The 47,265-nt window shown below is 70.9% G+C and carries 54 protein-coding genes and 3 pseudogenes (1 of these 57 running past the window's edge); 32 read left to right on the forward strand and 25 right to left on the reverse strand.

Going from position 1 to position 47,265, the window contains the following annotated elements; all coding sequences use genetic code 11:
- The 6 genes from ACFT4A_RS27140 to ACFT4A_RS27165 all read right to left on the reverse strand — a co-directional run.
- Positions 1 to 1,264, reverse strand: partial view of a sensor histidine kinase gene (locus tag ACFT4A_RS27140; RefSeq protein ID WP_382834655.1) — the 5' portion only. It extends 203 nt beyond the left edge of the window; 1,264 of the gene's 1,467 nt are visible here — the first part of the coding sequence; the start codon lies at positions 1,262 to 1,264; the stop codon falls past the left edge of the window.
- Positions 1,261 to 1,998, reverse strand: a complete 738-nt coding sequence (locus ACFT4A_RS27145) for a response regulator transcription factor (protein WP_382834658.1) — start codon at positions 1,996 to 1,998, stop codon at positions 1,261 to 1,263. Before ACFT4A_RS27145 ends, ACFT4A_RS27140 begins: the two co-directional genes overlap by 4 nt.
- A gap of 74 nt (positions 1,999 to 2,072) precedes the next feature.
- A complete protein-coding gene (locus tag ACFT4A_RS27150) occupies positions 2,073 to 2,252 on the reverse strand; it encodes a hypothetical protein (RefSeq protein ID WP_382834661.1) in 180 nt (59 codons plus the stop codon).
- A 25-nt stretch (positions 2,253 to 2,277) separates the two neighbouring features.
- Positions 2,278 to 3,258: a S1C family serine protease gene (locus ACFT4A_RS27155; RefSeq protein WP_382834664.1), complete on the reverse strand. Its 981-nt coding sequence runs from the start codon at positions 3,256 to 3,258 to the stop codon at positions 2,278 to 2,280.
- Between the two features lie 110 nt (positions 3,259 to 3,368).
- On the reverse strand, positions 3,369 to 4,391 hold the full coding sequence (locus ACFT4A_RS27160; protein WP_382834667.1) for a LacI family DNA-binding transcriptional regulator: 1,023 nt from the start codon (positions 4,389 to 4,391) through the stop codon (positions 3,369 to 3,371).
- 136 nt (positions 4,392 to 4,527) lie between these two features.
- Positions 4,528 to 5,307 (reverse strand): response regulator transcription factor, encoded by a 780-nt coding sequence (locus tag ACFT4A_RS27165; RefSeq protein WP_215120564.1) that lies wholly within the window; start codon positions 5,305 to 5,307, stop codon positions 4,528 to 4,530.
- A gap of 172 nt (positions 5,308 to 5,479) precedes the next feature.
- On the opposite strand from ACFT4A_RS27165, the gene ACFT4A_RS27170 reads away from it, so the two are divergent.
- From ACFT4A_RS27170 to ACFT4A_RS27205, 8 genes are all read left to right on the forward strand, one after another.
- Positions 5,480 to 6,331 (forward strand): alpha/beta hydrolase, encoded by an 852-nt coding sequence (locus tag ACFT4A_RS27170; RefSeq protein ID WP_382834670.1) that lies wholly within the window; start codon positions 5,480 to 5,482, stop codon positions 6,329 to 6,331.
- A 37-nt stretch (positions 6,332 to 6,368) separates the two neighbouring features.
- The gene (locus ACFT4A_RS27175) at positions 6,369 to 6,623 is read left to right on the forward strand and encodes a MoaD/ThiS family protein (protein WP_189729493.1); all 255 of its coding nucleotides are present in this window, start codon (positions 6,369 to 6,371) and stop codon (positions 6,621 to 6,623) included.
- Positions 6,624 to 6,625: 2 nt separating this feature from the next.
- On the forward strand, positions 6,626 to 7,765 hold the full coding sequence (locus ACFT4A_RS27180) for a hypothetical protein (protein ID WP_382834673.1): 1,140 nt from the start codon (positions 6,626 to 6,628) through the stop codon (positions 7,763 to 7,765).
- Positions 7,766 to 7,908: 143 nt separating this feature from the next.
- Positions 7,909 to 8,646 carry a DUF2993 domain-containing protein gene (locus ACFT4A_RS27185; RefSeq protein ID WP_382834676.1) on the forward strand — a complete coding sequence of 246 codons (738 nt, stop codon included), beginning with the start codon at positions 7,909 to 7,911 and terminating at the stop codon, positions 8,644 to 8,646.
- Between the two features lie 204 nt (positions 8,647 to 8,850).
- Positions 8,851 to 8,931, forward strand: a complete 81-nt coding sequence (locus tag ACFT4A_RS27190; RefSeq protein ID WP_350310325.1) for a putative leader peptide — start codon at positions 8,851 to 8,853, stop codon at positions 8,929 to 8,931.
- A gap of 134 nt (positions 8,932 to 9,065) precedes the next feature.
- Positions 9,066 to 9,911: a sulfurtransferase gene (locus ACFT4A_RS27195; RefSeq protein WP_382834679.1), complete on the forward strand. Its 846-nt coding sequence runs from the start codon at positions 9,066 to 9,068 to the stop codon at positions 9,909 to 9,911.
- A 41-nt stretch (positions 9,912 to 9,952) separates the two neighbouring features.
- Positions 9,953 to 10,240, forward strand: a complete 288-nt coding sequence (locus ACFT4A_RS27200) for a DUF1416 domain-containing protein (protein WP_003991226.1) — start codon at positions 9,953 to 9,955, stop codon at positions 10,238 to 10,240.
- Positions 10,241 to 10,325: 85 nt separating this feature from the next.
- Positions 10,326 to 10,583 carry a DUF3099 domain-containing protein gene (locus tag ACFT4A_RS27205; protein ID WP_382578288.1) on the forward strand — a complete coding sequence of 86 codons (258 nt, stop codon included), beginning with the start codon at positions 10,326 to 10,328 and terminating at the stop codon, positions 10,581 to 10,583.
- A gap of 21 nt (positions 10,584 to 10,604) precedes the next feature.
- On the opposite strand, the gene ACFT4A_RS27210 is transcribed toward ACFT4A_RS27205, so the two are convergent.
- Positions 10,605 to 10,967 carry a DsrE family protein gene (locus ACFT4A_RS27210; protein WP_382494852.1) on the reverse strand — a complete coding sequence of 121 codons (363 nt, stop codon included), beginning with the start codon at positions 10,965 to 10,967 and terminating at the stop codon, positions 10,605 to 10,607.
- 216 nt (positions 10,968 to 11,183) lie between these two features.
- Between ACFT4A_RS27210 and ACFT4A_RS27215 the strand changes: the two genes are divergently transcribed.
- Genes ACFT4A_RS27215 through ACFT4A_RS27225 form a run of 3 tightly spaced genes read left to right on the forward strand, consistent with a single transcriptional unit; the run spans position 11,184 to position 13,188 of the window.
- Positions 11,184 to 11,759: an FABP family protein gene (locus ACFT4A_RS27215; protein ID WP_215120572.1), complete on the forward strand. Its 576-nt coding sequence runs from the start codon at positions 11,184 to 11,186 to the stop codon at positions 11,757 to 11,759.
- Between the two features lie 15 nt (positions 11,760 to 11,774).
- The gene (locus ACFT4A_RS27220; protein WP_382834682.1) at positions 11,775 to 12,212 is read left to right on the forward strand and encodes a Fur family transcriptional regulator; all 438 of its coding nucleotides are present in this window, start codon (positions 11,775 to 11,777) and stop codon (positions 12,210 to 12,212) included.
- Positions 12,213 to 12,222: 10 nt separating this feature from the next.
- Positions 12,223 to 13,188: a YgfZ/GcvT domain-containing protein gene (locus ACFT4A_RS27225; protein ID WP_382834685.1), complete on the forward strand. Its 966-nt coding sequence runs from the start codon at positions 12,223 to 12,225 to the stop codon at positions 13,186 to 13,188.
- Between the two features lie 61 nt (positions 13,189 to 13,249).
- Here ACFT4A_RS27225 and dtd read toward each other — a convergent pair whose 3' ends face one another.
- Positions 13,250 to 13,675 carry a D-aminoacyl-tRNA deacylase gene (gene dtd / locus ACFT4A_RS27230; protein ID WP_030242984.1) on the reverse strand — a complete coding sequence of 142 codons (426 nt, stop codon included), beginning with the start codon at positions 13,673 to 13,675 and terminating at the stop codon, positions 13,250 to 13,252.
- A 212-nt stretch (positions 13,676 to 13,887) separates the two neighbouring features.
- Here dtd and ACFT4A_RS27235 point away from each other — a divergent pair, with 212 nt between their 5' ends.
- The 3 genes from ACFT4A_RS27235 (at position 13,888) to ACFT4A_RS27245 (ending at position 16,935) form a co-directional block, all read left to right on the forward strand.
- Positions 13,888 to 14,520 carry an aerial mycelium formation protein gene (locus ACFT4A_RS27235; protein ID WP_382834688.1) on the forward strand — a complete coding sequence of 211 codons (633 nt, stop codon included), beginning with the start codon at positions 13,888 to 13,890 and terminating at the stop codon, positions 14,518 to 14,520.
- A 76-nt stretch (positions 14,521 to 14,596) separates the two neighbouring features.
- Positions 14,597 to 15,850 carry a GNAT family N-acetyltransferase gene (locus tag ACFT4A_RS27240; protein ID WP_382834691.1) on the forward strand — a complete coding sequence of 418 codons (1,254 nt, stop codon included), beginning with the start codon at positions 14,597 to 14,599 and terminating at the stop codon, positions 15,848 to 15,850.
- Positions 15,851 to 16,026: 176 nt separating this feature from the next.
- On the forward strand, positions 16,027 to 16,935 hold the full coding sequence (locus ACFT4A_RS27245; protein ID WP_382834694.1) for a FadR/GntR family transcriptional regulator: 909 nt from the start codon (positions 16,027 to 16,029) through the stop codon (positions 16,933 to 16,935).
- 36 nt (positions 16,936 to 16,971) lie between these two features.
- On the opposite strand, the gene ACFT4A_RS27250 is transcribed toward ACFT4A_RS27245, so the two are convergent.
- On the reverse strand, positions 16,972 to 17,160 hold the full coding sequence (locus tag ACFT4A_RS27250; RefSeq protein WP_382834696.1) for a hypothetical protein: 189 nt from the start codon (positions 17,158 to 17,160) through the stop codon (positions 16,972 to 16,974).
- Between the two features lie 146 nt (positions 17,161 to 17,306).
- Between ACFT4A_RS27250 and ACFT4A_RS27255 the strand changes: the two genes are divergently transcribed.
- From ACFT4A_RS27255 to ACFT4A_RS27280, 6 genes and pseudogenes are all read left to right on the forward strand, one after another.
- Positions 17,307 to 18,185 carry a winged helix-turn-helix domain-containing protein gene (locus ACFT4A_RS27255; protein WP_382834699.1) on the forward strand — a complete coding sequence of 293 codons (879 nt, stop codon included), beginning with the start codon at positions 17,307 to 17,309 and terminating at the stop codon, positions 18,183 to 18,185.
- A gap of 29 nt (positions 18,186 to 18,214) precedes the next feature.
- On the forward strand, positions 18,215 to 18,928 hold the full coding sequence (locus ACFT4A_RS27260; protein WP_382834702.1) for an HAD family hydrolase: 714 nt from the start codon (positions 18,215 to 18,217) through the stop codon (positions 18,926 to 18,928).
- Between the two features lie 254 nt (positions 18,929 to 19,182).
- Entirely contained in the window at positions 19,183 to 21,372 is a 2,190-nt protein-coding gene (locus ACFT4A_RS27265; protein WP_382834705.1) for a phosphotransferase family protein, read from the forward strand.
- Between the two features lie 26 nt (positions 21,373 to 21,398).
- Positions 21,399 to 22,034 (forward strand): TetR family transcriptional regulator, encoded by a 636-nt coding sequence (locus ACFT4A_RS27270; protein ID WP_382834708.1) that lies wholly within the window; start codon positions 21,399 to 21,401, stop codon positions 22,032 to 22,034.
- A gap of 42 nt (positions 22,035 to 22,076) precedes the next feature.
- Positions 22,077 to 24,098 (forward strand): HelD family protein, encoded by a 2,022-nt coding sequence (locus ACFT4A_RS27275; RefSeq protein ID WP_382834711.1) that lies wholly within the window; start codon positions 22,077 to 22,079, stop codon positions 24,096 to 24,098.
- A gap of 35 nt (positions 24,099 to 24,133) precedes the next feature.
- Positions 24,134 to 24,589 (forward strand): annotated as a pseudogene (locus ACFT4A_RS27280) (RraA family protein).
- Between the two features lie 6 nt (positions 24,590 to 24,595).
- On the opposite strand, the gene ACFT4A_RS27285 reads toward ACFT4A_RS27280, so the two are convergent.
- The 3 genes from ACFT4A_RS27285 to ACFT4A_RS27295 form a co-directional block, all read right to left on the reverse strand.
- Positions 24,596 to 25,774, reverse strand: coding sequence for a GDSL-type esterase/lipase family protein (locus ACFT4A_RS27285; RefSeq protein WP_382834714.1), 1,179 nt, complete (start codon positions 25,772 to 25,774; stop codon positions 24,596 to 24,598).
- Positions 25,775 to 25,778: 4 nt separating this feature from the next.
- The gene (locus ACFT4A_RS27290; protein WP_376393466.1) at positions 25,779 to 26,366 is read right to left on the reverse strand and encodes a TetR/AcrR family transcriptional regulator; all 588 of its coding nucleotides are present in this window, start codon (positions 26,364 to 26,366) and stop codon (positions 25,779 to 25,781) included.
- A 69-nt stretch (positions 26,367 to 26,435) separates the two neighbouring features.
- Positions 26,436 to 26,966: a DUF2269 domain-containing protein gene (locus tag ACFT4A_RS27295; protein WP_382834717.1), complete on the reverse strand. Its 531-nt coding sequence runs from the start codon at positions 26,964 to 26,966 to the stop codon at positions 26,436 to 26,438.
- A gap of 110 nt (positions 26,967 to 27,076) precedes the next feature.
- On the opposite strand from ACFT4A_RS27295, the gene ACFT4A_RS27300 reads away from it, so the two are divergent.
- A complete protein-coding gene (locus ACFT4A_RS27300) occupies positions 27,077 to 27,724 on the forward strand; it encodes a class I SAM-dependent methyltransferase (protein ID WP_382834720.1) in 648 nt (215 codons plus the stop codon).
- An 11-nt stretch (positions 27,725 to 27,735) separates the two neighbouring features.
- Here the strand turns inward: ACFT4A_RS27300 and ACFT4A_RS27305 are convergent, their stop codons facing one another.
- On the reverse strand, positions 27,736 to 28,383 hold the full coding sequence (locus ACFT4A_RS27305) for a hypothetical protein (RefSeq protein WP_382834784.1): 648 nt from the start codon (positions 28,381 to 28,383) through the stop codon (positions 27,736 to 27,738).
- 176 nt (positions 28,384 to 28,559) lie between these two features.
- Between ACFT4A_RS27305 and ACFT4A_RS27310 the strand changes: the two are divergent.
- A pseudogene (locus ACFT4A_RS27310) lies at positions 28,560 to 28,781 on the forward strand (VOC family protein); the annotation flags it as partial.
- Here ACFT4A_RS27310 and ACFT4A_RS27315 read toward each other — a convergent pair.
- Positions 28,765 to 29,277, reverse strand: a pseudogene (locus ACFT4A_RS27315) (LysR family transcriptional regulator substrate-binding protein); the annotation flags it as partial. The pseudogenes ACFT4A_RS27310 and ACFT4A_RS27315 overlap by 17 nt on opposite strands.
- A gap of 244 nt (positions 29,278 to 29,521) precedes the next feature.
- A complete protein-coding gene (locus ACFT4A_RS27320) occupies positions 29,522 to 30,409 on the reverse strand; it encodes an NAD(P)-dependent oxidoreductase (RefSeq protein WP_382834723.1) in 888 nt (295 codons plus the stop codon).
- A gap of 50 nt (positions 30,410 to 30,459) precedes the next feature.
- Between ACFT4A_RS27320 and ACFT4A_RS27325 the strand changes: the two genes are divergently transcribed.
- Positions 30,460 to 30,810: a winged helix-turn-helix transcriptional regulator gene (locus tag ACFT4A_RS27325; RefSeq protein WP_382834726.1), complete on the forward strand. Its 351-nt coding sequence runs from the start codon at positions 30,460 to 30,462 to the stop codon at positions 30,808 to 30,810.
- A 198-nt stretch (positions 30,811 to 31,008) separates the two neighbouring features.
- On the opposite strand, the gene ACFT4A_RS27330 is transcribed toward ACFT4A_RS27325, so the two are convergent.
- Positions 31,009 to 31,980: a GNAT family N-acetyltransferase gene (locus ACFT4A_RS27330; RefSeq protein ID WP_382834729.1), complete on the reverse strand. Its 972-nt coding sequence runs from the start codon at positions 31,978 to 31,980 to the stop codon at positions 31,009 to 31,011.
- 155 nt (positions 31,981 to 32,135) lie between these two features.
- Between ACFT4A_RS27330 and ACFT4A_RS27335 the strand changes: the two genes are divergently transcribed.
- The 3 genes from ACFT4A_RS27335 to ACFT4A_RS27345 all read left to right on the forward strand — a co-directional run bounded on the left by ACFT4A_RS27335 (position 32,136) and on the right by ACFT4A_RS27345 (position 34,062).
- Positions 32,136 to 32,855: a helix-turn-helix domain-containing protein gene (locus ACFT4A_RS27335; RefSeq protein ID WP_382834732.1), complete on the forward strand. Its 720-nt coding sequence runs from the start codon at positions 32,136 to 32,138 to the stop codon at positions 32,853 to 32,855.
- A gap of 89 nt (positions 32,856 to 32,944) precedes the next feature.
- Entirely contained in the window at positions 32,945 to 33,604 is a 660-nt protein-coding gene (locus ACFT4A_RS27340) for a hypothetical protein (protein WP_382834735.1), read from the forward strand.
- 125 nt (positions 33,605 to 33,729) lie between these two features.
- Positions 33,730 to 34,062 carry a DUF2516 family protein gene (locus tag ACFT4A_RS27345; protein WP_382834737.1) on the forward strand — a complete coding sequence of 111 codons (333 nt, stop codon included), beginning with the start codon at positions 33,730 to 33,732 and terminating at the stop codon, positions 34,060 to 34,062.
- 62 nt (positions 34,063 to 34,124) lie between these two features.
- On the opposite strand, the gene ACFT4A_RS27350 is transcribed toward ACFT4A_RS27345, so the two are convergent.
- The 5 genes from ACFT4A_RS27350 to ACFT4A_RS27370 form a co-directional block, all read right to left on the reverse strand.
- Positions 34,125 to 35,474, reverse strand: a complete 1,350-nt coding sequence (locus ACFT4A_RS27350; RefSeq protein ID WP_382834740.1) for a PP2C family protein-serine/threonine phosphatase — start codon at positions 35,472 to 35,474, stop codon at positions 34,125 to 34,127.
- 280 nt (positions 35,475 to 35,754) lie between these two features.
- Positions 35,755 to 36,843, reverse strand: a complete 1,089-nt coding sequence (locus ACFT4A_RS27355) for an NlpC/P60 family protein (RefSeq protein WP_382834743.1) — start codon at positions 36,841 to 36,843, stop codon at positions 35,755 to 35,757.
- Positions 36,844 to 37,098: 255 nt separating this feature from the next.
- Positions 37,099 to 37,923 (reverse strand): class I SAM-dependent methyltransferase, encoded by an 825-nt coding sequence (locus ACFT4A_RS27360; protein ID WP_382834746.1) that lies wholly within the window; start codon positions 37,921 to 37,923, stop codon positions 37,099 to 37,101.
- 69 nt (positions 37,924 to 37,992) lie between these two features.
- Positions 37,993 to 38,604 (reverse strand): dihydrofolate reductase family protein, encoded by a 612-nt coding sequence (locus ACFT4A_RS27365; protein ID WP_382834749.1) that lies wholly within the window; start codon positions 38,602 to 38,604, stop codon positions 37,993 to 37,995.
- A 120-nt stretch (positions 38,605 to 38,724) separates the two neighbouring features.
- Positions 38,725 to 39,594, reverse strand: coding sequence for a calcium-binding protein (locus ACFT4A_RS27370; protein ID WP_382834752.1), 870 nt, complete (start codon positions 39,592 to 39,594; stop codon positions 38,725 to 38,727).
- Between the two features lie 354 nt (positions 39,595 to 39,948).
- On the opposite strand from ACFT4A_RS27370, the gene mshA reads away from it, so the two are divergent.
- Both mshA and ACFT4A_RS27380 read left to right on the forward strand, forming a co-directional pair.
- Positions 39,949 to 41,286, forward strand: coding sequence for a D-inositol-3-phosphate glycosyltransferase (gene mshA, locus ACFT4A_RS27375; protein WP_382834754.1), 1,338 nt, complete (start codon positions 39,949 to 39,951; stop codon positions 41,284 to 41,286).
- Positions 41,279 to 41,788: a YbjN domain-containing protein gene (locus tag ACFT4A_RS27380; protein ID WP_382834757.1), complete on the forward strand. Its 510-nt coding sequence runs from the start codon at positions 41,279 to 41,281 to the stop codon at positions 41,786 to 41,788. The genes mshA and ACFT4A_RS27380 overlap by 8 nt, the downstream gene beginning before the upstream one ends.
- Here the strand turns inward: ACFT4A_RS27380 and ACFT4A_RS27385 are convergent, their stop codons facing one another.
- The gene (locus ACFT4A_RS27385; RefSeq protein ID WP_382834760.1) at positions 41,789 to 42,613 is read right to left on the reverse strand and encodes an AraC family transcriptional regulator; all 825 of its coding nucleotides are present in this window, start codon (positions 42,611 to 42,613) and stop codon (positions 41,789 to 41,791) included. It abuts the gene before it with no gap.
- Positions 42,614 to 42,662: 49 nt separating this feature from the next.
- Between ACFT4A_RS27385 and ACFT4A_RS27390 the strand changes: the two genes are divergently transcribed.
- From ACFT4A_RS27390 to ACFT4A_RS27400, 3 genes are all read left to right on the forward strand, one after another.
- Positions 42,663 to 43,100, forward strand: a complete 438-nt coding sequence (locus ACFT4A_RS27390) for a DUF2000 family protein (protein ID WP_382834762.1) — start codon at positions 42,663 to 42,665, stop codon at positions 43,098 to 43,100.
- A gap of 69 nt (positions 43,101 to 43,169) precedes the next feature.
- Entirely contained in the window at positions 43,170 to 43,901 is a 732-nt protein-coding gene (locus ACFT4A_RS27395) for a hypothetical protein (RefSeq protein WP_382834765.1), read from the forward strand.
- A gap of 56 nt (positions 43,902 to 43,957) precedes the next feature.
- On the forward strand, positions 43,958 to 44,971 hold the full coding sequence (locus ACFT4A_RS27400; RefSeq protein ID WP_382834769.1) for a hypothetical protein: 1,014 nt from the start codon (positions 43,958 to 43,960) through the stop codon (positions 44,969 to 44,971).
- Positions 44,972 to 44,978: 7 nt separating this feature from the next.
- Here ACFT4A_RS27400 and ACFT4A_RS27405 read toward each other — a convergent pair whose 3' ends face one another.
- Entirely contained in the window at positions 44,979 to 45,398 is a 420-nt protein-coding gene (locus ACFT4A_RS27405; protein ID WP_382834772.1) for a nuclear transport factor 2 family protein, read from the reverse strand.
- A gap of 67 nt (positions 45,399 to 45,465) precedes the next feature.
- On the reverse strand, positions 45,466 to 46,077 hold the full coding sequence (locus ACFT4A_RS27410) for a DinB family protein (protein WP_382834775.1): 612 nt from the start codon (positions 46,075 to 46,077) through the stop codon (positions 45,466 to 45,468).
- 6 nt (positions 46,078 to 46,083) lie between these two features.
- On the opposite strand from ACFT4A_RS27410, the gene ACFT4A_RS27415 reads away from it, so the two are divergent.
- Positions 46,084 to 46,485, forward strand: coding sequence for a hypothetical protein (locus ACFT4A_RS27415; RefSeq protein ID WP_382834778.1), 402 nt, complete (start codon positions 46,084 to 46,086; stop codon positions 46,483 to 46,485).
- A 388-nt stretch (positions 46,486 to 46,873) separates the two neighbouring features.
- Here the strand turns inward: ACFT4A_RS27415 and ACFT4A_RS27420 are convergent.
- Positions 46,874 to 47,265 (reverse strand): integrase core domain-containing protein (locus ACFT4A_RS27420; RefSeq protein WP_382834781.1); only part of this gene is annotated, 392 nt, incomplete at its 5' end.

Raw genomic sequence — 47,265 nt, forward strand, 5'->3', positions numbered from 1 at the left:
GGAGTTCGTCGGCGGGGATGCCCGGGCCGTGGTCGCGGACCGACAGCACGCCGGCCACGAGCCGTACCTCGACCGTTCCGGCCTCCGGGCTGAACTTCACCGCGTTGTCGAGGATGTTGACCACCGCCCGTTCCAGGGAGGAGGGTTCCGCTCGGACGAACCAGGGCTGTACGTCCGCCGTGATCGTCAGCTCCGGGCCCCGCAGTCGCGCACGCCGTAGCGCCGACTCGACCGTGTCGTGCCAGGCGACGATCTGAGTGCGGCCGGAGTGCTGGCCCGTGTCCGGGCGGGAGAGTTCCTGGAGGTCGCCGATGAGTGCGGCCAGTTCCGTCATCTGGGCCTTCACCGAGGCCATGAGGGCCTTGCGGTCTGCCTCGGGGATGGGGCGGCCCGTTTCCTCGCTGCGGGTGAGGAGTTCGATGTTGGTGCGGAGTGAGGTGAGGGGGGTGCGTAGCTCGTGGCCCGCGTCCGCGATCAGTTGTTGCTGGAGTTCTCGGGAGCTGGCCAGGGCCGATGTCATCGAGTTGAAGGAGCGGGAGAGGCGGGCCACCTCGTCGTCGCTGTCGTCGTCCACCGGGATGCGGATGTCCAGGTCCTCCGTGCGGGCCACGTGTTCTACAGCCTCGGTGAGTTTGTCGACCGGGCGCAGGCCCGCCCTGGCGACCGTGAGGCCGGCCGCTCCCGCGCCGAAGACCCCTACGCCCGAGACCAGCAGCAGGATCAGTGCCAGTTCGTTGAGCGTGGATTCCGTGCCCTTGAGAGGGACGGCGATCACCAGCGCGTAGTCGGCGGCCACGCCCTGCTGGAACGGGCCGTCCTTCACGACCACAGCGGTGGTCAGTACGCGTACCGAATTGCCGTCGCTGTCGGTGCCGTTGCGCAGGACGGCCGTCCTGTAGTCGGGATTCTTGGCCACGGCCTTGTCGCCGCTCGTCACGTTCACCTGGGGCATGAGGCTGCTGAAGCGGCAGACCTTGCCGTCGGTCCTGACCACCTGCGCGTAGGTCTGCGGGCGCGGCGCTCCCCCGAGCGTGTTGGAAGGGTTCTGGGGGCACGCCTTGGTCAGGGCGTCGAACTCATCCGCCTGAATTGTGCGGAACGACGACTGCAGGTCATCGTCCACCTGGTCGTACAACTTCCCCTGCACGATGAACCAGCACGTCACCGACACCGCCGCCACCGCGAACGCCACCGCCGCCGCCACCAGCAGCGCCAGTCGGGACCGGATCGGCAGGGAGCGGAACCGGCGTACGACCTTGTTCACTCCGCGCCGCCCGCCCGCAGTGCGTATCCGACACCCCGCACCGTGTGGACGAGGCGCGGTTCGCCACCCGCCTCGGTCTTGCGGCGCAGGTACATGACGTAGACGTCGAGGGAGTTCGACGACGGCTCGAAGTCGAAGCCCCAGACGGCCTTGAGGATCTGCTCCCGCGTGAGGACCTGGCGCGGGTGGGCCATGAACATCTCCAGGAGCGTGAACTCCGTGCGGGTCAGCTCCACCTGGCGGCCGGCCCGGGTGACCTCGCGCGTCGCGAGGTCCATGCGCAGATCCGCGAAGGTGAGGGCGTCCTCGTCGGCCGGGTTGCCCGCGCCCACGGCCGCCGCGTAGGAGCTGCGGCGCAGCAGGGCGCGGATGCGGGCGAAGAGTTCGTCCAGTTCGAAGGGCTTGACCAGGTAGTCGTCGGCGCCCGCGTCGAGGCCGGTGACCCGGTCGCCGACGGTGTCGCGGGCCGTGAGCATCAGGATGGGCGTGGTGTCGCCGGTGGCGCGGATGCGGCGCGCTGCCGTCAGGCCGTCCATGCGGGGCATCTGGATGTCGAGGACGACCAGGTCGGGCCGGTACGCCGCGGCCTTCACCAGCGCGTCCGCGCCGTCGACGGCGACCTCGGTCCCGTACCCCTCGAAGGCGAGACTGCGCTGAAGTGCTTCGCGTACCGCCGGCTCGTCGTCGACGATCAGGATGCGCTGGGGGTCACGGTCGCCGTCTGCGGGGCTCATGGGCTCGAGGTCCTCGGGGGTGAAGGGCGGGCGGGGGCTGTCTGACGCTCTCAGACTCGCACGGGCACCGGGCTTCAGGCCCGTGCGGTGCGGCGTCGGGCGGCTGCCCGGCCGGACCGACGGGCCGCCTTGGCCGCCACCTCGGGCGCACGCGCCGCCGCCGTGGGCGCGTGCAGTGCGTACGCCACCGCCAGTGCCAGACCGACCCCGGCCGGATCGCCGCCGGACTCCGTGTGCGCGAACTGCTGGATCATCGCCGTACTCCTCATTCAGTGGAACTCAGTCCGTGGAGCCGGCCCGCAGCGTGGCGAGGTCGGCCTTGACGGCGTTGATCGGGATCGCGAAGCCCAGGCCCACGCTGCCCGCGGCCGCGGAGGAGGACGCGCCCGCCGCCGAGTACATCGCGGAGTTGATCCCGATGATGTTGCCGTTCATGTCGATCAGCGCGCCGCCGGAGTTGCCCGGGTTGAGGGACGCGTCGGTCTGGAGCGCCTTGTACGTGGTGGTGTCCGAGCCGGTGTCGCCGTTGAACTCCCGGCCGCCGAACTCGAACGGCCACTCGCTGCCCTGCTGTCCCTGCCCCTGGCCTTGTTCCTGGCCCTGGCTCTCGTCCGTGGAGACCGTGACGTCCCGGTCGAGGGCGGAGATGATGCCGCTGGTGACGGTGCCGGTCAGGCCCTCGGGGGAGCCGATCGCCACGACCTGGTCGCCGACGCCCACCCCGGCCGAGTCGCCGAGTGTCGCGGTCTTCAGGCCGGAGGCGTTCTCCAGCTTGATCAGGGCCAGGTCCTTCTTGCTGTCGGTGCCGACGACCTTGGCGGTGTAGGACTTGCCGTCGTTGGTCGTCACCTTGATCTGCGAGGCGCCGGCGACGACGTGGTTGTTGGTGATGATCTCGCCGTCGCTCGTGATGATCACGCCGGAGCCGGTGGAGGACCCGGCGTTGGAGTCGGCGCTGATCTCGACGATGCTCGGGCTGACCGCCTTGGCGACCCCGGAGACCGTGCCCTTCTGGCTGGACGGCACCACGTTGGTGCTGGTGGAGCTGGAGGTGACGGTGTCGTTGCCGGTCAGCTCCTGGATGCCGTAGGCGGTGCCGCCGCCTATCGCCGCGGCGACGATCGCCACGGCGGCGAGCAGGGCGACCGGGCCACGGCGCTTCTTGTGCGGGGCCGGCTGCACCGGCGGGTGGGCCGGCGGAGGCGGCCACTCGGGGTTCACGGGAGATGAGCCCTGCTGGGAATACATGCTCTCGGTCATGGAACTGAGCTTGTCGCCCGACCATGAGAGCTACCTGAGTGCTCCCTGAGAAGCCCGACAGAACCTCGTATGCCCGATATAAAGACGCCCTGCCGCTGAGCCGCCGGAGGCTACGCGCAGCCGCAGGACCGCCGCGTCACCAGCCTCGACGGGAACACCTTCAGCCGCTCCCGCCGCGCCCCCGCGACCCGCAGGCCGTCGTCGAGGACGAGGTCCACCGCCGCGCGGGCCATCGCCGAGCGGTCGGAGGCGATCGTCGTCAGGGGCGGGTCGGTGAGCGCCGCTTCCTTGATGTCGTCGAAGCCGGCCACCGCCAGCTCGCCGGGGACGTCGATCCGCAGTTCGCGCGCCGCCCGCAGCAGGCCGATCGCCTGGTCGTCGGTGGAGCAGAAGATCGCGGGCGGCCGCTCGGGGCCGGAGAGGATCTTCAGGGCGGCCTGGTAGGCGTCGTAGCGGTTGTAGAGCGCTTCGAAGAGGCGGCCCTCCGTGGAGATGCCGGCCTCGTCCATCGCGCGCCGCCAGCCCTCGACGTGGTCGGAGACCGGGTCGCCGACCGCGGGGGTCTCCGCTATGCCGCCCATACAGGCCACGTACTCGTAGCCGTGCTCCAGCAGGTGGCGTACGGCGAGCTGGGCGCCGCCCAGGTCGTCGGTGACGACGGCGACGTCGTCTATGGCCTCGGGGCGCTCGTGCAGCAGCACCACCCGGGCGTCCCAGGCCTCGATCTCGGCGGCCGCCAGGTCGTTGAGCGCGTGGCTGACGAGGATGAGCCCCGAGACGCGCATGCCGAGGAAGGCGCGCAAGTAGTGGACCTCGCGCTCGCCGATGTAGTCGGAGTTCCCGACGAGCACCATCTTTCCGCGCTCGGACGCGGCCTGTTCGACCGCGTGCGCCATCTCCCCGAAGAAGGGCTGGCGCGCGTCCGGCACGATCAGGCCTATGAGATCCGTACGCCGGGACGCCATGGCCTGGGCCACGCGGTCGGGCCGGTACCCCAGTTCCTTGATCGCGGCGAGTACACGCTCGCGCGTGGCCGGGGCGACCGGCCGGGGTCCGTTGTTGATGACATAGCTGACCACGGCAGTGGAAGTCCCTGCCAGCCGCGCCACATCATCCCGAGTCACCTTGGCCACGCGCGGAGTCTACGCGGATATACCGGCTCTGGGCAGGGCGTAAGGGGGCTTCCGTGCGATATCCCGACTACCGTTCGGTAGCTGTTCGCGGACTCCGCGGAAAGCGATGCCCAGGCGGGCACCGCAATACGCCTCTTTACGCCTTGGCGCGTGCCTCGGCGGCTTCCAGGGCGGCCGACTTGTCCGCACTGTCCTGCTTTGCCTTGGCCGCTTTCGCCTTCGCCTCCTCGGCGGCGCGCTCCACCTTCTCCGGCGTAACGAATCGATAACCGACGTTCCGGACGGTGCCGATCAGCGACTCGTGCTCCGGCCCGAGCTTGGCGCGCAGCCGCCGTACGTGCACGTCGACCGTGCGCGTACCGCCGAAGTAGTCGTAGCCCCACACCTCCTGCAGCAGCTGGGCGCGGGTGAAGACGCGGCCCGGGTGCTGCGCGAGGTACTTCAGGAGCTCGAACTCCTTGAAGGTGAGGTCGAGGACGCGGCCCTTGAGCTTGGCGGAGTACGTGGCCTCGTCGACCGACAGGTCGCCGTTGCGGATCTCCATGGGGGAGTCGTCGCTGACGATCTGCTGCCGTCCCATGGACAGCCGCAGCCGTGCCTCGACCTCCGCCGGGCCGGCGGTGTCGAGCAGGACGTCGTCGATGCCCCAGTCGGCGGTGACGGCGGCGAGACCGCCCTCGGTGACGACGAGGATCAGTGGACAGCCCGGGCCGGTCGACCGGAGCAGCTGGCACAGGCTGCGGACCTGTGGCAGATCGCGCCGGCCGTCGACGAGGATGACATCGGCACCCGGGGTGTCGACGAGGGCGGGGCCCTCCGCGGGAGCCACTCGCACGTTGTGCAGGAGCAGGCCGAGAGCGGGGAGCACCTCCGTCGACGGCTGGAGGGCGTTGGTCAGGAGCAGCAGAGAACTCATACGTCTGGTTCCTCCTCGGTCCCTGCGAGGACGTTTGTTGGCAACAGCACCGCTCTGCGATCCCGAAGGCCCGTACACCTGCGGTTTCCCGCTTCGTATACAACGCTTCCGAAAGCACAAAAGGACCCGGGGGCAACGCTGCCCGAGTCCTCTGCCCAGCAGAATAGCCCACATGAGCTCTGGTCGGGCAGGTCATGTGGCGCGTTCCACCGAACGTCCGAACTCCGAGACGGACGTCAGAACGCCCGTGCGGACTCCGACGCGCACTTTTCTGCGCACTGACGACGGCGTGACGATCGATGCCGTATACGACCCGGGTACCGCCGTATACGACGCCTCCGGGACGCCTTCCGCTCATCCCGTGTTCGTCGTGGCCCACGGCTTCACCGGTGCCGTGGACCGGCCGCACGTGCGGCGGGTGGCAGAGGCGTTCGCCCGGCACGGGGCCGTCGTCTCCTTCTCCTTCCGGGGCCACGGGGCGTCCGGCGGGCGGTCCACGGTCGGGGACCGGGAGGTGCTCGACCTGGCGGTGGCCGTGAAGTGGGCCCGGGAACTCGGGCACGCGCGCGTGGTGACGGTGGGGTTCTCGATGGGCGGGTCGGTGGTGCTGCGGCACGCGGCGCTGTACGAGGCGGGCACGGACGCCGTGGTGTCCGTCAGCGCGCCCGCGCGCTGGTACTACCGAGGTACGGCGCCCATGCGCCGGCTGCACTGGCTGGTGACGCGGCCCGAGGGGCGGGTGGTGAGCCGGTACGGCTTCGGAACGCGCATCCACCACCGGGACTGGGACCCGGTCCCCCTCTCCCCGGTGGAGGCGGCGGCGAGGATCGCGCCCACGCCCCTGCTGATCGTGCACGGCGACGCCGACGGCTACTTCCCCCTCGATCACCCCCGCATGCTGGCCGCGGCCGCCGGTGACCAGGGTGAACTGTGGCTGGAGCCGGACATGGGGCATGCCGAGCACGCGGTGAGCGAGGCGTTGCTGGCGCGCATCGGGGACTGGGCCGTCGGCCGGGCGGGCTAGCCTGACGGAGTTCACCGACGAGCGATTGAGGAAGCAGATGCCAAAGGTCACGGTGCGCTACTGGGCCGCCGCCAAGGCCGCGGCCGGGGTGGCCGAGGAGCCGTACGAGGCGGTCACGCTCGCCGAGGCGCTCGACGGGGTGCGCGGGCGACACCCCGGCGAACTCGAGCGTGTCCTGCGGCGATGCTCGTTCCTCGTCGACGGTGACCCCGTGGGCACCCGCGGACATGAGACGGTACGGCTGGCCGACGGCGGCACGGTCGAGGTGCTCCCGCCGTTCGCAGGAGGATGACGATGAGCAACCAGCCGCACGAGGGCTACGACCCCTACGGGCAGCCGCAGCCGCAGCAGCCGCAGGCGTGGCCCGGGCAGCAGCAGCCGTACGACGATCCGTACGCCGCCCAGCAGTACCCCCAGCACCAGCAGCACCAGCAGCACCAGCAGCACCAGCAGCACCAGCAGCACCAGCAGTACCCCCAGCAGCCGCAGAACCCGCAGTACACGCAGCAGTGGCAGGGGCAGACCTGGGAGACCCAGACGCACCAGCCGGTGACGGCGGCGGCGGAGGAGACGGCGTATCTGCCCCCGCAGGCGTACGCGGCGCCCGCCCCCGAGGCGGCGGCCCCGGAGGCTCCCGCTCCCGATTCCGGGTACGGACCCGCCACCGTCGCTGGGAACACCCGCGTCACGGACGCTCAGCGGGCGCGGGCGGAGGGGCGGTCGCCGATCATCGAGCCGGGGATGCAGCCGGCCGCGCTGACGGCACTGCTCGGGCTGCTGCTGGCGGGCGCCGCGGCCGTCGGCACGTACGCGCTCCTGGTGCCGCTCGTCGCCCTCCAGGCCGTCACCGCCGCCGGCTGGTTCCGGCTGAACGGCATGTGGCCGGCCCGGCAGGGCATCGCGCTGGGCTTCGCCGGGGCGCTGGCCGCGGACGCGGCGCTGCTGGTGTCGGACCGCTCGCCGTCGGCGATCCTCGGCACGCTCGGGGTTTGGGTGCTGCTCTCCCTCGTCATGCAACTGCGCTCGCACGCCGACCCCGACGAGCGGATGTACGGCCTGATGGCGACGGTCGCGGCGGCGGCGCTGGCGATCGTCGCGGGCGGCTATCTCGCGGCCGACGCGGACGCGGTGACGGTCGGTGCGGTCGCGGTGGCCGTCGCGGTCCTGGCCCGCGCCCTGCCGCTGCCGACCCCGGCGTCCGTGGTGGTGGCCCTGCTCGCGGCGGCGGGCGCGGGCGTCGCGACCGGCGCGATGACGGGCCTCGGCACGCCGGGCGCCCTGCTGGGAGCGGGCGCGGGCGCCTGCGCCCTGATCGGCCACCGGGTCGCCAGCTACGACTACCCGTCCCGCTTCGTCCACTTCACCGCGGGAGTGGCCCTGCCCCTGTCGGCCGCCGCCCCTGCGGTGTACGTGCTGGGGCGGGCCCTGGCCTGACGCGCAGTTCCCTGAGTGCCTGTCACAGATGATCGACAAATCCCGGGCGCTCACATCCTGCGGAGTTACCCTCACGCTTGGACGGCCACCCGGTCGTCAGGGACCGGACCGCCGTCCAACCGCCGAGGTGGGGGAAACACCGTATGCGCGCACTGCGAATACTGCTGATCGTCGTCGTGATCCTGGGCGGGCTCTTCGTGATCGCCGACCGCGTCGCGGTGAACTTCGCCGAGGACGAGGCCGCCGACCGGCTGAAGACGACGGAGAACCTCTCGGCGACCCCCGACGTCTCCATCAAGGGCTTCCCCTTCCTCACCCAGGTCGCCGGCGGTTCCCTGGACGACATCGAGGTCGGCATCCAGGACTACGAGGCCGCCGCGGGCAACGGCGCCCAGAAGATCCGGATCGACGACCTCAAGGCCGACATGCAGGGCGTCGAGTTCTCCGGCGACTACAGCTCCGCCACGGCCACCAGCGCCACCGGCACCGCGACCATCGCCTACGACGAACTGCTGAAGACGGCGAAGTCCGAACCGACCCAGGTCGCCCCGGGCGTCACCGCCAACGTCGTCGGCCTCTCCGACGGCGGCAACGGCAAGATCAAGGTCACCGTCGAGGCCACCGTCCTCGGCACCAAGCTGCCCGAGCCGGTCTCCGTGCTCAGCTCGGTGACGGTGGTCGACGGCGAGGTGCGGGTGAAGGCCGACGGCCTGCCCAAGTTCGGCGGCGTCGACATCGCCGAGTCCCGCGTCCGGGCCATCACCGACTTCCAGCAGAAGATCGACGGCCTGCCCGGCGGCATCCAGCTGGACAAGGTCCAGGCGGCGCCGAACGGCGTGGAGATCACCGTGAAGGGTTCCAACGTCCGACTCGCCGGGTAGGGAAGCCGCGAGGCGGCACCGACCAGGGCTGTCCGGTAGGCGAGACGGCGGAGTCCGTAGCGTAGATGTGATGGCGAATACAGGCGGCCGGAACCCGTGCGGGGGACGCACGGACAGGCCGCTGATCCCATATGGCGGATCTTCGCGTCTCACTATGCGACACGCCGGTGACACGCGCACCCTGCCGTCCCTACGATCGACAGCATGAAGCGACAGGCGGATCTCACGAAGCGGCGGGCAGTAGACCTGTGCCGCGTCGCCGCCATGCTCTGTCGCACCTTCTGAGCGACCGCGTCGGCCCGTTCCGACGCGCGCATCCCCGCCGCCCTGCAGCAAGGGCACCCGTGCGCCGCCCTCGTCAGGGCGCGCGCCCGCATACCTCGCACGCCCCGCCGTAACTGCCCCGGAGGAGAAAGAGCATGAGCCGCAGCGACGTCCTGGTCGACGCCGACTGGCTTCAGGAGAACCTGGACAACCCGAGCCTCGCGATCGTGGAGGTCGACGAGGACACGTCCGCGTACGACAAGAACCACATCAAGAACGCGATCCGCATCGACTGGACCAAGGACCTCCAGGACCCGGTCCGCCGTGACTTCGTGACGCAGGAGGGCTTCGAGAAGCTCCTGTCGGAGAAGGGCATCGGCAACGACCACACGGTGGTCCTGTACGGCGGCAACAACAACTGGTTCGCCTCGTACGCGTACTGGTACTTCAAGCTGTACGGCCACGACAACGTCAAGCTCCTCGACGGCGGCCGCAAGAAGTGGGAGCTCGACGCCCGCGAGCTCGTCGCCGGCGACGAGGTGCCGGAGCGTCCGAAGACGGACTACAAGGCCAAGGCCCAGAACACGTCCATCCGCGCCTTCCGCGACGACGTCGTGGCGGCCATCGGTTCGCAGAACCTGGTCGACGTGCGTTCGCCCGACGAGTTCTCCGGCAAGCTGCTCGCCCCGGCCCACCTGCCGCAGGAGCAGTCCCAGCGTCCCGGCCACGTGCCGAGCGCCCGGAACATCCCGTGGTCCAAGAACGCCAACGACGACGGCACCTTCAAGTCGGACGACGAGCTCAAGGAGCTCTACGCCGAGGAGAGCGTCGACCTGGCCAAGGACACCATCGCCTACTGCCGCATCGGTGAGCGCTCCGCGCTGACCTGGTTCGTGCTGCACGAGCTGCTCGGTGTGGAGAACGTCAAGAACTACGACGGCTCCTGGACCGAGTACGGCTCCCTGGTGGGCGTGCCGATCGAGCTCGGCGCCAACAAGTAAAGAACCGGACCGACCTTTCCAGACCTCTTCAGGAGTACGACATGTGTGGTGCGAAGGCCGGCGGCCCCGACGCCTCGACGATCAAGCCCGGTGAGACCACGATCCAGGGTCAGGTGACCAAGGACGGCGAGCCCGTGGTGGGCTACGTCCGTCTGCTGGACTCGACCGGCGAGTTCACGGCCGAGGTGCCGACCTCGGCGACCGGACAGTTCCGTTTCTACGCGGCCGAGGGCACCTGGACCGTTCGTGCCCTCGTGCCCGGCGCCACCGCCGACCGCACGGTCGTCGCCCAGCAGGGCGGACTGGCGGAGGTCGCGATCGCCGTCTGACGGCGACCGGTTCTCAAGGGCCGCACCCCCCGGGTTGGACGCCTGGGGTGCGGCCCTTCGGGCTGCCCGGATCTACGCTGGACATATGTACGCACGACGCCGGCGCACGTACTTCGCGATGATGGGCGGCTGCATCGCCCTCTTCGTCCTGGCCTGGGGCGTCGTACGCCTCTGGTCGATTCCCGTGGCCGTCGGCATGTGCGTCGTGGCCATGGTCATCCCGCCCGTCGCCGCGATGGTCGCGAACCGCCGGGGCCCCGACGACCGCTGGTGGGACGACCCGTCCGGGGACCCCCAGTCCGACGAGTGGTGGGACGAGCTGGACGGCAAGAAACGCCGGTAGCAGCCCCCGGGCCCGCGTGGATCAGTACACGAGCGCCTGCGTCTCGTCCGCCATGGCCTCCTGGACGAAGACCTGCGCGCCCGCGATGCGGACCCCCTCGATGACGTCCTTCTCCGTGATCTCGCGACGGGCCGCGCACTGCGTGCACAGCGTGACGCGGCCGGCCGCCAGGATCGAATCGAGCAGGTCGGGCAGGGGTGCCGCGTGCGGGAGGTCGAAGTCGGCGGCCCGGCCGGGCAGGGCGAACCAGGCGGACTCACCGGTCAGCCACAGGGAGACCTCGACGCCGCTGGCCACGGCGACCGCCGCCACCGTGAACGCCTGTGAGCACCGCTCGGGGGCGTCGGCCCCCGCCGTCACCTTGATCACCAGCTTCTTCGCCATAGCCGGAAGCGTAGTCCGGAATCGAAGTGCCGAAGGCGCCCGCGTAAGCTGGCCTCGGCCCTGTGCACCCATTCGCACCCCGCTCAAGGAGCACCCCGTGGAGCTTTTCTTCGAAATCCTGTTGGTCCTGGTCGCCGTCGGCGTCCTCGCCTTCGCCGGACTGACCGTGAAGAAGCTGTACCAGGGCCAGCGCTGACCCCCGTCTAGGAAGTTCCCATGATCGAGATCCCGTCCGACCTTCACAAGGACCTCGTCCCGCTCGCCTTCCTGCTCGGCAACTGGGCGGGTGCCGGTGTGCACGACTTCCCCGGCTCCGAGAAGTGCAACTTCGGGCAGGAGGTCACCTTCACCCACGACGGCCGGGACTTCCTGGAGTACCACTCCCACTCCTGGGTGCTGGACAACGACGGCAACAAGGTCCGTCCCCTGGAGTCCGAGCACGGCTTCTGGCGCATCGACCCGAACCGCAAGGTCGAGGTGACGATGACCCGCGACGACGGCGTCATCGAGATCTGGTACGGCGAGCTGGCCGACCAGAAGCCCCAGATCGACCTCGTCACCGACGCCGTCGCCCGCACGGCCGCCTCCCAGCCCTACACCGGTGGCAAGCGGCTCTACGGCTACGTCAAGAGCGATCTGATGTGGGTCGGCGAGAAGCAGACCCCCGAGGTCGAGCTGCGCCCCTACATGTCCGCCCATCTGAAGAAGGTCGTCACCCCGGAAGAGGTCGAGCGCTGGGCCAAGGCCCTGCCCGACGACATGCCGGACGACGGCATCGCCTTCTTCAAGTAGTTCTAGACTCGAGGTGTGGTGAGCACCGACTGGAAGAGCGATCTGCGGCAGCGCGGCTACCGGCTGACCCCGCAGCGGCAACTCGTGCTCGAAGCCGTGGACACTCTGGAGCACGCGACCCCCGACGACATCCTCGTGGAAGTGAGGAAAACGGCGTCGGGGGTCAACGTCTCCACCGTCTACCGGACCCTGGAGCTCCTGGAGGAGCTCGGGCTGGTCAGCCACGCCCATCTGGGACACGGGGCGCCGACGTACCACCTCGCGGACCGGCACCACCACCTCCACCTGGTCTGCCGTGACTGCCAGAACGTCATCGAGGCGGACGTCTCCGTGGCCGCCGAGTTCACCGACAAGCTGCGGCAGACCTTCGGCTTCGACACCGACATGAAGCACTTCGCGATCTTCGGCCGGTGTCAGGACTGCACGCTGAAGGCTTCAACTACCGAGTCGTAGGCTTACGTATATGAAGAGCCCCCTGCTGACCCTGCCCGGCGCCGTCCCCGCCGAGGGCGTGGACGAAGGCGTCGCCGCCCACTACGGCGATCTGTTCCGCGAGCAGCGTGCCCTCGCCGACGGCACCGGATTCGTGGACCTCTCGCACCGGGGGGTCGTCGCCGTCACCGGCGAGGACCGGCTGGCGTGGCTGCACCTGCTGCTCACCCAGCACATGAGCGAGCTCCCCGCGGGCCGGGCCACCGAGGCGCTGATCCTCTCCGCGAACGGCCACATCGAGCACGCCCTGTATCTCGTCGACGACGGCGAGACGGTCTGGGCCCATGTCGAGCCGGGCACCCAGGACGCGCTGATCGCGTACCTGGAGTCGATGAAGTTCTTCTACAAGGTCGAGGTCGCCGACCGCACCGCCGACACCGCCGTGGTCCACCTCCCGGCCGGCTCCATCGCCGAGGTGCCGCAGGGCGTCGCCGTACGGGAGACGCCGCACGGCCGGGACCTGTTCCTGCCGCGCGCCGACCTGGAGGCGTTCGCCGGGCAGGCCGGGCCGCCGGCCGGGATCCTGGCCTACGAGGCGCTGCGCGTGGAGCAGCACCGGCCCCGGCTCGGTTTCGAGACCGACCACCGGACCATCCCGCACGAGCTGGGCTGGATCGGCTCGGCGGTGCACCTGCAGAAGGGCTGCTACCGGGGGCAGGAGACGGTCGCCCGTGTGCAGAACCTGGGCAAGCCGCCGCGCCGGCTGGTCTTCCTGCACCTGGACGGCAGCGAGGTCCATCTGCCGGTGGCCGGCACCGAGGTCCGGCTCGCGGACGACGGCCCCGACGGCCGGAAGATCGGCTTCATCACGACCTCCGCACGCCACCACGAGCTGGGGCCGGTCGCCCTCGCGCTGGTGAAGCGGAACGTGGGCGTCGACGCCCGGCTGGTGGCCGGGGACACGGCCGCGGCCCAGGAAGTCGTCGTCGAGCCGTAGGTCTTGAAGGTCTTCGCGCCGTAAGTCGTCGTCGCGCCGTACGACTTGTAGACCTTTCGGGTCAGATTTCGATCTGCACGGTGAACGGGCCGTCGTTCGTCAGTGATACGCGCATCGCCGCCCCGAAGCGGCCCGTGGCCACCGTCGCGCCGAGCGAGCGCAGCTGGGCCACCACCTCGTCGACCAGCGGCTCGGCCACATCGCCGGGGGCGGCGGCGTTCCAGGTGGGGCGGCGGCCCTTGCGGGCGTCTCCGTAGAGGGTGAACTGGCTGATCACCAGGAGCGGGGCGTCGATGTCGCTGCACGACTTCTCGTCGTGCAGCATGCGGATCGACCACAGCTTGCGGGCCAGCTGGGCCGCCTTCTCCTTGGTGTCCTCGTGGGTGACGCCGACCAGGACGCACAGCCCCTCGCCCTCGATCGCGCCCACGGTCTCGCCGTCCACGACGACGCTCGCGCCGTCCACCCTCTGCACCACTGCTCGCATACGTCCATCATGCAGGGCGGTGAACGTCACGCCGCGGGTGGTGTGCGCATGGCACGAACGGGTGGTTTGCGCAAGACGCCAACGGGCCCTGCTCGGCCGTATTTTGCTGCTTAACCGCCCATCTGGGGTCTATCGGGGGCACTCGTTCCCATAGCGGCCACTTGGGGTGGCACGATGCATGCACACACCGGTCGAGGGGACGGTTGAGGCACATGAGCACATCAAGCACCGGGCAGCAGTCGGGGGCTGTCTGGTCGACGTACACGGGGATCGGGGCGACGGAGTACCACCGGCCGCCCACACAGCGCACGGACAGCCCGCAGCTGCCCTCGGACGCTCCCGAGTCCGATCAGACCGCGCTGAGCCTGCCCGAGCTGCGCACCCTGCGCCGCGAGGCCCAGCGCGACGAGGCCGATCTCAGCTATGTACGGCGGCTGCTGCAGGGGCGGATCGACATCCTGCGCGCGGAGCTGGCACGGCGCACACCGGCGGAAGCGGCCGCCGTCGCCGTACCCGCGGAGACGTCCGTCGTCGAGCGGCTGGCGGAGATCCTGCGGGACGCCCCGGCCCGGCACCGCTCCTCCGCCCGTCACGTGACCCTGGGCACCCCGCAGGGCGAGGAGTCCCGGCGGCTGGCCGCGGAGATGCTCGGCGAGGTCCAGCTGTCCGACCTGGACGCGCGCACGGACCTGGAGCTGAACACGGCGACGGGCCGGCTCGTGCGCTACGAGCAGCAGGTCTCCCGACGCCGCCAGCGGCTCCAGCGCACGGCCGACGAGTGCAGCGCGGAGATCGCCCGCCGCTACCGCGAAGGGGAGGCGCAGGTCGACGACCTGCTGGTCTGAGCCGCTGCCGGACAGGGGAGGGCCGGCGCACGGAAATCCGCGCGACACCGACCGGCCCTCCGCCTAGCGTGAGGCCATGACCCGCGACGCCGACATCGACATACGCCCCATCGCCGAAGCCGAACACGCCGAATGGCTGCGTGCCGTGCACACCGGCTTCCTGCGGGGGCCGGTCGTCTCCGCCGAGGAGATCGAGGGCCGTCGCCAGAAGTTCGTCCCGGGGCGCTTCCTCGGCGCATTCGACGGCGGCCGGTGTGTGGCGACGTTCCGGTCGTTCGAGCAGCAGCTCACGGCCGTGGGCGGGGCGAGCGTGCCGGCCGACGCCGTCACGGGGGTCACCGTCACCCCCACCCACCGCCGCCGCGGGCTGCTCAGCCGGATGATGGCGCGGGACCTGGCGGCCGCGAAGGACCGCGGGGACGTCGTCGCGACGCTGATCGCAGCCGAGTACCCGATCTACGGCCGCTACGGCTTCGGGCCCGCGACCTGGATGTCCGAGTGGACGGTCGATGTGCCGCGCACCGGCCTCGACGCCCGCTGGGCGGGCCCGGCGGACGGCGGGCGGATCGACCTGGTGGACGGCGACGACGTCCGCAAGCTCGGCCCCGAACTGCACGAGCGGCTGCGCCGCACCCAGCCCGGCGTCATCGACCGCGACGAGCTGTGGTGGAAGCTGAACACCGGCGTCGTGACGTTCGACCCGGCCTGGAAGATGCCCTTCTTCGCCGTGTACCGCTCGGCGTCCGGCGAGGTCGAGGGCATGGCCGCCTACGAGGTCGACGACCACTGGGGCGAGGCCAAGCAGCCGTTGAACACGGCGACCGTGCAATGGCTGATCGGGGTGACGCCGGCCGCGGAGCGGGCCCTGTGGCAGTACCTCTGCTCCATCGACTGGGTCGTGAAGGTGAAGAGCGGCTGGCGGGCGCCCGACGACCTGCTCCCGCACTTCCTGCCGGATCCGCGGGCGGCCAGGATCACCTCGCAGGCGGACTTCCTGTGGGTGCGGATCCTGGACGTCGTACGGGCGCTGGAGGCGCGGACGTACGAGGGGGAGGGGACGCTGGTGCTGGAGGTCGCCGGTGTGGACGGTCTGACCGGCGGGCGGTACCGGCTGGAGGCATCCGCCGCGGGGGCGTCCTGCGAGCCGACCACCGAGAGCGCGGAACTCGCTGTGGAGATCGGCGAGTTGGGTGCGCTGTGGCTGGGGGACGAGTCGGCGGTGCGGCTGGCGGCGCTGGGGCGGGTGCGGGAAGAACGAGCGGGCGCCGCCCGGAAGGCCGACGCCCTGCTGCGTACGTCCAGGCGGCCTTGGTGCCCGGACATGTTCTGAGCCGCTCCCTTCTGTACACACCGACCGGGCTCCCGGCTCCCCTCCGGAAGGGAGGCCCGTCGGTGGAAGGTGGATGGCAAAGTTGGCGACCAACTTCACTGTACTTATAGCCGCTTGGAAGCGTCTCATAACCACCCTGCACTGAACTGCCGGAAGATGGCGGGAAGTTGTACTGTTTGGTTGTGGACCCGGAACACACCTCCGCCAATGGGCGGAAGAGGTCGCAACGGCCACAGAAAACACATCAAGAGGTGGCCGACGAACTGCGCGCCCGGATCAGGTCAGGAGCGCTGCGGTCCGGTGAGCGCATGCCGACGCAGGCGCAGCTCGCCGACGAGTTCGGCGTCGAGCGCGGTGCCGTGCGCCAGGCGCTGCGCATCCTGCAGTCCGAGCAGCTGCTCACCAACGTGTCCAAGGGCAGCCCGGCGACCGTCGCCTCCGACCTCGCCAGGGCGCTGACCGGCCCGCAGGCCCCGCCCGTGCCCACGACCGTGGGCCTGGCGCCCCGGATCGCGACGGCGTTCGCGGCGGAGCACGTCGAGATCGACGCCGTGTGCCTGACCTCCGTCTCCCTCACGCTGGCGATCGGCGAACCCCTGCGGCAGATCCACGCGGGACGGCTGAAACCGGCCAAGGTCGACGTCCGGGTCCTGCTGCCCAGCCGGCACATCGACCTCGCCTTCCCGGTGCCGGTCGGGGGGCGCGGCGACGACTGGGTGCACGAGCGGTGGCTGGCGATGCGCAACGCCCAGGGGCAGGTCCTCCAGCACAATCTGCTCGCCCTGCGCGCCACGCACGGCATCGATGTGCACGTCACGTTCCGGGCGCTGCCCTTCACCCCGCCGGTGAAGCTGTACCTGCTCAACGGCTCGGAGGCGCTGTTCGCGTACTACACGCTGACGCGCCGGGAGGCCGAGATCGACCATGAGCAGAGGGAGATGTACGACGCGCGGGGCACCCAGTCGATGCTGTTCTCCTTCCGGCAGGGCCCCGGCCTGCGCGACACGACCTTCGTCGAGCAGTCGCACCTGTGGTTCAACGCACTGTGGGAGACGATCAGTTCGGAGCTGGTGCTCACGAGCTGATGTCTCCCACGGGGTGTTCCGGTGTGGCGCGGTGACTCACAGGGTGGTCCGCAGCACCAGCAGGGCGAGCACGACGGCTCCGGTGGAGCTGACCGCCGAGTTGTTGGACTTGAGCCCCACGGTGAGGAGCAGCAGGCCGACGATGCCGACCGGACCGTACTTCCACTGGACGAACTGCTCGAAGGCGACGACTGCGATGGCGGCGAGGAGAGTGAGGGCGGGCATTGGTTTCCCCCTTCGGAAGTCCGGAAGCAAAACTTCCGCCAACTCAAGGGAGTTGGCAACCAACTCTGATTAAGTTGTCCCCACTTGGCCCCTACTCATAAACAACTTTCAAACAACTCCCGCCAGATGGATCAAAGTTGTAGCGTTTGGTCGTGACCCAGGAGAACGTGGCAGTGAACGGCAGCAGAAGGTTCTCGCCCCAGGAGATCGCCGACAGCCTGCGGGAACGCATCCGCACGGGTGAGCTCAGGCCCGGGGACCGCCTGCCCACCCAGGCCGACCTCGCGGAGGAGTTCGGCGTGGAACGCGGCGCCGTCCGCCAGGCCCTGCGCGCCCTCCAGGAGGACGGTCTCCTCACCAACGTCAGCAAGGGCAGCCCCCCGCGGATCGCCGCGCCCGCTCCGGCCCGGGGCGAGCCCCAGCCGACGATGGTCGCTCTGGCGCCCCGCCTCACGGAGGCGTTCTCCGCACGCCGCGTCCGCGTGGACGTGGTCTGCCACACCGCGGAGACCCTGATGGTCGCCATCGGCGAACCCCTCCGCCTGATCCACGAGGGCCGAATCCACCCCGAGTCGATCGACGTCCGCATCCTCGTCCCGTCCCGGGACATCGAGCTGGCCTTCCCCGTCCCGGTGGAGGCCCACGGCGACGACAACCCGGTCCACCAGCGCTGGCTGGCCATGCGCAATGCGCAGGGGCAGGTGCTCCAGCACAACTTCCTCGCCCTGCGCTCCACCCATGGCATCGATGTCCATGTCACGTTCCGGGCGCTGCCCTTCACCCCGCCGGTGAAGCTGTACCTCCTCAACCAGGAGGAGGCGCTGATGGGCTACTACATGCTGACCAGGCGCGAGGAGGAGTGGGGCAGCAAGACCCTGGACATGTACGACGTCCTCGGCTCCCAGTCCCTCCTCTTCTCCTTCCTGAAACGAGCCGGCCAGCGGGACGCGGCGTTCGTCCAGGAATCCCAGAAGTGGTTCGACGCCCTCTGGGAAACCATCACGACGGACCTGACACTCTCCTAGTGACTTCTGATACGGCGCAGACTGGTGCGGTGACAGTCCAGACGGAAAGCGATCCGCACGAACTCCGGAATCTGATCAGACGCGCCCGCGTCGTGCTGTGGGACTTCGACGGGCCCATCTGCCGCCTGTTCGCCAACCACTCGGCGGAACGGGTGGCGAGGGACCTGGTCTCCTGGCTGGAGGGCCGGGGGCTGCACGGGCTGCTGACGGAGAGCGAGCGAGAGTCCCTGGACCCGCAAGTGGTGCTGCGCGCCGTGGACCGCCGGCACCCCGGCAGCGATCTCGTCGCCGATCTGGAGGCACGGCTCACCCAGGAGGAGCGGCTGGCCGCGGCTTCGGCGATGCCGACCGCGTACGCGGACCCGCTGATCCGTACCTGGACCGCGGTGGGGGCCCGTCTGGCGATCGCCACCAACAACTCCCCGCTCGTGGTGGGCGAATACCTCACGAGCCGCGGCCTCGTCCCCTGCTTCCACCCCCACATCTACGGCCGCACCCAGGAACTCCACCATCTGAAGCCGGACCCGCACTGCCTCAACCGGGCCCTGAGCGCGATGGGCGCGGCGCCGTCCGACGCCCTGATGATCGGCGACGCGCCCTCCGACCACGAGGCGGCGGCACGGGCCGGGGTGCCGTTCCTGGGCTACGCGAGCAACGAACGCAAGGCCAAGATCCTGAGGGCGGCCGGGGCCGACGCGGTCCTGACGTCCCTGGAACCGCTGCTGGCGCTGCTGCGCGCGTGAGACGCGAGCCGGTCGCGGCGCGAGGGGCTCAAGGGGCGGCCGGGTGTAGCATTCGCGCACCGCGCACCGATTGAGTCAAACGCCTGTCCTCGTTCGTATCCCCAGGGCAACCAGCCACCATAGAACGAGTTCACGCCGTCTCATGCAGATGGGTGGCAAACCACCCGTAATGGCTCACCTGCCATGCGCGGCACCGGCCGCGAACCTACGGTTTGCCATACCGTCCTCCCCTTCTCGTACTTCCGGAGCGGCCAGTGGGCGCACCTCCTCTTCCCCGTCCCTTCCTCGGGGAGCGCGCCTCGCACGACGCCGCGTACCGGGCCTTCGCCAGGCTGGCCGCCGAGCTGGGCCAGGCGAGCGGCGGCCATCACCACCGGAATTTCGTCCTGCCGTTGACGGAGGGCCTGGCCCCGCTGGTCGGACGTGAGGCGGGGACGTCCGTGACCGTGCGTGTCCGGCGGCCGGACGCGCTGCCCGTGGTCATCCGGACCTGGGAGAACGAGGCGGAGATCCTCAAGGCCGTCCGGGGGATCCTGCCGCATGCGCCGGAATGCCTGGTCGAGCGGAGCGATTTCGCGATCCACAGCTTTGTGGAGGGCGTACCTCTCTCCAGCGTCTGCGACAACGGCAAACCCGTCGACACCCTGATCGTCGAGGCGCTGGCCGGTCTGCTCGCCCGACTGGCCCAGGTACGGCGCGGGGCACTGCCCGCCCTGCCGTCCGCCTGGCCCCGCAACGACATGGACAGCCAGGGCTTCCTCCAGACGCTGGCCCGGCTGGCCGACCGGCAGATCAGGCGGCCCAACGCGGCGGCCTTCGGCGGGCTGTTCGCGGCGCTGGGCATCCCGGAGGACGCTCTCACCGGACTGGCCGGGCGGGTCCCCGCCATGGCCCGGCGGCCGTACAGCCTGCTCCACACCGATCTGCACCGGGACAACGTGATCGTGTCCTACGAGGGGGACCCGCCCCTCATCTGTGTCGACTGGGAGCTGGCGACCTACGGCGACCCGCTGCACGACCTGGCCACGCACCTCGTCCGCATGCGGTACCCGGCCCATCAGTGGGCCGGGGTGGTCGACGCGTGGGCCGAGGCCATGCAGGAGGTCCGGCCGGCCGCCGTCAACGGACTGGCCAAGGACCTGCGGCACTACCTGGCGTTCGAGCGGGCCCAATCGGTGTTCCCCGACGTGATGCGGGCCGCCCGGTCCCTCGAGGAATCGTTCACGCCGACGAGCCTGGACGAGGCGACGGCCCGGGTGCGACGGGCCCTCGACACGGCGGCTGAGCCGCTGCGGCTCGGGAGCGTGCCGCGTGAGGGCGAGATCAGGCGGGTCCTCTTCCGCTGGCTGGTGTCGCGCGGGAACACGGACATCAGCGGCCGGGCCTGGATCGCGAAGGCCTTCGAGTGGCGGCCCGACCGGCGTGTTCCGGAGCGCCCCGACTTCTCGTCCGCGGTGGTCCGGGAGGCGTTGCTGGCAGAGGGGGCCGCCCCCGCGGGCAGGGTCTTCAAGGGGACCGCGCACCTGAACACGGTGGTGTCGGTGCCGGGCCTCGAATCCCCCGTGGTCGTACGGCGGAAGCTGCCCGACGTGTGCCGCAGGGAACGTGGCTTCCTCAGCGAGCACACCGTGCTGCGCGCGATCGAGGACTGGTCCACCGAGGTGGCGGCGCCGAGGGTGCTCGCGCTGGGCGAGACCTTCCAGAGCGGCACCATCGCCGTCCACACCTACGTCGGACCGCGTGACGCCGACCGGCCCCCCGACCACCCCGTCCACGGACTGCTGCCGCACGAGGCGGACGGCCTGGTGGACCAGCTGGACGCCCTGACGCGGGTGCGGTACAAGCAGATCGATCCGACCGCCGGTGAGGGTGCCTTCCACCGGTGGCTGCGGGACCAGCTCGTCTCCCTCGTACGGGATCTGCCGAAGGAGTCGCAGCAGCTGGCCCGGCATCTCGGGCTGCCCGACGCGGACCGGTTGCGGCTGATCCTCTCCCGGCACGAGGTGAGCCGGCGGGAGCCCGCCCTGCTGCACGGGGACCTGAACCCCTGGAACCTCGTCCGGCGTGACGACCGCTTGGCGCTGACCATCATCGACTGGGAGATGGCCGTGGTCGGCGACCCCCTCTACGACCTCGTCCGGCACATGCACCTCACGCCGACCCGGCCGGAGATCCGGGACCGGATGTTCCGCCGCTGGGAGCGGCGGCTGCCCGCCGAGTACACCCGCGACTGGCGCAAGGACTGGCGGGTGTACCGCTCGCTGGAGATCGTGCGGTCCGCGTACGTCGATCTGGACCGCATCGTGACCGGCGCCAGCCTGGACGCCCCGAACGTGCGGCGCGCGGTGGACTCCTACGCGGTGACGCTGGCGGTCGCCACGGGCTCGCTCGGCCTCCCGGTCAGGTCCACGGTGAACCCGTACCTCGCCCGCGCCCTGGCGTAGCCACGGCCCCTGCGTAGGCTCGCCCCATGAGCGAGACCGGGCTGCGTGAGCGCAAGAAGCGGCGGATGTACCAGGTCGTGTCGGACGTCGCGGTGCGGCTCTTCCTGGAGAAGGGGTTCGACGCGGTGTCGGTCGCCGAGGTGGCGGCGGCGGCCGAGATCTCCAAGCCGACGTTGTTCCGGTACTTCCCGGCCAAGGAGGATCTGGTGCTGTACCGGATCGCCGACCACGAGGGGGAGGCCGCGCGGGTGGTGGCCGGGGCGGAGGGGGCGCCGGTGGAGGCGTTGCGGCGGCACTTTCTGGAGGGGCTGGAGCGGAGTGACCCCGTGACCGGGCTCAACGACCATCCTCAGGTGCTCGCCTTCCATGCCCTGCTCTACGGGACGCCCTCCCTGGTCGCCCGTGCGCACACGCACCAGGAGCGGTCGGAGGCCGCGCTCGCCGAGGTGCTCGGGGGTGATCTGGACGCGCGGCTGGCGGCCGGGCAGCTCATGGCCGTACTGCGGGTGCTCGCGCTGGAGAACTGGCGGCGGATCGCGGCGGGGGAGCGGGTGGCGGACGTGCGGGGGGATGCGGTGGCGGCGGCGGAGCGGGCGTTCGGGTGGCTGGCCGCCGGGCTGCCACCCGTCGGCCGTTCAAGGCTTCACGGTGAGAGTGAGTAATAAATTTAACTCGGTTACATTTTTTGGCGTACGCTCGGTGGAATGACGTCGACCGAACCTGCCCTTCAGCACGCACTCGACCGGGAACGCGCCCATCACGAGCGCTGCCGCGCCGCCCTCGCCGCGATGGTCGAGGGAGCCGGTGAACAGGTCGTCATCGGGGAGGACGTGTCGGCGTCCGGGGCTGACGCGGAGGTGCTCGGGTACCGGCTGCGCAGCCATGCCAAGGCCTTGCGCGAACTGCCCGAGGGGCCGTTGTTCTTCGGGGCGCTGGAGTTCGAGGGGGCCGGTGGGCGGTTGCACATCGGGCGGCTGCGCATCTCCGAGCACCCGGCCGAACCGCCCCTCGTCGTCGACTGGCGCGCACCCGTCTCGCGGGCCTTCTATCAGTCCTCCGCCCGTGATCCGCAGGGCGTCGCCGTGCGCCGGCGGTTCGGGTGGGCGGCCGGCAGTCGCGGGGACTCCGGCGATCTCACGGGCCTGGAGGACGAGCGCCTGGGGCAGGGGGAGGCCAGGGCCAGCGCGATCGTCGCCCGGGAGATCGAACGGCCTCGCGTCGGGCCCATGCGGGACATCGCCGCGACCATCCAGCCCGAGCAGGACGACCTCGTACGCGGGGACCTGGCGATGTCGGTGTGCGTGCAGGGCGCGCCGGGCACCGGCAAGACGGCCGTCGGCCTGCACCGGGCCGCGTATCTGCTCTACACGCACCCGCAGCGCATCCGGCGCGGCGGTCTGCTGATCCTCGGGCCCAACCGCACGTTCCTGTCGTACATCGCGGAGGTGCTGCCCGCCCTCGGCGAGACGGGGGTGCGGCAGTCGACGCTCGCCGAGGAGATCGCCCGGTGGCCGGTCCGGGGTACCGACGACGAGTCCGCCGCCGTCGTCAAGCACGACGCCCGGATGGCGGAGGTGCTGCGACGGGCGCTGTACGCGCGCGTGCGCACCGCGGGGGCGGGCTCGCTCGCGGTGCCGGACGGGTCGTACCGCTGGCGGGTGCCGGAGGCTGAGCTGGCGCGGATCGTCGCGGATGTACGGCAGGAGGAGCCGCCGTACGGGGTCGGGCGGGAGCGGGTGCGGGCGCGGATCGTGCGGTGTCTGCGCGAGCGGGTGGAGCGGCGGGCCGGTCCGCCGCCGAACGCCTGGGTGCGCCGGGTCGAGCGGTCCCGGCCGGTGTCCGCGTACCTCGACGCCGTCTGGCCCCGGGTGCGGCCGGAGGAGGTCGTGGCCGAACTGCTCACCGACCGCGAGGCGTTGACGGGGGCGGCCGACGGTCTGCTGGACGGCGCCGAACAGCGGGCGCTGCTGTGGCGCACGCCGCCCCGGTCGTGGAAGTCGGCCCGCTGGTCGGCCGCCGATCTGGTGCTGCTCGACGAGGTGGCCGGGCTGATCGAGCACCCGGAGGGGTACGGGCATGTCGTCGTCGACGAGGCGCAGGACCTGTCCCCGATGGAGTGCCGGGCCATCGCCCGCCGTGCGCCCTTCGGCTCGCTGACGGTTCTGGGCGATCTGGCGCAGGGGACGACGCCGTGGGCGGCACGGTCGTGGCAGACGGTCCTGGCGCACCTGGGGAAACCGGACGCGGCCGTGGTCGAGCTGACCGTCGGATTCCGTGTGCCGCAGGCTGTCGTAGGCCTCGCCAACCGGCTGCTGGAGCGGCTGGACGTGGACGTTCCGGAGGCCCGTTCGCTGCGCGGGGACGGGGAGTTGCGGATGCGGGAGACGGACCCGGGCGGGGTGCCGGCGGCGGTGGTGGACGCCGTACGGGACGCGCTGGGGCAGGAGGGATCCGTCGGGGTCGTCGCGACGGACGCGGACCTCGCCCGGGTGCGGGCGGCCCTGGACGCGGCCGGTGTCGAGGCGGCGGGGCCCGGGGAGCTCGGCGCGCGGGTGTCCCTGGTGCCGGCGAGCGTGGTCAAGGGACTCGAGTACGACCATGTCGTGGCCGTCGAGCCGGCGGCGATCGCCGAGGCGGAGGAACGGGGGCTCCACCGGTTGTACGTGGTGCTGACGCGGGCCGTGACGAGGCTGGAAGTGGTGCACGGGAGGCCGCTGCCGTTCTAGACACGGGCGCGTGCGGGGTGGTCAGGGTCCATGTCATGGCGGACACAGACGCGTTCACGGACATCCCCGCCACCACGCCGGCCGATCTGCTGGGCCGCGGGCAGGTCATGGACATCGGGATCCGGCCCCTGTGGGGGCCGGTGCCGCGGGTGGCCGGGCCTGCCTTCACCGTGCGGTGCCCTCCCGGCGACAACCTGATGCCGCACGCCGCGATCTACCGGGCCGAGCCCGGCTCGGTCGTCGTCGTGGAGTCAGGCGACCTGGACTACGCGCCGGCCGGTGGCAACGTCTGCGCCGTCGCCCAGCGCCGCGGCGTCACCGCGTTCGTCCTCGACGGGCTGATGGTGCCCGCAGGGAAGAGGTGCTCACCGTGACCCGCGCCAAGCCGGCGAAGGAGGCCGCGGAGACCCTGGACGACTGGGAGTCGTCCCACCGCGCGCGTCGACAAAGCCCTGGCGGAGCAGGGCTTCGGGGGCCTCGAAGACTACTGAGCGGGCTCAGTGTTGCGCGAACGGGCCCTTCTCGGTGAAGGCCAGGGCGCCGAAGCGTTCGCCGATACGGCGGTGGGTCGCGGCGTCCGGGTGGACGTGGTCGGGGAGGGGGAGTTCGGCCGCGTCGGACTCGCCGTAGAGGTCGAGGCCGTCGAGGTAGTGGAGGTTCGGGTCGTCGGCCGCGCGTTGCCGCACGATCCGGGCCAGTTCCTCCCGGATGACGCCGAGCGTGAGCTTCCCGGTGGCCTTCTCCGCCGGGTCGCCCATGGCGGCGAACAGCAGTCGGCCGTTGCCGATCTCGCTGAGGTCCGGGGCGGTGGGGCCGGGGGTGTCCTCGTGGATCGCGCAGTGGATGGGGGAGACGACCAGCAGCGGGGTGTCGGGGTGCCCGTCGCGGATCGTGTCGAGGAAACCGTGCACGGCCGGGCCGAAGGCGCGCAGCCGCATCACGTCCCCGTTGACGATGTTGATGCCCACCTTGACGCTGATCAGGTCGGCCGGGGTGTCCCGCATGGCACGCGCGGTGAACGGGTCGAGCATCGCGCTGCCGCCGAAACCGAGGTTGACCAGTTCCACACCGCCCAGGGACGCGGCGATCGCGGGCCAGACGGCCGTGGGGCTCGCGGCGTCGGAACCGTGGCTGATCGAACTGCCGTGGTGCAGCCACACCCTGCGGCCCCGGTCCGGCAGCGGCTCCACGGGCGCGTCGGTGCGCAGGGCGACGAGCTCGGTGGTCTCGTTGTGCGGCAGCCAGATCTCGACGTCCTTCTCGCCCGCGGCCAGACCGGTGAAGCGGACGGTGCCCACCGGGCCCGGCGTGACCTCGCCCTCCCAGGTGGCCATGTCGACCGTGAGGACGTTGCCGCCGGTCCCCGAGGCCTGCCCGGCCGGGCGGCCGTCGACGACCAGGTCGTACAGGCCGTCCGGGCGGGACGGCAGGCCGACGTAGTCGCGCTTGGTGCGCAGCGTGTCGAGTTCGACGGCCGTCGCGGCGGTACGGAAGGCCAGCCGTACGCCGGAGGGCTGGGCCTCGGCCATGGCGAGCTGGGCGTTGGTGTTCTGGGCGCGGGCCCGGGCGGGCAGCCGGTGCGGGAGCAGGCCGTGCTCGGTGCGCTCCAGGTCGAGGGCGCCGCGCAGCAGGTCCGCCGTGAGCGGAGTGGTGATCCAGTCGTGCTCGGTGTGCATGGTGTCAGCCTCGGGGATCCGTAGGGGGCGCGGGCCAGTTGCGCAGCAGCGTGTCGAGGGCGTCGATGATCCGGGCCCAGGTGGCGTCGGTGTCGGGGGCGCTGTGGCTGAACCCGCCGCCCAGCTCCAGGCTGACGTACCCGTGGAAGACGCTGCCCAGCAGCCGTACCGCGTGGGTCTGGTCCGGTTCCGTCAGGTCGTAGCCGCGCAGCAGGGCCCGGGTCATCTGCGCGTGGCGGACGCCGGCGCTGGCGGCCGCCGTCTGCGGGTCGAGCCGCAACTGGGCCGCGGCGTAGCGGCCGGGGTGTTCCCGGGCGTAGTCGCGGTAGACGTCGGCCAGCGCCGCCAGGGCGTCCTTGCCGGCCCTTCCGGCCAGGGCGTCGGCGGCCCGGTCGGCCATGTCCGCGAGCGCCAGCAGGGCGATCCTGGTCCGGAGGTCCTGGGAGTTCCTCACGTGCGAGTACAGGCTCGCGACCTTGACGTCGAAGCGCCGGGCGAGCGCCGAGACGGTCACCTCGTCGAAGCCGACCTCGTCGGCGAGTTCCGCGCCTGCCTCGGTCAGTCGCTCCGGCGTGAGTCCCACGCGTGCCATACGGCGCCTCCCTTCTGCCTGAAGGGATTGTGCATCTGCCTAATACTTTTAGGCAAGTGTCACTAGGCGTTAGGCATCCTGGAGGGTGCGCCGGGCGGGCGTACGCAGCCTCAGCCTCCTGCCCCGCCTGGTCAGGCCCCAGGGCTTCAGGACCGAGATCACCGTCATGAAGACGTAGGCGGACAGCGAGACGACCGGTCCCATCAGGACGTCCCCGGCGTCGGGCAGCGGACCGCCCGCGGCGACGGCGGTGACCGCGGAGTTCACCCCGGGGCGCAGGGCGAACACCGTGGCGGTGGTCGTGGCGAGGGTCAGCCAGAACTTCGTCCAGACCCACCGGTGCCGCGCCAGACCCCACGCGGTCCCCAGCGACAGCACCAGACCGCTGAGGAGCGTGAGGAACGCGACGGGGAGCAGCAGCCAGTCGGCGAAGAGCTTCATGGCCCGGACGGATGCCTCGACGGTCACGGCGGACCCGGTGGTGGCCGCGGTGATGCCGAGCGCGAGCAGCCCGAGCGTGAGCCCGAGCCAGCTCGCGGAGGCGATGACGTGGACGACCAGCACGGTCCGGCGGGCGGGGCGGCTGAGTTTCGGGTTCATGGGGAACACGCTGCCGGGGCGGCGGGGTGAGGTCGTCTTTCAGCGGGAGTAAACCGGCGTACTCGCGTCGGCGTACGGGGGGTGTCAGTGCCGTCGTCTAGCTTCGCGGCATGACCGAGCCCTCCTACCTCACCGCCGTCCGGGAGTCCTACGACACCGTCGCCGCCGACTACGTCCGACGCGTCAAGGAACCGGCCGAGCTGGACCCCGTGTCCCGCGCGATGCTGGCCGCCTTCGCCGAACTCGCACGGCCTCTCGGGCCGGTCGCCGACCTGGGCTGCGGCCCGGGCAAGGTGACGGCGCACCTGGCCGCGCTGGGCGTGCCGGTGTTCGGCGTTGACGTGTCACCGAGGATGGTCGAACTGGCCCGGGCGGCGTATCCGGAACTCCGTTTCACCGTCGGCTCGATGACCGCACTGGAGATCGGCGACGGCGAACTCGGCGGCATCCTGGCGTACTACACCGTCCACCACACCCCGCCGCGGTGGCTGCCCACCGTGTTCGCCGAGTTCCACCGCACCCTCGCACCCGGCGGCCGGCTGATGCTGGCGGGCCATGTGGGCAACGGCGAGCACCTGCGCCCGACGCGCGCGTACGGCGACCATCCGGTGTCCTACGAGTCGCATCTGCTGCCGCCGGACCGGATCGCGGAACTGCTCCGGCAGGCGGGGCTGGTGGTCATGACGCGGGTGGTGCAGGAACCGGAGGGAGGGTCGAAGAGGCAGGCGGGCACGTTCCTGGCGTACAAGCCGCGGTAGCCGCGGGCCGGTCAGCCGTTGGGTATCCACACCCGCAAGGGGCCGACCGGCTCGAAGCCGTACCGGAGAGCGACCGTCAGATCGTCACCCTGCTCGTATCCGACGACGGGCAGGGTGGGGAAGAGCCGGGCGAGCGCGTGCAGGACGACCGGCCAGGCGGCGTCGGGCCCGCCGTCCCGTGCGAAGACGTTGGAGACACCGACGACGTGCTCGCTGCGGCTCGCGACCGCTCCGGCGGCGATACGGCCGTCGGCGGCCCGCCCCAGGATCACGAAGGTCTCCGGGTCGGCGAGCAGCTCGGGCCTGAAGAGGCCCGTGTTCCCGCCGCCGGCGTCCCAGGCCAGCGCCCAGGCGCGCAGCGAGCCCGGATCGTCCACGACGTCCCAGGCGAGGTCCGGCATGGGCGCGGGCGCCCCCGCCGGCCGGTGGATCCACCACGCCTCGAACAACACCCGGAACCCGGCCTCCGCCAGCTCCAGGTCGGCGAAACTGTCCTTGACCGAGGCGCCGGGCGAGGCCGTGTCGATCCGCGCCACGAGCACGTCCCCGTCGGCGCCCGGCTCCAGCGTCACGGCATCGGGGTAGTAGAGCGGCGTCCGGACCCGGGCGGCCCAGGCCTCGTCCCCGAACCCGCCCACCACCCCGTGCGTCCGGCACATCACCGCGCACCACTCGGCGTTGTTCCGGGCGGCGGCTCGGACGAGGAACTGCTGCGAAGTCGTCGTCACGACTGCGGATCATGACGGCACCCGCCCCGACTCGTCGAACGATTTAGCGACCGACCGCTTCTAGGGTGTGCAGGGCCAGAGTCCCCAGCGAGCGGCCCGGAGGCGCCATGACCCCGCTGATGAAGTTGAGCGCGATCACCCTGGACTGCCCTGATCCGCTCGCCCTGGCGGCGTTCTATCAGGAAGCCACCGGACTTGGACTCCACCCCGAGTCGGACGCCGAGTTCGCCGCGCTGGACGGTGAGGGCGGGTTCGACATCGGGTTTCAGCGGGTCGACGACTACCGAGCTCCGAGCTGGCCCGGCCAAGTCGTACCGCAGCAACTGCACTGCTGAAGACCCGCGCGAGCGGAGTGAGGGCGTCCCAGCGGCGGACGGCCCAGCCGACCGGGAGCGGGGGCAGGTCGGGGATGGGGACGAGGCGGAGGGGACCGTCACCCGGTGTCTCCCAGCCGGGCAGGACGGGCACGACGGCGTGACCGAGGCCGAGTTCCGCCAGCAGGAGGGCGGTGTTCCAGTCGGCGACGCTCGTGCCGGAGCTGCTCCGGATGCCGAGTTCGGCGAACGCGGCGTCGAGGCGGGCACCCGACGTGGAGTTCTCGGGAAGCCGGATGAGGCTGATGTCGCTGAACTCGGCCGTGCTGACACAGGGCCGGTCCGCGAGCGGATCGTCGGAGCGGACGGCCAGGACCCAGGGCAGGGAGACGACGGGGCGCTGCTCGATACCGCGCACCGGGCCGTCGATGGTCACCCAGGCGAGGTCGAGGTTGCCGGCGGTGAGGGCGTCGAAGCAACTGCGGCTGGAGGTCTCCGTCCGAAACTCCAGACGGCGAGGTCTGTCTGGCCCTGCCTGGCGGACCCGAGGCGATCGACCGCCAGTTCGCGCGGTGGGTGGGAAGGGAGTTCGAGTGGTCAGCGAGCCGCGCGATGAGGTATTCGGGCGCACGTTCGTCGTCGCGGACCCGGACGGCATTCTGATCCGAGTCGCCCCCGTCGACTTACCACGGCTGCCGCCACGCGGCTGTCTCAGCCGACCTGGAGAGATCCGCGATGGGTCCGCGTCGCCTTCCTCAGCGACGGCCCAGGAGCTCGGAGATCCGGATGAACCCGTCAGCGCCGTGGCCCTGTCCGATGGCTCTGCGGGCCAGGCCTTCTGCCGCGCGCATCACGCCCGCGTCGATGCCGTGGGCCTCGGAGGTGTGGACGATATGGGCCATGGACGACGCCGCTGAGGTGAGAGGGTTGCCCTCGCCGGAGAACGTTCCGTCGTCCACTTCCTCCGCGAGCTCTTCGAAGACCGGCGGGAGTATGTCGCCGATGCCCTTGGCGAATGGCGCCAGCTGCCGCGCTGTGACCCCTTCCGCTCGCGCCACCGCCAGAGCGTGGGCATAGCCCGCCATGGCGGTCCAGAAGATGTCGAGCAGCGCGATGTCGTAGGCCGCCGCTCGCCCGATCTCCTCGCCGAGGTGGGTGTGAGTGCCGCCCAGCGCGTCCAGGACGGGCTGGTGCTCACGGTAGAGATCCTCCGGGCCGCTGTGGAGGAACACAGCGGCCGGAGTGCCGATGGTCGTGGTCGGTGTCATGATCGCGCCGTCCAGGTAGCGGACACCGTGCTCAGCCGCCCACGCTGCGGTATCTCGGGCCCGGGCCGGCGTGTCGGCGGTCAGATTGACCACTGTGCGCCCCTTGAGCGCGCCGGTGACCACCTCCCGCCGCAGGATGGCGTCCACCGCGTCGTAGTTCACCACGCAGACCACGGTCAGGCCGCTGGCGGCAACCGCTTCCTCGGCCGACCGGACGCTGACCGCGCCCCGCGCGACCAGCTCCCCGTCCCGGCCCGGCGTCCGGTTCCAGACCGTGGTTCGCAGGCCGCCCGCCAGGAATGAGCCCGCCAGGGATCGGCCCATCGGCCCCAAGCCGAGGACGGTGACGGCAGACTGTTCGGTGTGTGAGGACATCTCTCAACTCCCATGGAAAATATCGGCAATAGGTGATGAATGGGGCGAAAATGACGCGCAGCCGTGCCCAGGACCCGAATGTCTGTGGGGTAACCGCCGCGATCGCTGTGATCGACGGAAAGTGGAAGACGGCTCTGCTCTGGCTGCTGGAATCCGGTCCGCACCGCCCGGGTGAGCTGCGTCGGCGGCTGCCGGGCCTCAGCGAGAAGGTGCTGACTCAGGCGCTCCGCGAGATGGAGGCCGACGGGCTGGTGCACCGAGAGGTGCACGACGTGCTTCCGTTGAAGACCATGTACTCCTTGACCGCGTTCGGTCGAGAACTCTCCGAGGCGCTGGCTCCCCTCTCCGATTGGGGCCACCGCCGCCTGGAGAAGCTCACCGAGGCCCAGCCGGCCTCATGACGCATCGCCTCGTCCCCCCGTCCACCTGGATCTGACGACCCTCCGGCCGTCCCTCACCCAGCGTCGCCCCGTTGGCGTCCCTCGCCAAGTACCCACAAAAAAGTGGCTACTTCGCAAGAGGTGGGGGCGCGCGCCCTACCGTGCCCTGGACCTCCCGGGTGGCGGCCAGGGCATCGGGATCAGCCACCCGGTGGCTGGTCAGCGCCAGTCGTCGATCACATACGCGTCGGGGTGGCTGTACCCGGGTTCGTTGGGCCTGTGCATGGTCACGCCCTGCAACCAGGTGCGGAAACCGCGGTCGATCATGCGCCGGTAGGCGTCCGGGCGGCCCAGGTTCATGCCGGCGTCCAGTTGCCCCAGCCCGCGCTCGGCGGCCAGCCGCTCGCACGCGTCGAGCAGTCGCTCGAACCGGTCGGCGGCCTCCGGACCAGGACGTACGGCGCCGAATTTGACGAAGCACACGTCCGTACCGGCCTCCGTCCCGGCTCCGCAGTGGCAGACGGCCAGGCCGTCGAGCTCGGAGCCGGCGCCCTGGAGCAGGATGGTGTCACCGAGTCCCTGCGCGTGCGCGGCCGCGATCTCGCGTTCCAGGCTCAGGCCCTCGTACACGGCTCCGGTCAGTGCGCGACAGAGGCTCAGCGCTTCGGGCCGCTCGGCGGCGGGCAGTTCGCTGTAGAGCACCCGGCCGGGGACTGCGGCACCCTCTGTGACCTGCTTCTTCATGATGGCTGTGAGGAATCGGGGCCAGAAGCCGTACCGGCGGTAGAGCTCAAGATGCTTGGGACTGTGCGCGAAGGTGAACAGGCCGAGGTGGCGATTCCCCCAGGCGTCGAAGCGGTCGATGACCGGCTCCATCAGACGCCTGCCGATGCCCTGGTCCCACAGATCCGGACGTACGGTCAGCGGTCCGAAGAACCCGACGCTGCCCCAGTCGGCGGCGAAGGTCGATCCCACCACTTCGCCCTCGACCGTCGCCGCGAACGCCGCCTGTGGATCGGCCGCCCAGCGGGTGCGGACGTAGTCGACGGTCCCGAACGGATCAGGTGCCCCCAGGAAGGTCCCGAAGGCCGCCCCGCAGATCTCATCGGCCCGATCCAGGTCCGCCTCATCCAGCGGGCGGACCGATACCGGGGCCGCGCCGCCCTTGCGCTCCGCTGCTGGTAGGGCCATCACTCTCTCCTTCCTGCCCCCGTTCCATCGCACCACGGAGGTGCGCCGCAGGCGAGGTGGGTCAGAGCGGACTGCCTCGACTGCGGCCGCGTGGCGCGGCGCACTATTGCAAGCGGGTGCTTGCAATAGTTAGCGGGGTGCGGCACTGTGGAGGCATGGCATCGCTCAACGTCGGCAATCTCGGTGACTACCTGCGCGAGCAGCGGCGCAACGCGCAGCTGTCGCTGCGGCAGCTCGCCGATGCCGCCGGGGTGTCCAATCCGTATCTGAGCCAGATCGAGCGCGGGCTGCGCAAGCCGAGCGCGGAGGTGTTGCAGCAGGTCGCCAAGGCCCTGCGGATCTCCGCCGAGACGCTGTACGTCCGGGCCGGCATTCTCGACGCCGAGCGGGACCGGGACGAGGTGGAGACGCGTGCCGTCATCCTCGCGGACCCGACGCTGAACGAGCGGCAGAAGCAGGTGCTGCTGCAGATCTACGAGTCCTTCCGCAAGGAGAACGGGTTCGGGAGCGGCAACGGCTCCGGCGGCTCCGACGACGGCGCCGCCGTCGTCGAGGCCGTGGTCGGAGAAGGCGCGGCGGATGTGGACGGGGACGCTCCGGACGGCGGCACCGAGATACGCAGACGGACCCGCACGGCCGACGGCGGCCTGCCCGCCGAGGACCGTATCCACGAGAGAGACGGCGGTGCGTCGGCCGCTCGTCGGACCCGCAAGGAATCCGGCGGTACGCCCGCGGCCCGCCGCACCCGCAAGGAGACCGGCGGTACGCCCGCCGCTCGCCGCACCCGCAAGAACGCCGGCGGTACGTCCGCCGCCCGCCGGCCCCGCAAGGCCACCGGCGGCAGTGACACCGACCCGCAGCAGACGGCCGGCTGAGCCGGACCAGGGCACCGGCCGCTCCGCTGCGGATCACACCACCCTCAGCCGAACCCTCAAGCGAGACAGAATCCGGGAGGACCCTCACCATGGCCATCACCGACGACCTGCGCAAGACCCTCAGCGACCCGACTCCGCTCTACTTCGCCGCCGGCACCGCCGACCTCGCCCTCCAGCAGGCGAAGAAGGTGCCCGCCCTGGTGGAGCAGCTGCGGGCCGAGGCTCCGGCGCGGATCGACGCCGTACGCAACACCGACACCAAGGCCGTCCAGGAGAAGGCGTCCGCCCGGGCCAAGGAGGCCTCCGCCCGCGTCAAGGAGACGCAGGAGACCCTGCAGACCAAGGTCACGGGGTTCATCGGCTCCCTCGACGCCGACTTCAAGAAGCTCGGCAGCAACCTCGACGCCGACCTGAAGAAGTTCGGTGAGAACGCCCAGGACTTCGCGCTGCGCGGGGTCGGCGTGGCCGCCGAGTACGCCGTCAAGGCCCGGGAGACCTACGAGAAGGTCGCCGAGCACGGCGAGCAGGCCGTGCGCACCTGGCGCGGCGAGGCCGCCGAGGGCATCGAGGACGTCGCCGAGGGCGTCGAGGAGCTGGCCGTGGCCGTCGAGCCGAAGCCCGAGCCGGTCGAGGTGAAGGAGGAGCCGGCGAAGCCGGCCACCGCCGCTTCGGCGAAGAAGGCCCCGGCCAAGAAGGCTCCGGCGCGCAAGACCACCACGGCCAAGAAGACCACCCCGCCGGCCAAGTAGGACGGCAGCCGCCGTATCAAGGGCGGCAACGCACACGGGCCGGGCACCCTGGGGGTGTCCGGCCCGTTGTACGGGTACGGTGACCGCGTAGGGACGAGCCGAGTCTGGTGGTGGATGTTGTGCTGATGCAGGGCTTCACAGGGTTGATGTGGCTTCTGAGCATGGCCCTGATCATTTTCAGCGGCTTCGCGCTGTTCGACGCCGCCGTGCGGCGGGAGGACGCGTACCGCGCGGCCGACAAGAAGACCAAGCTGTTCTGGCTGATCATCCTCGGTCTGGCCTTCGTGGTGAACCTGCTCTTCCCGATCCTGTCGTTCCTGCCGATCATCGGGCTCATCGCGACGATCGTGTACATGGTCGACGTCCGCCCGGCCATCCGCGCGCTCCCCGGCGGCGGCCGCAGCCGGCGCGGTTCCAGCAGCGACGGCCCGTACGGCCCCTGGAACGGCGGCCGGTAAGCCGCCCCTCGGCAAGCGTCGCAGCCCGGGCTACGGCATCCGGTCAGCGCCGGATCCCGGGGCTACGGCACCCGGTCCAGCAGCAGAACCGCCACGTCGTCCGTCAGCTCGCCACCGTTGAGGGCGCGCACCTCGTTCACCGCCGCCCGCAGCAGCCGCTCGCCCCGCAGCCCCTCGGCGAACTGGCGGCGGATCATCTCGGTCATACCGTCCTGGCCGAGCCGCTCCCGGCCCTGGCCGATATGGCCCTCGATCAGGCCGTCGGTGTAGAGCATCAGGCTCCACTCGGCACCCAGCTCCACCTGCATACGCGGCCAGCGCGCACCCGGCAGCAGCCCGAGGGCCGGTCCGTTGTTGTCGTACGGCAGTAGGCGGGCCGGTTTGCCCGGGCGGGCCAGCAGCGGCGAGGGGTGACCCGCCAGGCACAGGCCCGCGCGGCGGCCGTCCGGCGCGATGTCCACCGTGCACAGCGTCGCGAAGATCTCGTCGTCGGCCCGCTCGTGCTCCAGCACCTGCTGGAGCGTGCCCAGCAGCTGGTCGCCGCACAGACCCGCCAGCGTCAGCGCCCGCCACGCGATCCGCAGCTCCACGCCGAGGGCGGCCTCGTCCGGGCCGTGGCCGCACACGTCACCGATCATCGCGTGCACGGTGCCGTCCGGCGTGCGGACGACGTCGTAGAAGTCACCGCCGAGCAGGGCGCGCGAGCGGCCCGGGCGGTAGCGGGCGGCGAACCGCAGCGGAGAGCCCTCCAGCAGCGGGGTCGGCAGCAGACCGCGCTCCAGGCGGCGGTTCTCCTGCGCCCGCAGGCGGCCCTCGGCGAGCCGGCGCTCGGCCGACTCGGAACGCTTGCGCTCCACCGCGTAGCGGATCGCGCGGCTCAGCAGCCGGCCGTCCAGCTCGTCGCGGAACAGGTAGTCCTGGGCGCCCACGCGCACCGCCTCCGCGCCGCGCTCGGCGTCGCCCGACGCGGTCAGCGCCAGGACGGCATGCCGGGGCGCGAGCTCCAGCACGTGCTTGAGCACGGCGAGCTCGTCCTCGGAGTCGCCGTGGCCCGGCGCCGGCAGCGCGAGGTCCAGCAGGATGCAGTGGACGTCGTCGGTCAGCAGCCGCCCGGCCTCGGTCAGATTGCGGGCCGTGCGGACGCGGATCGGCTTGCCTGCCTGGTCGAGCAGGTCCTGCGCGATCGGCGAACCGGCCGGATCGTCCTCGATCAGCAGCAGCGTCAGGTTGGTGTGAGCGGTGTTGTTCTCCACCTTGTCCGTGGTGTTTCCGGCGGTGTCCGGCGTGCGCGGGGCCGCGGCCGAGGCGTCCTTGACGGAGTCCTCGGCGGAGCCGCCGCACTTGGACGCGGCCTGCGCCTGACCACTTTCCACGGCCGGGATCGCTCTCTGCCGCGGTATGGGTACGGGCATTGTCTTGGGTTCCTTCCCTCCCCCCGAGGGCATGGCGGGGGCGAGGGACCTCGACCCACCGACGGGGACCATAGCGGGTGTCGGCGCCGCATAGGAATGGTGTGAGCCACGCCGCTGCGCCATCGGCCAGTGTCATATGCCGCGATATGTACCGCAGTTGGACAGGCCGGAGATGCTGTGGAGATGACGAACGTCACGCCGACACCGCATCGGTCGGGAGGCCCGGCGTGCGGTGGGTCACGTGGGTCGTGTCACCAAAGGTGCCTGATGTCCGATATGTTCACCCGGCGTCGGTGCCGGGATCCGGCCTTACCACCCCGAGGATAGGCATGGATCCCGCTCCCGCGACGGTGATGTCCCGCCCGGGGCGCGGGGCGTGCACCATCGCCCCGTCGCCGATGTACATCGCGACATGGCTGGCGTCGTCGAAGTAGATGATGAGGTCGCCGGGCCGCATGTCCTGGACGTCGATGTGCCGCAGCTGCTTCCACTGCTCCTGCGAGGTGCGCGGTATGCCGCGGCCGGCGGATATCCAGGCCTGTGACGTCAGCCCGGAGCAGTCGTAGGTCTCAGGGCCCTCGGCGCCCCACTGGTACGGCTTGCCGATCTGGGCCGTGGCGTACTCGACGGCCTTCTTGCCCTGCTCGGACGCCTTGCCGCTGATCTCGTCGAGGACGCCGGAGCCGAGCCAGGCGGACTGCGCCCTGGCCGCGGCCTGCTTCTCCAGCTCGGCGAGGCGCTTCTGCTCGTCCTTCTGCAGCTCGGACTCGACCTTCTCCGCCTGCTTGATCTGCTTCTCGATCTTCTTCTGCGCGGCGGCCTTGGCCTTGCGGCCCGCCTCCAGCTTCTTCCACTGCGCGGAGGCGTCCTTGGCGTACTGCTCCAAGTCCTGCTGCGTGCGGGTCAGTTCGCCGATCAGGCCCTTGGCCGCGTGCTGGCCCTGGCGGACCCGGACCGCTCCTTCGAGGAACTCCTGCGGGTCGTCGCTGAGCGTCAGATGGGCCTCGGGCGGCAGTCCGCCCCCGCGGTACTGCGCGGCGGCCGAGGCGCCGGCCCGGTCCTTCAGCTTGGCCAGCTTCTCCTTGCCCTTGACGATCTTCTTGGCCAGTTCGACGATCTCGGCGGACTGCTTGTCCGCCTTCTCCTCGGCGGCGTTGTACTCGTCGGTGGCACGGCCCGCTGCGCGGTAGAGCTTGTCGAGCTTCTCGCGTACGGCCTCGAGGTCCTTGCTGGGCCCGGGTGTTGAGCTCGCGCTCGGAGTGGGGGAGGGGCTCGGACTGGCGAACGCCGTGCCCGGTGCCGCCAGCACGGTGATCGCGCAGACGACGGTCACCGCCGTCGCGATCAGGCCACGCTTGCCCGTTCCCATGCCTCAGCCCCCAACTGATTAACCGTCAGTAACATCCGGTTCGTCTGGGATGCTGCCATGCCGGCGCCCAAAGCGACAGAGGTAGTGCTTCCCGCCGCCCCCGCACCGGTATGCCCCCGGCATGACGATCTCCCCGCCTGTGTGACGAACGACTCAAAGAGATCGTTCCCGGCGGGCCGTGCCGGGCCGTGCCGGGCCGTGCCGGGCCGTGCCGGGCCATGCCGAGGGGCGTGCCGACTGGCCGTGCCGGTGAGCTCAGCCCCGCGGGGCCAACGCCTCCCACCGCACCGTCACTTCGCCCTGCCGCCACCGCACCGGCCCGTCCGCCACCGGCCAGTCCGCCCTCAGGTCCCGTACCGCCCGGATCCACCGCTGGCGGGCGCCGTAGGAGGCGTAGGGCGCGGCGGCCGCCCAGGCGCGGTCGAAGTCACGCAGGAAGGAGTGCACCGGCTCGCCCGGGACATTGCGGTGGATGAGCGCCTTCGGCAGGCGTTCCGCCAGGTCCGAGGGGCGCTCCAGGGAGCCCAGCCGGGTCGCGAAGGTGACCGTGCGCGGACCCTCCGGGCCGAGCGCGACCCACACGTGCCGTCGCCCGATCTCGTCGCAGGTCCCCTCGACCAGCAGTCCGCCGCGCGCGCCGGTGGCCGGGTCGGCCGGGGCGAGCCGCCCGCACAGCCGCTCCCACACGGCCGCGACCTCGCCCTCCTCGTACTGCCGCAGCACGTTCGCCGCCCGGACGAGCAGGGGCCGCTGCGGGACCGGGATCTCGAAGCCGCCGTGCCGGAACACGAGCCCCGCCCGCTCGTACGGCAGCGCCGCCGCGACCCGGGCGGGCTCGATCTCGACGCCCACCACGCGCGTGCGGGGCGCGACCGTGCGCAGACGGTGCAGCAGTTCGACGGCCGTCCAGGGGGCGGCGCCGTACCCGAGGTCGACCGTCACGGGGTCGGCGGCACGGCGCAGCTCCGCGCCGTGCGTGGCCGCGATCCAGCGGTCCATGCGGCGCAGGCGGTTGGGGTTGGTCGTCCCGCGCGTCACCGTGCCCACGATGCGGGGGCGGGTCGCCGCGCGGGATGTCATGCGTACGAGGGTATGCGGCCTTCAGGGATGCCCTCGGGTGTCCTCAGGCGCCGCCGCCCCCGGGTGTCCTCAGGCGCTGCCCCCGTACGTCCCGAACTCCGGAACCCCCGTCGACTCGAAGACATGCACCGACAGCCCGCCCGGCGTCGTCCGATGGTCGGTGAGCCGCAGCCCGGCCGGTGCCCCGCCGTCCGGGAAGAGGCGACGGCCCTGCCCCACCACGACCGGGGCGATCGCCAGCCGCAGCGTGTCGACCAGCCCGGCGGCCAGCAGGGACTGCGCGAGCCGGGCGCTGCCGTGGATCTGGATCTCCCGGCCGGGCAGCCGCTTCAGCTCCGCCACCTGGGCGGGGACGTCGCCGGACAGGATGGTGGTCGGGTTCCAGCCGGCCGTGGTCAGGCTGTGGGAGGCGACGTACTTCGGCAGGCCGTTCAGTACGGCGGCGGCGGGATGGTCGGTCATCGTCGGCCAGTCCCGGGCGAAGTTCTGGTAGGTACGGCGGCCGAGCAGCAGCGCGTCCGCCTCACCGAGCCAGGTACCGACCAGCCGTTCGAACTCCTCGTCCAGATGCGGCACGAACCAGCCGCCCCGCTCGAAACCGTCGCTGGTGTCCTCGTCCGGGGCGCCCGGCCCCTGGGAGACACCGTCGAGCGTCAGGAACTCCTGCACCACGAGCTTCATCGTGACCCTCTCCTCTCCTCAGTGAGTCAGATCAGTGAGTCAGATCAGTGAGTCAGACGCCCCGGGACGCGGAAACTCATCGGCCCCCGAACGGGGAACGGCGAGACCGCGAGAACCGCGTCAGTCCTGGCGGACGATGTTCCTGCCCGGCCCGCCGGAGAGCGTGTCCGCGCCGGGTCCGCCGTACAGCTCGTCGTCGCCGCTGTTGCCCCAGATCCGGTCGGCGCCGCCGTTCCCGTGCAGGATGTCGTTGCCTCTGCCGCCGTAGATCTCGTCGTCGCCTGCCCCGCCGTAGACCGTGTCGTCACCGTCGTCGGCACGCAGGATCTGGTCGCCCGCGCCGCCGTGCAGGACGTCGTCACCCGCGCCGCCGTCCACGATCTCGCCGTCGATGCCGGCATAGAGGGTGTCGTCGCCGGCACCGCCGCCGGCGTACCCCAGCGCGCCCGCCCTGATGATGTCGGCGCCCGCGCCGCCCCGCACCGATGCGCCGTCGACGCGGCCGCCGGTGGAGCCGGTCCACCGGTCGTCGCCGTCGCCCAGTTCGACCGCGTTGAAGTAGTAGACCTGGTCGGTGGCGTTGTCGAAGGAGGCGGTGTCGGCGCCGTCGCCGAGGTCCATCTCCATGGAGGTGAGCGGGGACTGGCTCTCGGGGGCCTCGACCGTGCAGGAGATCCTGGTCTTGTCCGTGCTGTCGGGATGGCCGCAGCCGGTCCCGGCGCTGATCGGGACGACGTCGTCGATCACATAGGTGAACCGGGAGCGGTCGCCGGTGAAGGACTGGGTGATGGCCACCTTGTTGGCCTGCCCGGGGGCGGCCGTGTAGGTGAGCTGCCAGCCGTACTCGTTCACCGAGGCGGTGGCGGCCGTCGGCTGCGCGGCCCCGGCCGGGCCCGCCAGGGCGATCGGGACGGCCAGGCCGATGCCGAGAAGGGGCGTCAGAAGCGTCGCCGCGCGTAACGTCCGGCGGCCGATGAGGCGAGAGGGCATTGCATAACCTCCGTGAGGCAGTGGTCGATCCTTTCGTTGGTTGGGACCGGTGGGGCGGGAGCCCGGTTGTCCGCGGAGCCGGGATCGACTGCCTTTTCACGACGGGGACAACGCCCATGACCTGCGATTTCCGATCGAGTTCACCTGCCCGTCACGCTCCCGGTCCCGGCGGACAAGGGGACCCTTCAGGCGCTCCACATTCTCGAACGGTTGAGCGGTGAGCGGTAATGATTCGGTAAAAGTCGCGAACAGGGAATCGAACGCGGAAATGGAGCGCCCCCCTCCGATGTTCTCCCCCGTGCAGGGCACAGCGCGTCCTGCGCGAGGCATGCCCGGAGCGAGGAGGAACGCCACGTGAGCCAGTACATCGGCAGGCTCGGGCGGCGCTCCGCGTCCGCGCCCGCGCGCCTGAGGCTGCACCGCAGGCCCCGCCGGGTCGCCATGCTCTCCGTGCACACCTCCCCGCTCCACCAGCCGGGCACCGGCGACGCCGGCGGCATGAACGTCTACATCGTGGAACTCGCGCAGCGCCTCGCCGCGCAGGGCGTCGAGGTCGAGATCTTCACGCGCGCGACCGCCGCCGCCCTCCCCCCGACCGTCGAACTGGCCCCCGGCGTCCTCGTCCGGCACATCGACGCCGGCCCCTACGAGGGACTCAACAAGGAGGACCTCCCCGCCCAGCTGTGCGCCTTCACCCACGGCGTCATGCAGGCCTGGGCCGGTCACCGCCCCGGCCACTACGACCTGGTCCACTCCCACTACTGGCTCTCCGGACACGTCGGCTGGCTCGCCGCCCAGCGCTGGGGCGTCCCCCTGGTGCACGCCATGCACACCATGGCCAAGGTCAAGAACGCCAACCTGGCCGACGGCGACAGCCCCGAGCCGGCCGCCCGCGTCATCGGCGAGACCCAGATCGTCGCCGCCGCCGACCGCCTCATCGCCAACACCACCGAAGAGGCCGACGAACTGGCCCGGCACTACGCGGCCGACCCCGACAAGCTCGCCGTGGTCCACCCCGGCGTCAACCTGACCCGCTTCTCGCCCGCCGACGGCCGCGCCGCCGCCCGGGCCCGTCTCGGGCTGCCCCAGGACGCGCTGATCCCGCTCTTCGCGGGCCGCATCCAGCCCCTGAAGGCCCCCGACGTGCTGCTGCGGGCCGTGGCCGTCCTCCTCGACGAGCGCCCCGAACTGCGCTCGCGCATCCTCGTCCCCGTCGTCGGCGGCCCCAGCGGCAGCGGCCTCGCCAAGCCCGAGGGCCTGCAGAAGCTCGCCGCCCGCCTCGGCATCGCGGACGTCGTACGGTTCCGCCCGCCGGTCGGCCAGGAACAGCTCGCGGACTGGTTCCGCGCCGCCTCCCTCCTGGTCATGCCCTCCTACAGCGAGTCCTTCGGCCTGGTCGCCATAGAGGCCCAGGCGGCGGGCACCCCCGTGCTCGCGGCGGCGGTCGGCGGCCTGCCGGTGGCCGTGGACGACGGACACACCGGCTTCCTCGTACGCGGCCACAACCCCGCCGACTACGCGCGCGTGCTGCGCGACTTCGCCGACGACCCGCACCTGGCGTCCCGCATGGGCGCGCAGGCCGCCCGCCATGCCCAGTCCTTCGGCTGGGACGCCGCGGCCGCCGCCACGGCGGACGTTTACACGGCCGCGATGCAGGCGCACCGCCGTCGCGTACGCTCGCTCCATGGGTGACACCGGTCAGGAACAGCGCGTGGCACAGGTCATCGAGGGAGTGCTGAAGGACGCCGACCTGGAGTGGGAGAGCCCCGAGCCCGGCACGTACGTCGCGCAGCTCCCCGGCACCCGCAAGCTCAAGACCACGGTCTCCCTGCTCGTCGGCCGCCACTCCCTCTCCCTGAACGCCTTCGTCATCCGCCACCCCGACGAGAACGAACCGGCCGTCCACCGCTGGCTGCTGGAGCGCAACCTCAAGCTCTACGGCGTGAGTTACGCCGTCGACCAGCACGGCGACGTCTACGTCACCGGCCGCGTCTCTCTGTCCGCCGTCACCGCGGACGAACTGGACCGCCTGCTCGGCCAGGTCCTGGAAGCGGCGGACGGCAGCTTCAACACCCTCCTGGAGCTGGGCTTCGCCTCGGCGATCCGCAAGGAGTACGAGTGGCGGGTGTCCCGGGGCGAGTCGACGCGCAACCTGGACGCGTTCGCGCATCTGACGCAGCGCCCGGAGCGCTGATCACCCGGCTCGGAAGCGCCCGGGCGGTACCCCCACCAGCCTCCGGAAGTGCCGCGTGAGGTGCGACTGGTCGTAGAACCCGGTCGCCACCGCCACCTCGCTCGGCGTCCGCCCCTCGAGCAGCAGCCGCCGGGCGCGGCCCACGCGCAGCGACGTCAGGTACTGGTGCGGGGCGATGCCGTAGGCGGCACTGAACGCCCGTACGAGATGGGCCGGATGGGCCCCGACGAGCGCCGACGCCTCACGGAGCTCCATCCCCTCGACGACCCGCTCGTCCAGCAGTTCGCGCAGCCGGCGGGCGAGGACGGGATCGGCGGCCCGTGGTGACGCGACGGGGTCGCCCCGCAGATGCCCGCGCAGCCGCTCCCCGACGAACATCAGCCTGCTCTCGGCCTCCAGCTCCTCACCGGGCCGCACCAGCGTGCCGTGCAACTGCCCGACGCGCCGCCGCAACAGCGGATCGCGCAGGTCGGGATGGTCGACGGCGGCCCCGATGAGCTCGTCCCCGAGATACGTCCCGTCGAGATACAACACCCGCTTGCGGAAGCCCTCCGCGGTGACGGGCGAGCCGTTGTGCGGCACATGCGGCGGCAGCAGCGACACGGTGTCGTGCGGCGTGCCGTGCTCGTGCCGGTCCAGGTCGTACCGCACGGCACCGGTGTCGACGATCAGCAGCGTCCAGGCCTCGTGGACGTGCATCGGATACGCGTACTCGGTGAACCGCGCGTGGAAGACCTCGACGACACCGGCGACGGGGGGTCGCCAGGCGGAGACGGTCCGGGAGGACCGGGACGTCGGGGAGGTCCGGGAGGGCTCGGAGGCCATGCAAAAAACGTACAAGACCCTGGCGGGGGCTGCCCGGCACGCTCGGATCATGAACACCGAAGCATCCCCGGAGCCGATCCGCTTTGATACGAAGATCGCTGTGCTGCTGCGCGAGGACCTGGAGCAGTGGCAGCGCCTGAACGTCACGTCATTCCTGGTCAGCGGCTTGGGAACGCAGCTCCCCGAGGTGATCGGGGAACCGTACGAGGACGCGGACGGCGTGCCCTATCTGCCGATGTTCCGCCAGCCGGTCATGGTCTTCGAGGCCACGAAGGAAACCCTGACCACCGCCCACACCAGGGCCTTGTCCCGCTCCCTGCCCCGCGCGCTCTTCACGTCCGACCTGTTCTCGACGGGCAACGACCGCGACAACCGCGCGGCCGTACGGGCGGTGCCGACGGCGGACCTGGACCTGGTCGGCCTCTTGGTCTACGGCCCGAAGAACGCGGTGGACAAGGTGGTGAAGGGCGCGCGGATGCATCCGTGAGACCAAAGTCGGGGGCGCGTAGACCAACGGCTGATGACAGCACGGACGGCCCGTCCCGAGACTCTTTCCATGGAGGAAGCCAGGAAAGTCCACAGGGGAAAGAGGCCGGTTCCGCCGGTTCGGCCGGCGGACAAGTCCACCGAACTCGCGGAATCGGCATGGGCCATCGTGCTCTTCTGCATCGCCTGCGCTGCAGCAGCCGGCGCCCTGCTCCCTCTCCTCGCCCGCTGGCTGCTGAGCCTGCCCTGGGCACCACTGGAAGGCCCGGCCGAACTCCTCACCTCGATCCCGGAACCCGCCCTCACCCTGGGCACGGTCGCGGTGGGCGCACTCGCCGGCCTGCTGCTGGGTTTCACGGCGGTGCATGAGTCCCTGTCGGTGAGCATCTCCGCCACACACCTGACCCTCACCATCAGGGAGAGCACACGGGAGTTCGCCCGTGAGGAGATCGCGGTGCTGTTCAGAGACGGCAAGCACCTGGTCGTCCTGGCCCCGGACAGCGGGGAACTGGCCCGGGAGCACTGCGGCCTGTCCTGGCCACGCCTCATCGCGGCGCTTGCCGCGCACGGCTACCCCTGGGCGGAGGAGGACCCGTACCGCGCCGAGTTCCGCCGCTGGGTCCCCGGCACGCCGGGCCTCCCCGAGGGCGCGGACGCCCTGCTCAGGGCACGCGCGCGGGCCCGAAAGGACTCGGACGACGCCGACGACGCCCGGGAGCTGCGCGGTGAACTGCTGCGGCTCGGCGTGGTCGTACGGGACGAGGAGAAGCGGCAGTACTGGCGGCTGGTCGGGCGGGCCTGACGCACAGGCGCCCGAGGCCCCTCGCAGCGATAAAATCCGCCGCGGGAGGGATGCCCGTGACCCGAATACCCGGCTTACGTGCCCTGCTCATACTCTTCGTCTTCGTCGTCGCCACGTCGGCGGTCGCCGGCTGCGCGGACCGGGGCCCGGACACGGCGCCGGACAGGGGGCACTCTCCGGCTGCACCGGCACCTCGCCCGGCCATCCACCTCGGCACGGACGGCGATCGCGCACTGGTCCCCGGCGGCCCGCCGCTCCCCTTCCGCGTCACTGTCGCCGGCCTCACCGAGACGCAGGCCGCCCGGCGCGTACTGGCGCTCTACATCGGCACGGTCCCGGACCGGCTCCAGATCCGCGAAGACGAAGCGTGGCGCGATGTGCGGCTCCAATGGACCAACGAGCAGGACGACGACGGCGAGTTCGCTGCCGTGCTACCACTCCTGCACCGCGGCAAGGCGCGAAACAAGATCGAGTTCCGGATCTTCACCGCCGATCAGCGGCGCAGCTACGTGGACGGACAGGTCCCTGCCGTGGCCGACACCATCGCCGCGCAGCTGGCCCCGGCCCGGAAAGGCTGGGCTCCGGATACCCACCCGGCGGCGTCCGCGTCACGGGTGCGTCTTCCGGTGGATCCCACTCACCTCGCCATCGAGGTCCCGCAGTTGCTCAGGGCGACCGAGGGTGGTCCATCCGTGGAGTGGGAGGTGCGCGTACGCAACGTTGCGGGCAAGCTCACCCGCTCCGGCCTGCGCATCGCGATCACCCTCAGCCCCGGCGCGGCCGGCCAGTCGGTCAGCCGCCTGCACTGGTCGATTGACCAGGAGGACCGCTGGACCGACCTGACGGGCCGGGCGCACGTCGAGACGGACGAGTTCGCCCTCGCGCCCGGTGAATCCCGCACGGTCCGCATCCGCATCGCGCTGCCGACCGGAGCCACGTCGAAGAACACCGGGGACCTCGCCGCGGCCCTGTCCGCAGCGGTCTCGGCCCCTTGGTGGCCCTCCGACCCGGACGAGCCCTCGGGAGTCTCCCTCGACGCGGAGTCCACGAACGTCCTGGCCCAGGGCTAGGACGGGGTCACGGGCTGCAGGCCTCGGCGATCGACAGGCTGTTCTCGTAGAGGTGGTGCCGCGTGATCCGCCCGTCCTCGACGGTGAGCCGCAGCGCGAACGGCCCCTCGAAGGACTTCCCCGTCGCCCGTACGGTCCCTGCGAGATGCCCCATCAGGACGGCGTCGTTGCCGTCGACGAGAAACGTGTCCACGGAGGCGCGGGCGTCTCCGGGCACGGTGTGCGCCATCAACTCTTCTGCCTGCGCGGCACACTCGGCAGCGCTGGACCGCGGACGTATCCACGGCACTCCCGGATTCTCGGCGAGCAGCCAGTCGACCTTGTCGGCGAAGAGCGCGGTGATTCCTTCGGTGTCGCCGGAGAGCCGGAGTTCGAGGAACCTCTGGACGGTGGCGCGGGTGGCTGTGGCGGTGGTGGGAGGCGTCATGAAGCCCAGACTGCCGGGACACCGCAGGAGCGTCGATTACGTCCCAGGTAAGGAGACTCGGAGTCCATCACTGCCCGACGCGACCGTCGATCAACTCGCGCAGAAGGTCGGCGTGGCCGCAGTGCCGCGCGTACTCCCCGATCTGCGCCACCAGGACATCGCGCAGCTGAAGCTGTCCACCGGGTTCGGGCCCGAGGTCGGAGAACCCGGCGTTCCGGGTGGTGAGATCGCCGACGCCGGCCAGGTACCGATCGGTGAGTTCCACTTCCACCCGCCACTGCCGCCAGGCATCCTCCACGACCACCGGGTCGGCGACCGCCCCGTTCCAGTCGCCGTCACGATCCTCCTCGGTCCGATACAGCTTCGGCGCGTCCTCACCGGCCATCACCCGCCGAAAATGCCGCTCTTCCTCGGTCAGGTGCCGCACCAGCCCGAGCAGGGACATCGTGGACGGCGGCACGGAACGCAGGGCCATCTGTTCGGCGTCCAGACCGGCGCACTTCATCTCCAGGGTCAGCCGGTAGTGGCGCAGATTCTCGAGCAGGCTGCTGCGCTCATCGACGACGTCGGTGTCGGTCTCACGAGGATCATCATCCGGATCGACCCACATGTCGGGGTAGACGGTCGACTGCGTCCACCGAGCCACAGCTCGTTCATTGGTGTGCTCATCCGAGACCATGGGGGCATGGTGGACCGGGCCGAAACGGCTCCGCCACCGAATAACTCGGGCATCCGCACCGGCACCGGGACGCTGTGGAGGTACCTGTTGAACACGGGACGCGAACCGAGGCTGATCTTGCTGTGCGGACTTCCAGGCTCCGGAGGAACCACGCTGGCCAAGCACCTGGCGAGGGAGATCCAGTTCCTCGACGAGCCAGCGCGCGACCGGCTCGAGAGGCGGTTCTCCCGGCGCGCCCAGGAACTCCCCGTCGAACTGCACTACCTTTCAGCACTGATCGACGAATTGAGCCGCCTTGAAGCCCGCAACGCGGCAGTTGAGCAAGAAACGGTCCGTTCACCCGCGAGAGAGCGCGGCGTGCCCAGAGGCGCCCAACGCCCGCACGTGTTTTCATGGAAAAGAGCCTAAGGTTGTCAATTCGATGTGACAGCGATGCTGGCTCCAAGCCTGGCTCTATCCGCGCGGGACCGGCCCACGGCAGTGGCCCGTTGCGACCTGGCCGTCGGTTCGCCAACTTCGTGCGCCCTGCACCGCGGTAAGCAGGAACCGGGCCGAGCCTGAGCCGCCTAATTCCTGAGAAGTCGCGTCGAATTGCTGTGTAACTACGGCGATCAACAGTGACTAACAGGACAGGTGGAGGCTGTCATGGTGATTTTGAGTCCGGGACCCAACGTGGCCATGCAAAAGCAGAGCAGCAATCAGCTCACGGCGGTCACCGTCGGGAATGATGGGTCGATGTACGTTGCGTGGGAAAACAGCAACGGCCCTTTGAACCGCTCCGGGATCGGTGGAGGCTCTATGCGTTGACTCCAGCCGCCGGTTGGGGCTGGTGTTGAGCGTAGTGGTTGGTCTCGTGCTCGTGGGGCGGGATGTCGCCGATCGCTGTGTGGAGGCGCTGGTTGTTGAACCAGTCGACCCATTCCGCGGTGGCGAGTTCAACGTCGGCCAGGCCGTGCCAGGGCCTGCGCGGCTTGATCAACTCCGTCTTGTAGAGGCCGATCTGGGATTCCATGAGCGCGTTGTCCAAGGCGTCGCCGACGGTGCCGATCGAGGCGTCGATGCCGGCCTCGATCAGGTGCGCGGTGAACGCGAAAGACGTGTACTGACTGCCCGCGTCCGAATGATGAACCAGCCCCGGGCCAGCGGGAGTTCCGGCGCGGTCGCGACGCCACAAGGCCATGTCGAGGG

Source organism: Streptomyces sp. NPDC057099 (genome assembly GCF_042671245.1).
Classification (GTDB): Bacteria; Actinomycetota; Actinomycetes; order Streptomycetales; family Streptomycetaceae; genus Streptomyces; species Streptomyces purpurascens.

What these genes read in the sequence shown, in the direction of transcription:
- ACFT4A_RS27355 (WP_382834743.1), bottom strand. Translation starts at nt 36,843, where the DNA reads ATGGGAACGGGCAAGCGTGGCCTGATCGCGACGGCGGTGACCGTCGTC.
- ACFT4A_RS27410 (WP_382834775.1), bottom strand. Translation starts at nt 46,077, where the DNA reads ATGGTCTCGGATGAGCACACCAATGAACGAGCTGTGGCTCGGTGGACG.
- ACFT4A_RS27225 (WP_382834685.1), top strand. Translation starts at nt 12,223, where the DNA reads ATGAAGAGCCCCCTGCTGACCCTGCCCGGCGCCGTCCCCGCCGAGGGC.
- ACFT4A_RS27380 (WP_382834757.1), top strand. Translation starts at nt 41,279, where the DNA reads ATGGGTGACACCGGTCAGGAACAGCGCGTGGCACAGGTCATCGAGGGA.
- ACFT4A_RS27300 (WP_382834720.1), top strand. Translation starts at nt 27,077, where the DNA reads ATGACCGAGCCCTCCTACCTCACCGCCGTCCGGGAGTCCTACGACACC.
- ACFT4A_RS27285 (WP_382834714.1), bottom strand. Translation starts at nt 25,774, where the DNA reads ATGCACACCGAGCACGACTGGATCACCACTCCGCTCACGGCGGACCTG.
- ACFT4A_RS27325 (WP_382834726.1), top strand. Translation starts at nt 30,460, where the DNA reads ATGACGCGCAGCCGTGCCCAGGACCCGAATGTCTGTGGGGTAACCGCC.
- dtd (WP_030242984.1), bottom strand. Translation starts at nt 13,675, where the DNA reads ATGCGAGCAGTGGTGCAGAGGGTGGACGGCGCGAGCGTCGTCGTGGAC.
- ACFT4A_RS27305 (WP_382834784.1), bottom strand. Translation starts at nt 28,383, where the DNA reads ATGTGCCGGACGCACGGGGTGGTGGGCGGGTTCGGGGACGAGGCCTGG.
- ACFT4A_RS27150 (WP_382834661.1), bottom strand. Translation starts at nt 2,252, where the DNA reads ATGATCCAGCAGTTCGCGCACACGGAGTCCGGCGGCGATCCGGCCGGG.
- ACFT4A_RS27205 (WP_382578288.1), top strand. Translation starts at nt 10,326, where the DNA reads ATGTACGCACGACGCCGGCGCACGTACTTCGCGATGATGGGCGGCTGC.
- ACFT4A_RS27270 (WP_382834708.1), top strand. Translation starts at nt 21,399, where the DNA reads ATGAGCGAGACCGGGCTGCGTGAGCGCAAGAAGCGGCGGATGTACCAG.
- ACFT4A_RS27340 (WP_382834735.1), top strand. Translation starts at nt 32,945, where the DNA reads ATGGCCATCACCGACGACCTGCGCAAGACCCTCAGCGACCCGACTCCG.
- ACFT4A_RS27155 (WP_382834664.1), bottom strand. Translation starts at nt 3,258, where the DNA reads ATGACCGAGAGCATGTATTCCCAGCAGGGCTCATCTCCCGTGAACCCC.
- ACFT4A_RS27190 (WP_350310325.1), top strand. Translation starts at nt 8,851, where the DNA reads ATGAAGCGACAGGCGGATCTCACGAAGCGGCGGGCAGTAGACCTGTGC.
- ACFT4A_RS27145 (WP_382834658.1), bottom strand. Translation starts at nt 1,998, where the DNA reads ATGAGCCCCGCAGACGGCGACCGTGACCCCCAGCGCATCCTGATCGTC.
- ACFT4A_RS27185 (WP_382834676.1), top strand. Translation starts at nt 7,909, where the DNA reads ATGCGCGCACTGCGAATACTGCTGATCGTCGTCGTGATCCTGGGCGGG.
- ACFT4A_RS27250 (WP_382834696.1), bottom strand. Translation starts at nt 17,160, where the DNA reads ATGCCCGCCCTCACTCTCCTCGCCGCCATCGCAGTCGTCGCCTTCGAG.
- ACFT4A_RS27370 (WP_382834752.1), bottom strand. Translation starts at nt 39,594, where the DNA reads ATGCCCTCTCGCCTCATCGGCCGCCGGACGTTACGCGCGGCGACGCTT.
- ACFT4A_RS27240 (WP_382834691.1), top strand. Translation starts at nt 14,597, where the DNA reads ATGACCCGCGACGCCGACATCGACATACGCCCCATCGCCGAAGCCGAA.
- ACFT4A_RS27405 (WP_382834772.1), bottom strand. Translation starts at nt 45,398, where the DNA reads ATGACGCCTCCCACCACCGCCACAGCCACCCGCGCCACCGTCCAGAGG.
- ACFT4A_RS27395 (WP_382834765.1), top strand. Translation starts at nt 43,170, where the DNA reads ATGGAGGAAGCCAGGAAAGTCCACAGGGGAAAGAGGCCGGTTCCGCCG.
- ACFT4A_RS27180 (WP_382834673.1), top strand. Translation starts at nt 6,626, where the DNA reads ATGAGCAACCAGCCGCACGAGGGCTACGACCCCTACGGGCAGCCGCAG.
- ACFT4A_RS27210 (WP_382494852.1), bottom strand. Translation starts at nt 10,967, where the DNA reads ATGGCGAAGAAGCTGGTGATCAAGGTGACGGCGGGGGCCGACGCCCCC.
- ACFT4A_RS27175 (WP_189729493.1), top strand. Translation starts at nt 6,369, where the DNA reads ATGCCAAAGGTCACGGTGCGCTACTGGGCCGCCGCCAAGGCCGCGGCC.
- ACFT4A_RS27290 (WP_376393466.1), bottom strand. Translation starts at nt 26,366, where the DNA reads ATGGCACGCGTGGGACTCACGCCGGAGCGACTGACCGAGGCAGGCGCG.
- ACFT4A_RS27415 (WP_382834778.1), top strand. Translation starts at nt 46,084, where the DNA reads ATGGTGGACCGGGCCGAAACGGCTCCGCCACCGAATAACTCGGGCATC.
- ACFT4A_RS27200 (WP_003991226.1), top strand. Translation starts at nt 9,953, where the DNA reads ATGTGTGGTGCGAAGGCCGGCGGCCCCGACGCCTCGACGATCAAGCCC.
- ACFT4A_RS27275 (WP_382834711.1), top strand. Translation starts at nt 22,077, where the DNA reads ATGACGTCGACCGAACCTGCCCTTCAGCACGCACTCGACCGGGAACGC.
- ACFT4A_RS27195 (WP_382834679.1), top strand. Translation starts at nt 9,066, where the DNA reads ATGAGCCGCAGCGACGTCCTGGTCGACGCCGACTGGCTTCAGGAGAAC.
- ACFT4A_RS27165 (WP_215120564.1), bottom strand. Translation starts at nt 5,307, where the DNA reads ATGAGTTCTCTGCTGCTCCTGACCAACGCCCTCCAGCCGTCGACGGAG.
- ACFT4A_RS27320 (WP_382834723.1), bottom strand. Translation starts at nt 30,409, where the DNA reads ATGTCCTCACACACCGAACAGTCTGCCGTCACCGTCCTCGGCTTGGGG.
- ACFT4A_RS27215 (WP_215120572.1), top strand. Translation starts at nt 11,184, where the DNA reads ATGATCGAGATCCCGTCCGACCTTCACAAGGACCTCGTCCCGCTCGCC.
- ACFT4A_RS27235 (WP_382834688.1), top strand. Translation starts at nt 13,888, where the DNA reads ATGAGCACATCAAGCACCGGGCAGCAGTCGGGGGCTGTCTGGTCGACG.
- ACFT4A_RS27365 (WP_382834749.1), bottom strand. Translation starts at nt 38,604, where the DNA reads ATGAAGCTCGTGGTGCAGGAGTTCCTGACGCTCGACGGTGTCTCCCAG.
- ACFT4A_RS27360 (WP_382834746.1), bottom strand. Translation starts at nt 37,923, where the DNA reads ATGACATCCCGCGCGGCGACCCGCCCCCGCATCGTGGGCACGGTGACG.
- ACFT4A_RS27295 (WP_382834717.1), bottom strand. Translation starts at nt 26,966, where the DNA reads ATGAACCCGAAACTCAGCCGCCCCGCCCGCCGGACCGTGCTGGTCGTC.
- ACFT4A_RS27345 (WP_382834737.1), top strand. Translation starts at nt 33,730, where the DNA reads ATGCAGGGCTTCACAGGGTTGATGTGGCTTCTGAGCATGGCCCTGATC.
- ACFT4A_RS27335 (WP_382834732.1), top strand. Translation starts at nt 32,136, where the DNA reads ATGGCATCGCTCAACGTCGGCAATCTCGGTGACTACCTGCGCGAGCAG.
- ACFT4A_RS27350 (WP_382834740.1), bottom strand. Translation starts at nt 35,474, where the DNA reads ATGCCCGTACCCATACCGCGGCAGAGAGCGATCCCGGCCGTGGAAAGT.
- ACFT4A_RS27390 (WP_382834762.1), top strand. Translation starts at nt 42,663, where the DNA reads ATGAACACCGAAGCATCCCCGGAGCCGATCCGCTTTGATACGAAGATC.
- ACFT4A_RS27385 (WP_382834760.1), bottom strand. Translation starts at nt 42,613, where the DNA reads ATGGCCTCCGAGCCCTCCCGGACCTCCCCGACGTCCCGGTCCTCCCGG.
- ACFT4A_RS27170 (WP_382834670.1), top strand. Translation starts at nt 5,480, where the DNA reads ATGAGCTCTGGTCGGGCAGGTCATGTGGCGCGTTCCACCGAACGTCCG.
- ACFT4A_RS27330 (WP_382834729.1), bottom strand. Translation starts at nt 31,980, where the DNA reads ATGGCCCTACCAGCAGCGGAGCGCAAGGGCGGCGCGGCCCCGGTATCG.